The 54,367-nt window shown below is 68.1% G+C and carries 64 protein-coding genes, 2 tRNA genes and 2 pseudogenes (1 of these 68 cut by a window edge); 42 read left to right on the forward strand and 26 right to left on the reverse strand.

Features of this window, described 5'->3' with window-relative positions; translation table 11 throughout:
• Positions 1–440, reverse strand: a 440-nt coding sequence (locus B140_RS0110345) for an Ig-like domain-containing protein (RefSeq protein WP_040426502.1), incomplete at its 3' end; no start/stop codon positions are given.
• Positions 441–726: 286 nt separating this feature from the next.
• On the opposite strand from B140_RS0110345, the gene B140_RS0110350 reads away from it, so the two are divergent.
• Positions 727–799: transfer RNA gene (locus B140_RS0110350), tRNA-Lys, on the forward strand.
• Here the strand turns inward: B140_RS0110350 and B140_RS13445 are convergent.
• Positions 765–1,088, reverse strand: coding sequence for a helix-turn-helix domain-containing protein (locus B140_RS13445; RefSeq protein ID WP_342341594.1), 324 nt, complete (start codon positions 1,086–1,088; stop codon positions 765–767). The two genes, B140_RS0110350 and B140_RS13445, sit on opposite strands and share 35 nt — an antisense overlap.
• 94 nt (positions 1,089–1,182) lie before the next feature.
• Between B140_RS13445 and B140_RS13900 the strand changes: the two genes are divergently transcribed.
• Both B140_RS13900 and B140_RS0110355 read left to right on the forward strand, forming a co-directional pair.
• Positions 1,183–1,365, forward strand: a complete 183-nt coding sequence (locus B140_RS13900; protein ID WP_156801754.1) for a helix-turn-helix transcriptional regulator — start codon at positions 1,183–1,185, stop codon at positions 1,363–1,365.
• Complete coding sequence (locus tag B140_RS0110355) at positions 1,362–1,781, forward strand: hypothetical protein (protein WP_018119286.1); 420 nt, start codon at positions 1,362–1,364, stop codon at positions 1,779–1,781. The genes B140_RS13900 and B140_RS0110355 overlap by 4 nt, the downstream gene beginning before the upstream one ends.
• Here B140_RS0110355 and B140_RS14585 read toward each other — a convergent pair.
• On the reverse strand, positions 1,778–1,906 hold the full coding sequence (locus B140_RS14585) for a hypothetical protein (protein WP_280512662.1): 129 nt from the start codon (positions 1,904–1,906) through the stop codon (positions 1,778–1,780). The genes B140_RS0110355 and B140_RS14585 overlap by 4 nt on opposite strands.
• A 159-nt stretch (positions 1,907–2,065) precedes the next feature.
• Here B140_RS14585 and B140_RS0110365 point away from each other — a divergent pair, with 159 nt between their 5' ends.
• The 17 genes from B140_RS0110365 to B140_RS14470 all read left to right on the forward strand — a co-directional run bounded on the left by B140_RS0110365 (position 2,066) and on the right by B140_RS14470 (position 16,777).
• The gene (locus tag B140_RS0110365) at positions 2,066–2,275 is read left to right on the forward strand and encodes a hypothetical protein (protein ID WP_018119288.1); all 210 of its coding nucleotides are present in this window, start codon (positions 2,066–2,068) and stop codon (positions 2,273–2,275) included.
• 890 nt (positions 2,276–3,165) lie between these two features.
• Entirely contained in the window at positions 3,166–3,639 is a 474-nt protein-coding gene (locus B140_RS14655; protein ID WP_083912313.1) for a WhiB family transcriptional regulator, read from the forward strand.
• Between the two features lie 61 nt (positions 3,640–3,700).
• Complete coding sequence (locus tag B140_RS14460) at positions 3,701–3,901, forward strand: HNH endonuclease (protein WP_280512663.1); 201 nt, start codon at positions 3,701–3,703, stop codon at positions 3,899–3,901.
• A gap of 189 nt (positions 3,902–4,090) precedes the next feature.
• A complete protein-coding gene (locus B140_RS0110380) occupies positions 4,091–4,417 on the forward strand; it encodes a hypothetical protein (protein ID WP_018119290.1) in 327 nt (108 codons plus the stop codon).
• A gap of 31 nt (positions 4,418–4,448) precedes the next feature.
• Complete coding sequence (locus tag B140_RS0110385) at positions 4,449–5,792, forward strand: terminase large subunit domain-containing protein (protein WP_040426495.1); 1,344 nt, start codon at positions 4,449–4,451, stop codon at positions 5,790–5,792.
• An 8-nt stretch (positions 5,793–5,800) separates the two neighbouring features.
• A complete protein-coding gene (locus tag B140_RS13905; protein WP_156801755.1) occupies positions 5,801–6,022 on the forward strand; it encodes a hypothetical protein in 222 nt (73 codons plus the stop codon).
• 8 nt (positions 6,023–6,030) lie between these two features.
• A complete protein-coding gene (locus B140_RS12545) occupies positions 6,031–7,119 on the forward strand; it encodes a phage portal protein (RefSeq protein WP_018119292.1) in 1,089 nt (362 codons plus the stop codon).
• Positions 7,103–7,927: a peptidoglycan recognition protein family protein gene (locus B140_RS13035; RefSeq protein ID WP_018119293.1), complete on the forward strand. Its 825-nt coding sequence runs from the start codon at positions 7,103–7,105 to the stop codon at positions 7,925–7,927. The genes B140_RS12545 and B140_RS13035 overlap by 17 nt, the downstream gene beginning before the upstream one ends.
• 111 nt (positions 7,928–8,038) lie before the next feature.
• Positions 8,039–8,314 (forward strand): hypothetical protein, encoded by a 276-nt coding sequence (locus B140_RS0110405; protein WP_156801756.1) that lies wholly within the window; start codon positions 8,039–8,041, stop codon positions 8,312–8,314.
• The gene (locus B140_RS13040; RefSeq protein ID WP_018119296.1) at positions 8,311–9,882 is read left to right on the forward strand and encodes an HK97 family phage prohead protease; all 1,572 of its coding nucleotides are present in this window, start codon (positions 8,311–8,313) and stop codon (positions 9,880–9,882) included. Before B140_RS0110405 ends, B140_RS13040 begins: the two co-directional genes overlap by 4 nt.
• Positions 9,882–10,196, forward strand: a complete 315-nt coding sequence (locus B140_RS0110415) for a hypothetical protein (RefSeq protein ID WP_018119297.1) — start codon at positions 9,882–9,884, stop codon at positions 10,194–10,196. Before B140_RS13040 ends, B140_RS0110415 begins: the two co-directional genes overlap by 1 nt.
• A gap of 101 nt (positions 10,197–10,297) precedes the next feature.
• Positions 10,298–10,555, forward strand: a complete 258-nt coding sequence (locus tag B140_RS0110420; protein ID WP_156801757.1) for a hypothetical protein — start codon at positions 10,298–10,300, stop codon at positions 10,553–10,555.
• A 9-nt stretch (positions 10,556–10,564) separates the two neighbouring features.
• Positions 10,565–11,008 (forward strand): hypothetical protein, encoded by a 444-nt coding sequence (locus B140_RS0110425; RefSeq protein ID WP_018119299.1) that lies wholly within the window; start codon positions 10,565–10,567, stop codon positions 11,006–11,008.
• A 404-nt stretch (positions 11,009–11,412) separates the two neighbouring features.
• On the forward strand, positions 11,413–11,703 hold the full coding sequence (locus B140_RS0110435) for a hypothetical protein (protein WP_156801758.1): 291 nt from the start codon (positions 11,413–11,415) through the stop codon (positions 11,701–11,703).
• A gap of 120 nt (positions 11,704–11,823) precedes the next feature.
• Positions 11,824–13,965, forward strand: a complete 2,142-nt coding sequence (locus B140_RS13045; protein WP_156801759.1) for a phage tail family protein — start codon at positions 11,824–11,826, stop codon at positions 13,963–13,965.
• Positions 13,956–15,521, forward strand: coding sequence for a hypothetical protein (locus B140_RS0110445; protein WP_018119303.1), 1,566 nt, complete (start codon positions 13,956–13,958; stop codon positions 15,519–15,521). Before B140_RS13045 ends, B140_RS0110445 begins: the two co-directional genes overlap by 10 nt.
• A gap of 827 nt (positions 15,522–16,348) precedes the next feature.
• Positions 16,349–16,777 carry a hypothetical protein gene (locus tag B140_RS14470; RefSeq protein ID WP_244874427.1) on the forward strand — a complete coding sequence of 143 codons (429 nt, stop codon included), beginning with the start codon at positions 16,349–16,351 and terminating at the stop codon, positions 16,775–16,777.
• On the opposite strand, the gene B140_RS0110460 is transcribed toward B140_RS14470, so the two are convergent.
• Positions 16,774–17,421: a tyrosine-type recombinase/integrase gene (locus B140_RS0110460; RefSeq protein ID WP_018119305.1), complete on the reverse strand. Its 648-nt coding sequence runs from the start codon at positions 17,419–17,421 to the stop codon at positions 16,774–16,776. The two genes, B140_RS14470 and B140_RS0110460, sit on opposite strands and share 4 nt — an antisense overlap.
• A gap of 308 nt (positions 17,422–17,729) precedes the next feature.
• A pseudogene (locus tag B140_RS12575) lies at positions 17,730–18,976 on the reverse strand (glutaminase).
• 109 nt (positions 18,977–19,085) lie between these two features.
• Here B140_RS12575 and B140_RS0110470 point away from each other — a divergent pair.
• Positions 19,086–19,667 carry an isochorismatase family protein gene (locus tag B140_RS0110470; RefSeq protein ID WP_018119306.1) on the forward strand — a complete coding sequence of 194 codons (582 nt, stop codon included), beginning with the start codon at positions 19,086–19,088 and terminating at the stop codon, positions 19,665–19,667.
• Positions 19,668–19,700: 33 nt separating this feature from the next.
• Here B140_RS0110470 and B140_RS12580 read toward each other — a convergent pair whose 3' ends face one another.
• From B140_RS12580 to B140_RS0110495, 5 genes are all read right to left on the reverse strand, one after another.
• Entirely contained in the window at positions 19,701–20,558 is an 858-nt protein-coding gene (locus B140_RS12580; protein WP_018119307.1) for a serine hydrolase, read from the reverse strand.
• Complete coding sequence (locus tag B140_RS13050; RefSeq protein WP_018119308.1) at positions 20,555–21,376, reverse strand: hypothetical protein; 822 nt, start codon at positions 21,374–21,376, stop codon at positions 20,555–20,557. The genes B140_RS12580 and B140_RS13050 overlap by 4 nt, the downstream gene beginning before the upstream one ends.
• 113 nt (positions 21,377–21,489) lie before the next feature.
• The gene (locus tag B140_RS0110485) at positions 21,490–21,768 is read right to left on the reverse strand and encodes a DUF3618 domain-containing protein (RefSeq protein ID WP_018119309.1); all 279 of its coding nucleotides are present in this window, start codon (positions 21,766–21,768) and stop codon (positions 21,490–21,492) included.
• 176 nt (positions 21,769–21,944) lie between these two features.
• Positions 21,945–22,760: a cytochrome c biogenesis CcdA family protein gene (locus tag B140_RS0110490; protein ID WP_018119310.1), complete on the reverse strand. Its 816-nt coding sequence runs from the start codon at positions 22,758–22,760 to the stop codon at positions 21,945–21,947.
• A gap of 3 nt (positions 22,761–22,763) precedes the next feature.
• Positions 22,764–23,528 carry a DsbA family protein gene (locus tag B140_RS0110495; RefSeq protein WP_018119311.1) on the reverse strand — a complete coding sequence of 255 codons (765 nt, stop codon included), beginning with the start codon at positions 23,526–23,528 and terminating at the stop codon, positions 22,764–22,766.
• A 43-nt stretch (positions 23,529–23,571) separates the two neighbouring features.
• On the opposite strand from B140_RS0110495, the gene bcp reads away from it, so the two are divergent.
• On the forward strand, positions 23,572–24,030 hold the full coding sequence (gene bcp, locus B140_RS0110500) for a thioredoxin-dependent thiol peroxidase (RefSeq protein WP_018119312.1): 459 nt from the start codon (positions 23,572–23,574) through the stop codon (positions 24,028–24,030).
• A 3-nt stretch (positions 24,031–24,033) separates the two neighbouring features.
• Here the strand turns inward: bcp and B140_RS0110505 are convergent, their stop codons facing one another.
• From B140_RS0110505 to B140_RS12590, 4 genes are read right to left on the reverse strand one after another with little or no spacing between them, the layout of a single operon-like run.
• Complete coding sequence (locus B140_RS0110505; protein WP_018119313.1) at positions 24,034–25,185, reverse strand: ABC transporter ATP-binding protein; 1,152 nt, start codon at positions 25,183–25,185, stop codon at positions 24,034–24,036.
• Between the two features lie 12 nt (positions 25,186–25,197).
• Positions 25,198–26,541 carry an ABC transporter substrate-binding protein gene (locus B140_RS0110510; RefSeq protein ID WP_244874425.1) on the reverse strand — a complete coding sequence of 448 codons (1,344 nt, stop codon included), beginning with the start codon at positions 26,539–26,541 and terminating at the stop codon, positions 25,198–25,200.
• A 3-nt stretch (positions 26,542–26,544) separates the two neighbouring features.
• Positions 26,545–27,459, reverse strand: coding sequence for a carbohydrate ABC transporter permease (locus B140_RS0110515; protein ID WP_083912315.1), 915 nt, complete (start codon positions 27,457–27,459; stop codon positions 26,545–26,547).
• Positions 27,459–28,310 (reverse strand): carbohydrate ABC transporter permease, encoded by an 852-nt coding sequence (locus tag B140_RS12590; protein ID WP_018119316.1) that lies wholly within the window; start codon positions 28,308–28,310, stop codon positions 27,459–27,461. The genes B140_RS0110515 and B140_RS12590 overlap by 1 nt, the downstream gene beginning before the upstream one ends.
• A 544-nt stretch (positions 28,311–28,854) precedes the next feature.
• On the opposite strand from B140_RS12590, the gene B140_RS13055 reads away from it, so the two are divergent.
• The 5 genes from B140_RS13055 to B140_RS12600 all read left to right on the forward strand — a co-directional run bounded on the left by B140_RS13055 (position 28,855) and on the right by B140_RS12600 (position 31,764).
• Positions 28,855–29,379 (forward strand): CAP domain-containing protein, encoded by a 525-nt coding sequence (locus tag B140_RS13055; protein WP_018119317.1) that lies wholly within the window; start codon positions 28,855–28,857, stop codon positions 29,377–29,379.
• A gap of 242 nt (positions 29,380–29,621) precedes the next feature.
• Positions 29,622–30,170, forward strand: coding sequence for an OsmC family protein (locus tag B140_RS0110530; RefSeq protein WP_018119318.1), 549 nt, complete (start codon positions 29,622–29,624; stop codon positions 30,168–30,170).
• Entirely contained in the window at positions 30,167–31,210 is a 1,044-nt protein-coding gene (locus tag B140_RS0110535) for an acyl-CoA dehydrogenase family protein (RefSeq protein WP_018119319.1), read from the forward strand. Before B140_RS0110530 ends, B140_RS0110535 begins: the two co-directional genes overlap by 4 nt.
• A 110-nt stretch (positions 31,211–31,320) precedes the next feature.
• Positions 31,321–31,518 carry a PLD nuclease N-terminal domain-containing protein gene (locus B140_RS0110540; RefSeq protein ID WP_018119320.1) on the forward strand — a complete coding sequence of 66 codons (198 nt, stop codon included), beginning with the start codon at positions 31,321–31,323 and terminating at the stop codon, positions 31,516–31,518.
• A gap of 9 nt (positions 31,519–31,527) precedes the next feature.
• Positions 31,528–31,764, forward strand: coding sequence for a PLD nuclease N-terminal domain-containing protein (locus B140_RS12600; RefSeq protein ID WP_018119321.1), 237 nt, complete (start codon positions 31,528–31,530; stop codon positions 31,762–31,764).
• A 7-nt stretch (positions 31,765–31,771) separates the two neighbouring features.
• Here the strand turns inward: B140_RS12600 and B140_RS0110550 are convergent.
• Positions 31,772–31,853, reverse strand: a tRNA-Leu gene (locus B140_RS0110550).
• An 86-nt stretch (positions 31,854–31,939) separates the two neighbouring features.
• Here B140_RS0110550 and B140_RS12605 point away from each other — a divergent pair.
• Both B140_RS12605 and B140_RS12610 read left to right on the forward strand, forming a co-directional pair.
• Positions 31,940–32,374 carry a hypothetical protein gene (locus B140_RS12605; RefSeq protein WP_051069300.1) on the forward strand — a complete coding sequence of 145 codons (435 nt, stop codon included), beginning with the start codon at positions 31,940–31,942 and terminating at the stop codon, positions 32,372–32,374.
• Positions 32,375–32,389: 15 nt separating this feature from the next.
• Positions 32,390–32,752 (forward strand): annotated as a pseudogene (locus B140_RS12610) (DUF3817 domain-containing protein); the annotation flags it as partial.
• Between the two features lie 78 nt (positions 32,753–32,830).
• On the opposite strand, the gene B140_RS0110565 reads toward B140_RS12610, so the two are convergent.
• Genes B140_RS0110565 through B140_RS0110575 form a run of 3 tightly spaced genes read right to left on the reverse strand, consistent with a single transcriptional unit; the run spans position 32,831 to position 35,016 of the window.
• The gene (locus tag B140_RS0110565; protein WP_026166240.1) at positions 32,831–33,457 is read right to left on the reverse strand and encodes a non-canonical purine NTP pyrophosphatase; all 627 of its coding nucleotides are present in this window, start codon (positions 33,455–33,457) and stop codon (positions 32,831–32,833) included.
• A 14-nt stretch (positions 33,458–33,471) separates the two neighbouring features.
• Positions 33,472–34,206, reverse strand: a complete 735-nt coding sequence (gene rph / locus B140_RS0110570) for a ribonuclease PH (protein ID WP_026166241.1) — start codon at positions 34,204–34,206, stop codon at positions 33,472–33,474.
• Positions 34,207–34,245: 39 nt separating this feature from the next.
• On the reverse strand, positions 34,246–35,016 hold the full coding sequence (locus tag B140_RS0110575) for an MBL fold metallo-hydrolase (protein WP_026166242.1): 771 nt from the start codon (positions 35,014–35,016) through the stop codon (positions 34,246–34,248).
• 123 nt (positions 35,017–35,139) lie between these two features.
• Between B140_RS0110575 and B140_RS12615 the strand changes: the two genes are divergently transcribed.
• From B140_RS12615 to B140_RS0110615, 8 genes are all read left to right on the forward strand, one after another.
• Positions 35,140–35,397 carry a helix-turn-helix transcriptional regulator gene (locus B140_RS12615; protein ID WP_040426498.1) on the forward strand — a complete coding sequence of 86 codons (258 nt, stop codon included), beginning with the start codon at positions 35,140–35,142 and terminating at the stop codon, positions 35,395–35,397.
• Between the two features lie 11 nt (positions 35,398–35,408).
• A complete protein-coding gene (locus B140_RS0110585) occupies positions 35,409–35,912 on the forward strand; it encodes a hypothetical protein (RefSeq protein ID WP_018119328.1) in 504 nt (167 codons plus the stop codon).
• Positions 35,913–35,940: 28 nt separating this feature from the next.
• Positions 35,941–36,495, forward strand: a complete 555-nt coding sequence (locus tag B140_RS0110590) for a hypothetical protein (RefSeq protein ID WP_018119329.1) — start codon at positions 35,941–35,943, stop codon at positions 36,493–36,495.
• Positions 36,496–36,499: 4 nt separating this feature from the next.
• The gene (locus tag B140_RS13060) at positions 36,500–37,036 is read left to right on the forward strand and encodes a hypothetical protein (RefSeq protein ID WP_018119330.1); all 537 of its coding nucleotides are present in this window, start codon (positions 36,500–36,502) and stop codon (positions 37,034–37,036) included.
• A 5-nt stretch (positions 37,037–37,041) separates the two neighbouring features.
• Positions 37,042–37,923, forward strand: coding sequence for an ABC transporter ATP-binding protein (locus B140_RS0110600; RefSeq protein WP_018119331.1), 882 nt, complete (start codon positions 37,042–37,044; stop codon positions 37,921–37,923).
• Complete coding sequence (locus B140_RS0110605) at positions 37,920–39,086, forward strand: ABC transporter permease (RefSeq protein ID WP_018119332.1); 1,167 nt, start codon at positions 37,920–37,922, stop codon at positions 39,084–39,086. Before B140_RS0110600 ends, B140_RS0110605 begins: the two co-directional genes overlap by 4 nt.
• A gap of 204 nt (positions 39,087–39,290) precedes the next feature.
• A complete protein-coding gene (locus B140_RS0110610) occupies positions 39,291–39,641 on the forward strand; it encodes a DUF485 domain-containing protein (RefSeq protein ID WP_018119333.1) in 351 nt (116 codons plus the stop codon).
• 27 nt (positions 39,642–39,668) lie between these two features.
• On the forward strand, positions 39,669–41,276 hold the full coding sequence (locus tag B140_RS0110615) for a solute symporter family protein (RefSeq protein ID WP_018119334.1): 1,608 nt from the start codon (positions 39,669–39,671) through the stop codon (positions 41,274–41,276).
• 134 nt (positions 41,277–41,410) lie between these two features.
• On the opposite strand, the gene B140_RS0110620 is transcribed toward B140_RS0110615, so the two are convergent.
• Positions 41,411–41,686 carry a hypothetical protein gene (locus B140_RS0110620; RefSeq protein ID WP_169332540.1) on the reverse strand — a complete coding sequence of 92 codons (276 nt, stop codon included), beginning with the start codon at positions 41,684–41,686 and terminating at the stop codon, positions 41,411–41,413.
• A gap of 149 nt (positions 41,687–41,835) precedes the next feature.
• On the opposite strand from B140_RS0110620, the gene B140_RS12625 reads away from it, so the two are divergent.
• Positions 41,836–42,996, forward strand: a complete 1,161-nt coding sequence (locus B140_RS12625; RefSeq protein ID WP_018119336.1) for an MFS transporter — start codon at positions 41,836–41,838, stop codon at positions 42,994–42,996.
• On the opposite strand, the gene murI is transcribed toward B140_RS12625, so the two are convergent.
• Complete coding sequence (gene murI / locus B140_RS0110630) at positions 42,970–43,803, reverse strand: glutamate racemase (RefSeq protein ID WP_018119337.1); 834 nt, start codon at positions 43,801–43,803, stop codon at positions 42,970–42,972. The genes B140_RS12625 and murI overlap by 27 nt on opposite strands.
• A 149-nt stretch (positions 43,804–43,952) precedes the next feature.
• On the opposite strand from murI, the gene B140_RS0110635 reads away from it, so the two are divergent.
• Positions 43,953–44,906, forward strand: coding sequence for an aldo/keto reductase (locus tag B140_RS0110635; RefSeq protein WP_018119338.1), 954 nt, complete (start codon positions 43,953–43,955; stop codon positions 44,904–44,906).
• A gap of 25 nt (positions 44,907–44,931) precedes the next feature.
• Here the strand turns inward: B140_RS0110635 and B140_RS0110640 are convergent, their stop codons facing one another.
• Genes B140_RS0110640 through clpS form a run of 4 tightly spaced genes read right to left on the reverse strand, consistent with a single transcriptional unit; the run spans position 44,932 to position 47,393 of the window.
• Complete coding sequence (locus tag B140_RS0110640) at positions 44,932–45,549, reverse strand: rhomboid family intramembrane serine protease (RefSeq protein ID WP_018119339.1); 618 nt, start codon at positions 45,547–45,549, stop codon at positions 44,932–44,934.
• Positions 45,546–46,487 carry a P1 family peptidase gene (locus B140_RS0110645; RefSeq protein WP_040426499.1) on the reverse strand — a complete coding sequence of 314 codons (942 nt, stop codon included), beginning with the start codon at positions 46,485–46,487 and terminating at the stop codon, positions 45,546–45,548. The genes B140_RS0110640 and B140_RS0110645 overlap by 4 nt, the downstream gene beginning before the upstream one ends.
• Complete coding sequence (locus tag B140_RS0110650) at positions 46,484–47,041, reverse strand: DUF2017 domain-containing protein (RefSeq protein ID WP_026166243.1); 558 nt, start codon at positions 47,039–47,041, stop codon at positions 46,484–46,486. Before B140_RS0110650 ends, B140_RS0110645 begins: the two co-directional genes overlap by 4 nt.
• Before the next feature lie 34 nt (positions 47,042–47,075).
• Positions 47,076–47,393 (reverse strand): ATP-dependent Clp protease adapter ClpS, encoded by a 318-nt coding sequence (clpS, locus tag B140_RS0110655; RefSeq protein WP_026166244.1) that lies wholly within the window; start codon positions 47,391–47,393, stop codon positions 47,076–47,078.
• Between the two features lie 105 nt (positions 47,394–47,498).
• On the opposite strand from clpS, the gene B140_RS0110660 reads away from it, so the two are divergent.
• The 3 genes from B140_RS0110660 (at position 47,499) to B140_RS0110670 (ending at position 52,314) form a co-directional block, all read left to right on the forward strand.
• The gene (locus B140_RS0110660; RefSeq protein WP_018119343.1) at positions 47,499–48,851 is read left to right on the forward strand and encodes a nicotinate phosphoribosyltransferase; all 1,353 of its coding nucleotides are present in this window, start codon (positions 47,499–47,501) and stop codon (positions 48,849–48,851) included.
• Between the two features lie 154 nt (positions 48,852–49,005).
• Positions 49,006–50,340, forward strand: a complete 1,335-nt coding sequence (locus tag B140_RS12630) for a PepSY-associated TM helix domain-containing protein (protein WP_018119344.1) — start codon at positions 49,006–49,008, stop codon at positions 50,338–50,340.
• 6 nt (positions 50,341–50,346) lie between these two features.
• Positions 50,347–52,314, forward strand: coding sequence for an ATP-dependent DNA helicase (locus B140_RS0110670; protein ID WP_026166246.1), 1,968 nt, complete (start codon positions 50,347–50,349; stop codon positions 52,312–52,314).
• Between the two features lie 26 nt (positions 52,315–52,340).
• On the opposite strand, the gene serB is transcribed toward B140_RS0110670, so the two are convergent.
• Positions 52,341–53,627 carry a phosphoserine phosphatase SerB gene (serB, locus tag B140_RS0110675; protein ID WP_018119346.1) on the reverse strand — a complete coding sequence of 429 codons (1,287 nt, stop codon included), beginning with the start codon at positions 53,625–53,627 and terminating at the stop codon, positions 52,341–52,343.
• An 85-nt stretch (positions 53,628–53,712) separates the two neighbouring features.
• Positions 53,713–54,367, reverse strand: partial view of an aa3-type cytochrome oxidase subunit I gene (gene ctaD, locus B140_RS0110680; RefSeq protein ID WP_026166247.1) — the end only. 1,043 nt of this gene lie beyond the right edge of the window; 655 of the gene's 1,698 nt are visible here — the last part of the coding sequence; its start codon lies beyond the right edge, outside the window — the gene reads right to left on this strand; the stop codon is at positions 53,713–53,715.

Below are 54,367 nucleotides of genomic sequence, written 5' to 3' on the forward strand. Positions count from 1 at the left end.
ACCTCGCCCACGCCATAAGGCGAGAGCGTGACCGAGGCCGTGGACGCCGGGGCGATCGTAGAAAACGTGGAGGTGGACTTCTCGCCGTTGTGATCCACGGCCTCGACCGTGTAGGTCCGCGCGTAGCCGAGCACCTCCGTGGTGGTCCACTTCATGCCATCGGCGGACAGGGTGGCCTCGACCTCGCGGCCCTCTTCGTTGGTCATGGTCACGCTCTCGAGGCCCTCGTCCTTGGACTCCACCGTCACCGGTGTGGTGGGATCGACCTCCTCGGACTCGTCGGCCACGGAGATGTACGGGGCTTCTAGCGCCTCGTCCTCGGTGTCCTGAGTACTTTCCTGGGAGGCGCCCGGATTAATCGTGCACGCCGCAAGCCCGCCCCCAAGGGAGACCACCATCAGCGCCGCGACTACAGCCCGACGCCCCGAACGCACCCGCACGAACAACCACCTCCACACACCACAACAACTGCTCCCAGCCACGCTAGTTTCCCATCGCGGCCCGGCCCCACCCAAAAGGCGCCTTTGGCCAAACCTTTACCAAAGTGAGACACAACGGGCCCGCCGGATCGGCGGCTCGACCTCCCGTCTCCTTAGCTCATCGCCGGTGCGCCGTTTTCCGTTTCACCCCACCCCAAAATCCCCCATGACCTGCCGATTTTGCGCCCGCGCACGCAGGAAGTAAAGTAAACGGACGTCGCCAGGGAGCACCTGGTCAGCACGGCAAGCGCCATTAGCTCAATTGGTAGAGCAACTGACTCTTAATCAGTGGGTTCGGGGTTCGAGTCCCTGATGGCGCACCGCTTCACCCCCACCGGGATTACCCCCGGTGGGGGTTTCGCCGTTTTCAAGCCACCTTTGGTCTACGCCAGTGGCGAGCGCAATCAATTTCAAGCTAGACCGCCGGGGGGTGGTCTTGCCCTGCTCAATCTGAGCCAATCCACTCCGGGCCATTCCAGTCTCATCCGCCAACCCCTGCTGCGTAAGACCCGCATACTCACGCGCCTTACGCACGCGATCCGCGAGATCAAACTGAGGGATAACTCCAGCAAGATGAAGTGATGTAGTCATGCGACCAATAATAGCCATGACCTGCACGAGTATTCAAATGACCACACATAAGATAGTCATTTGTCCACTTATGGCTTGACGACCACGGGGGCGACGGTCTATAACTAATCATATGACCACTACTGAACTGATCGGCTCGGCGGAGGCCGGACGCCTCCTCGGCCTCAGCCGAAACGGGGTAAACCGGCGCGTCGAAAACGGCACCCTCACCCCCGCCGGGCGGATCGGTCGCCGTGGCATACACGTCTTTGATCGCGCTGAGATTGAGCGCCTAGCCGAGAGTGAGGCCAAATGACCGACCGCCAGAAGTGGGGAACCACCGAAAACTTCCACCTGCCCTACCCCGCCCCCGGCGCCCCCATCCACGAGGGCGCAGCCACCATCCAAGCCCTTGCCGAGGCCATAGACCACAGCCTCACCGACCTACTAGCCCGGATTGAGCGCTTGGAAAAGAAGGTCAAAGATCTAGAGAAGCGGGCCAAAGACACGGAGACAAAGGAACTCACTAACCGAATTAAAGCCGTATTCCAGAAAGAGGAAGACAATACGACCGGCAATCCGGTAGCGATCACCCTGAAAGTCACCAAGGACGGTGATCTTTCCATCACCGCCCCTGGCTACGAGGAAGAGCAAGCACTAGACATTCTCACCGATTCCCTGTTCAAGCACCGGCGAGAACTCAGCGTCAAGCGCCGCCTCCAAGGGGATTAATCCTCTTCCGAGAGAGCCTTGGAGACCCCTTCAGCGTCTCCCCAGCCCACATTCTTATCAACCTCATCCCAGGCAGGCTTTTCTGGAGTCTCCGCAGGATTAGGCCACTGTTTCTCATCATTCATTCCTCTCACCTCCTTCCCTCTCTCCATCTGAAAGTGGATCTCGTCACATGCTTACTGGAACCATCATTGTGCCGATCATCGTCTCCATTGCGGTGTTCTCGCTGATCGCGGGGCTGCATGACGTGCCGCAGCACCGCACCCGCGCTGAGGAGGCTCACCGTGGATAGCCAGCCTGCCGTCACCGAGATCGATGGCGTGCGCCTCGAAACGCTCATCGACCACCACCCCAGTAGGCGCTTCGTGCTTCGCATGGAGATCGACACGGAGTGCAACATAGCCGTGGCTCTGCCTGCGGCTGTGTCCATGCTCCGCGATGCCGCTACCGCTATGGAGACGCAGACCAATGAGTACCTGGCATTCCTCCGGTAGGCCGCCGCGCCCCAATGCTGGGCGCCTGCGGTGCGCGGTATGCGAGCGGGTCTTTGCCGCTGGTCGTGTCCCAGCCGCCGAAAAGGGAGGCCCGTACGACGGCGGCCTGGTGTGCCGGGACTGCCGAGAAGTGCTCTACCGACCCCGTGAGCCTGATACCCCCGCCTTGTTCTAGCCACTCCATTTCCCGCGTGCGGGCGTGATCTGGTGGCCACCACAACCCAATAACCAATCGATTTCTAACCCCTGTGCGATCGATATGGCAGCCCCTAATGGGTTCTAACCCGTGGTGGTCACCTGATGACGCTCGGACCATCCGATGTACGTCACACAACACAATCCCCTTTTGGGCGGTTTTACTCGTGAGTCCCCGCCCCCGACCGTAAAGGACACCTTTCCTTCCAGACCACGCCGGTATCGAGCTTTCGATGCACTTCAAGCGGCCCGGATTGACCGGACTGGGCCCGCCCCGCCACCGCCTGGCCCGTGGTAGCAGGGCGCATACGTGAAAGCCGTGTGGGAAGCAGCCCACACGGCTATTAGCCGTGGGCTGACGACGGAAAGCGGAAAACTGGGAAACCGGCACTGGGGGGTCAGCAGGCAGGTAATCCCCCCTTTAGGGGGGTTCCTATTGGCTACACCTATCACTCATCACACCTGGAGGTAACCATCATGAACCAGCCTTTCTCCTCTCTAGATACTGCTCGTCATCGAACAGTAGTAGGACGCACGTTCGACCCTGCACCAGGTAAGGATGAGTCCACTGTCCATCACGTCCTGGAGGCTGTCCTTGTCGTGGTGTTCTCGTTGGTGGCCGTGGCGGTGATCCTGGGCCTCGGGGCGGCTGCTGTAGCGCTGCTCGTCGCGTTTATCGGGTCGGTGCTCTAAAGATGGTGGTGCCAGCGGATTATGTGGTGCCAGAGTGGCACGAGCGGGCCCTGTGCGCGCGGACAAAGCACCCTAAGCAATGGGACGAGCCGGGGCCAGGTAATGAGCCGCGCTGGGTGAAGCTGGTGCGGGCGGTGGAGCTGTGCCAGGACTGCCCGGTAGCGGCGCTGTGTGCAGCCGAGGGGCTGGCGCATAAGGACGTCGGAGTGATCCGGGGTGGGGTGATCCTGCCAGGCTCAGGCATGACGGGTAGTACGCGCCGATCAGTGCGTACAGCGCTACAGGCTGTGGCTGAGGGGGATAGCCCCGCGCAGGCGGCTCTGGACGTCTACGGGCGGTTGAAGGGCTATGAGAAGGCGAGGGAGGCCCTGGTGGCCCTGATAGGTAGGAGGGGGCCTAGTAGGGTCCCTGGGGGGTCACGGGGTCCCGGTGGGGGTAGGGGGCCGGGTAGGGCCGTGGGGGTGGCCGGTGGGTAGTAGGTGGGCTGGTCGTCGTGCCACAAGGCTGACTGCTGCCACGCTCGCGGCGCATGGCACTGTGTGCCATCTGTGCGGGTTGCCTGGCGCAACGACTGCCGATCACATTGTGCCGCGTGCTGCTGGTGGTGATGACTCGCTAGAGAATCTTCGACCTGCTCACAGCAAATGTAATTCAGCTCGTGGTGACAAGTCATTGAGTGAATGGTTTGCTGTTCATCCTTTGCGTTCATCTCGTTGTGAACCATCACGTAAATGGTGATCGACGCGAGGAAAAGCGATGAGTTCGGTGAGAATGATCGATGTGAGGAGTCACGGCCGGGCCGGGTCGGTGTTTTTTAAAGGCCCAGGTCGCGGGAGCCCCCGCGCCAGCCCTGCTTTTTCTCCCCGGCGCAGCCCTAGGGGGTATCCCCTACCCCTCCCCCCCCCTTAATTTTGGAAGGAATGACCAATGAATGAAGCGCTGTTTGAGATACGCCGCCCGACGGGCCGCCATGCCGAGATGCTGGAAAAGGCGATCACCGCCGCCCAGGAGCAGGGCCGCGTGGAGGCCATCGACGAGGGGCTGCTCTCCCTGGCGCGGGCGAACGCCGTGGCACTCGATGACGCCGAGGCCGACCGGAAGTACTACGCAATCTCCCAGCTCACCGCGCCGTACCGCGAGGTGCTGCAAGCCCTACGGATGACCCCCCTTGATCGTGAGAATGAGGCTAATGATGAACTCAACCGCGCCCTTGCTGAGCTGTCCGCGCCCACGGTTCGCAACTCCGCGTCCTAGCGGGGCGACGTATGGGCCTGCGATCTGCAAGATGATGGAGTACCTGGGTACTCCGGCGATGCCGTGGCAAGAGTGGGCCGCTGATGTGATCGGGGAGGTCACCCCGGAGGGATTACCTCGCTGGCCGATGGTTGTAATCAGCGTGCCGCGCCAGTCCGGCAAGACCACGCTGTTGCTGGCAGCCTGCATCCACCGGATGATGACTGGGCGGCGCAAAAAGGTGTGGTCTACCGCCCAGACGGGGCAAAAGGCCCGGAAAAAGTGGCTAGAGCAGGTGGAGATCATGGAATCGGAGGTGTTTCCGCTGCGCTCTCTGTTCAAGGCGAAGAAAGCCGCCGGATCGGAGCAGCTCACGTTCACTCGCCTGAATTCGACGTTCTCTCCGCACCCGCCCAATGAGGAGTCGCTGCATGGCGAGCAGTCCGACTTGAACTTCATCGACGAGGCGTGGGTGTTTGACGACGCCGAGGCCCAGGCGCTCATGCAGGCCATCGTTCCGACCCAGACGACGCGCCGTGGTGCGCAGACCATCGTGGTATCGACGATGGGCACCGCGCGGAGTACCTGGTTCCACGGGCTCGTGGATAAGGCCAAGCAGCCTAGCTCTGGTATCGCACTGTTGGAGTGGGGTATTGATCCTGGTGATGATCCCACCGACCTCGGCTTGGTGGCCTCGCACCATCCCGCGTTTGGGCACACGATGGACATGGCCGCGTTGGAACGCGCTGCCAAGCAGCTCGTTCCAATGGAGTTTGCGCGTGCCTATGGGAATCTGCGCACGGGAGCGAGGGATCGTTTCATTCCGCTCACGGCGTGGCAGTCTGCGGAGTCCACGGTCCCGATCCCCGACACCTGCCTGGTGGTGTTCGGCGCGGCGGTGGACTACCAGCGCACGGAGACCGCGATAGCCGCCTGCGCTGTGGTCGATGGAGTACCCACCATCGAAATGATCGACGTGCGCCCCGGCACCGGCTGGGCTACTGATCGGCTCATTGAGCTGCGCGAACGCCACGACACCCCGCCGCCGGTGGTAGATCCGATCGGCCCCTCTGGGCCGCTGTTCGACCAGCTCAAGCAGCGGGGCCACGAGCCGCCTGCGTTTAATGTGCGCGCGCTGACGTCCTCGTGTGCGGACCTGCTGGATCGGATCACCCGCACCGATAGCGACGGGCTGGCAGCCCCGGAGGTGCGTATACGCCCGCACCAGGCGCTTGATCTGGCTGCTGAGCTGGCCGAGCAGCGGCGTGTGGGTGACGCCTGGGCCTGGGAGCGCCGCCGCGCGGCGGGCTCCATCGCTGCATTGGAGGCCGCCACCCTCGCGCTCTACGGCGCGCTGCACCGCCCCGCTCCCCCGATCAAGCCCTTCATCTACTAGGAGAAACCGTGTCCTACCTGCGTATTGACCGCTCGGTGCTGTCCGTGGTGGCGATCTGCGATGAGTGCGGATGGCGCGCTACCCGCCATACCCCGGCAGCGGCGTGGACGGCGTGCGCACTGCACGCCAAGGCCGCCCATAATGACGCTGCGGCGGTGGGCACCGCGCGCACAGCGGCGCGGATGGCAAAGCAACGCTTATTCGAGAAGCGTGACGGCCTCTCCGCCTAATAGGCGGTATGGGATTCCTCGACCAGATACGTACCGCCCTCGGGATCGACGGGCGCCTGCACAGCAGCAGCGCCCTGGCCTCGCCGTGGGTGGAGCGGCCGACCCACCTAGAGCCCATCATCGTCAACGACTTCCTGCGGGATGAGCTCCGTCTCAAGGCCATCACGCGGGAGCAGGCCATACGAGTACCCGCGCTGTCTCGCGCCCGTGGCTTGATCGTCTCCACGATCGCCCGGCTACCGCTCGTCGCCGTCGATGAGGACGGGGAGGAAACCGGCGCAACGCCCGGCTTCATCACGGACACCACCGGCCCGTTGAGCCCGTTCCACCGAATGTTGTGGACGATCGACGACCTGTTTTTCTACGGGTGGTCGCTGTGGGCTGTCCAGCGCTCCGGCAAAACCGGCCCAGTCGTGGCCGCCGACCGGATCGCGTTTGATCGGTGGCACATCGACTCCGAGGGCACCGTGATGGTCGATGGGAGTCCCGCACCTGCCGATAGCGTCGTGCTAATCCCCGGCGTGACCGAGGGAATCCTGACCTACGGCGCGGACACGCTGGATCAGGCTATGCGCCTGGCGGCGGCTGCTACCCGCGCAGCGGAGAATCCCGTGCCGCAGGTGGAGCTGCACCAGACCAATGACGCGCCGATGACCCGTGAGGAGATTGACGCCATCACCGCCAGGTGGATGCAAGCGCGGCGCGGTGAAAACGGGGGCGTGGCTTTCACCTCTCAGGGTGTGCAGGTGATCGACCACGGCGATGGCATCGACGGGCACCTGCTCATTGATGGGCGCAACGCTGCAGCCGTGGACATCGCCCGCCACGCGGGTATCCCCGCGCCGATGATCGACGCCACGCTGGCGGGATCGTCCCTGTCCTACCAAAACACCGCCAGCCGCATGTCCGAGCTGGTGACCTTTGGGCTCTCGCCGCTCATGGCTGCCGTGGCCGCGCGGCTATCCCAGGACGATGTGACCCCGCCGGGGGTGACCCTGGCGTTCGACACCACCGACACCATCCAGCAGCTGGCTGACCTCTACCGCAAGACCGCTGACCTGTCGCATAAGGAGAACCCCGATGAGCAACGCCTTTAAGACCGATGGCACGCTACTGACCACCAACGATTCCGGTACCACCAGTACGCCGCGCCGTGTGCTGGTCGTCCACACCTTTGAGGACTCCGGCACGCTGAGCGCCGAGGGGATGGCACGCTATCAGTCCACCCCGGCGGCGGGCGGGTCGTACCACATCGTCATCGACAAGGATGGGGTGACCTACCGCGAGAACGACGACGAGTACATGCCGTGGTCGGCCATGCCCACCGGCAACCGGATCGGCTACCACTTCAGTTTGAGTGGCAAGGCCGCCTGGTCGCGGGAGCAGTGGCTCGCACGGCCTCGGCAGTTGGCCGCCCTGGCAAAGATTCTCGCTGCCTACTCCACAGCCTACGGTATCCCGCTCGTCCTGCGCACCGCTGACCAGGTGCGCGCCGGTAAGTGGGGTGTCTGCGGCCACAACGAGATCAGCCGCGCCTTTGGCGAGTCCGATCACACCGACCCGGGCCGGGAGTTCCCCTACGACTACGTGCTGGCGCTGGCCGCACGCCACCAAAAGCAGCCTGCCCCGGCTGCTGATACCTCGAAAGGAACCGCTATGACTCAGTTGACTGGCGAAAGCCGCGACGCCCTACACGACGCGAAGATGAACGCGATCTGGGCCCAGGAAGCCGCCGCCGACAACCAGGTACAGCTCCGAGGCCCCGATAAGCGCGGCTGGTCGCAGCTCGGCGGGCGCACCCTCGTAGACGCCGTGGCCGCGATCGGCGTCCACCTCGGCCTGCCGGGATTCACCGACGTCAAGACCGGCAAATCGACGCCTGTGACGCCTGCTGGAAACAATTAGATGACCACGCTGGTCGCTATCGCAGCCCTGGCGCTCTCCCAGATGATCGGCACCGCGTGCGGGGTGATCCTCGCCCTGGCACTCATCACTCGACCCCCGAAGGAGTAGATCGTGGCACCCGATAACCGCCCCACCCAAGTGCGCCGCCCTTGGCGCTCCACGGTGCGCAGCGTCTTTATCGGGGCTGTCTCGCTGCTCCCGCTGCTCCCCCAGATCGCTGACGCCGCCAACATCGACGAGATACCCGCCGTGGCCGCCGTCCTGGCCGTCACCGCCGCTGTGAGCCGCGTGCTCACGCTCCCGGCGGTGGAGGACTGGCTCCAGACGCACCTGCCGTGGCTGGCCGCAGACCCCTACCAGGGGCACCACAGAAAGGAACGCTCATGATGCAGATGGTGGCCTCGATGGCCCCCGAGACTGCGCCGGAGTCCCGCACCATCACCGGCATGGTGCTGCCGTGGGGCAAGCCCGGCTACACCTCCACCGGCGAGGTCACAGTGACCGCAGGGGCCGTACAACTCCCCGCTGATCTGAAGCGGGTGAAGCTGCTGCGTGACCACTCCACGGAGCCGGGGTTTACCCCGGTCGGCTATGCCACCGCCGCCGAGGACACCCCCGAGGGCCTGAAGATGACGTTCAAGGTCGGTGCCACCGCCGACGGGGATACCGCGCTGACAGATGTGGCCGAGGGCATCCGCGATGCCTTGTCCGTGGAGCTGGTGGACACCGAGGTCACCGGCGGTGTGCTCACCGCTGGTGTGCTCACCGCCGTGGCGCTGGTGCCCATCCCAGCTTTTGCTGACGCCCGAGTGGAGCGCTTTACCGCCTCCAGAAAGGAACCCAAGACCATGACCAACGAGACCACCACCCCCGAAGTGGAGGATCGCCACCGCAAGGACGATCCCGCCCCGGAGACACCGGAAACCCCGGATGATCCCCGTGATGATGACGATGAGGAGAAGGAGGAAGATGTGACCACCCGCAATGACGTGTCCTATGTGACCGCCGCCCGTGTGCCCACCGGACTCACCGTAACCGGCCCCGGACGAGCACAGCTCACGTTCTCGCAGGCCGTGGAGACGATCGCCGCCGCACGTACCGGCGTGGCCTCGGCGGAGATGACCGCCGCGCTGGCCGACATCACCCGCTCCGCCAACCCGGCGATCAGCGCCCCGATGTGGCTGGGCGAGATGTGGGAGGGCGTGGAGTACAAGCGCGAGATCATCCCCACCATGACCAATAAGTCTCTGACCAAGCTCAAGGGCGTGGGCTTCCGGTGGACGAAGAAGCCCGAGGTCGGCGACTACGCCGGTGATAAGGCCGAGATTCCCACCGGCACCGTGGCCACCGAGCCGGTGGAGGTCACCGCCTCGCGCCTGGCTGCCGGGCACGACATCGACCGCGCGTACTTCGACTTCCACGAAACCGAGTTCCTCCAGGCGTTCTTCCGGGCACGCGCTAATGACTATGCGATCAAGACCGATGAGAAGGCCGCGAAGTTCCTGGTTGCCTCGGCTAAGACCGGCACGACCATTGAAGCTGAGCCTGATCTGCTCCACGCTGCGGCTCGCGCGCGGCTGGTCATTAAGCGGCAGACCCGCGTAGAGCCCAATGCCTACCTGGTCCACCCCAACAGCCTGTTTGGGCTGTTCCAGATCACGCAGCTGGATAACCCGGCTTATCTCGATCTCCTCGGGGTGCGCCCGGATCGGTTCATCGCCTCCGACCTGGTGCCCGAGGGCGAGATCATCGCGTATGCCAAGCAAGCCGTGACGTGGTTCGAGCTGTCTGGGTCCCCGATCCGGGTGGACGCCGAGCGTCTGGATCACGGCGGTAAGGACTCCGGCATATTCGGCTACTGGGCCACCCTGCTCAACCAGCAGGACGGCATCGTGCGGGTGCCGTTCGGTACTAGCACCCCGGATCGTCGTGGCTCCAGCGATGAGGAGTCCTAGTGTCACCATTGGTCACCCCGGAAGCGGTGGCGGACTACCTCGGTGAGTCCACTGCCGCGCTACCGGAGCTTGCCGAGATCACCGAGGCGGTCACCGCTCTCATCGTCGGTTACAAGGGCGTACCCTCCGACAAGTGGGGTGCGGATGTGGCCTTTGGGGCCAGGATGCTCTGTGCGCGGATCTACCGCCGTCGCAATAGTCCTGCGGGTGTGGAGGCTCTGGGCGAGCTGGGCCCGGTGTACGTCTCGCGCAACGATCCTGACCTAGCCCAACTGCTCAAGCTCGGGCGCTACGCGCCGCTCCAGGTGGGGTGATTATGGTCAGCGACACCCTAGACCGCGTTGTCACAGCACTCCGCGAGGCGGGGATTACGGCCACGGTCGATCCCCCGCGCTTGAACCCACCGGCGGTGTGGGTGACTGCGCGCCGTCTGGGCCGCAGCGTGCTGGGAGCCTGCGGCGGGTATGCCGTCGTGGTCGATCTGTACCTGATTGCCCGCGACACCGGTATCCCCCGCGCACTGGAAGCCCTGGACAAGCTGCTGACCTGGACCATCGACGTGATGGATACCCACCAGTGGGAGATGGATTCCTCCGCGCTGGATGAGACTGTCACCCTTCCCCAGGGCGGCGGGCCGCTCCCGGCCTACCGCCTGACCTACCTGATTGATTAGGAGAAAAGCATGGCTGTTGGAACACCTAAAGGCTTCAAGCTCGGCAAGGGCGAACTGAAGTTTGGTGAGACTGGCACCGAGGTGGACTTTGCGTGCCAAGCGACCGAGGTCAAGGTGACCTGGGACAACGATTCTGAAGATGATCTGCACACCCTGTGTGGTGGTGTGCTCGCTGGCGGGGAAACCTTCTCCGCGAAGCTGGAGGGAACCTTCATCCAGGACCTGACGGCCAAGGGAGTCATTGACTTCACCTGGGCCAACAAGGGCCAGACCGTCAAGGTCGCTTTCAAGCCCAGGGGTAACTCGAATGCTGCGATCAAGGGCGAGGTGAAGATCATGCCGATTGATATCGGCGGCGAGGTCAATAAGACCAACACCTCCGATTTCGAGTTCCCGTTTGTCGGTGAGCCTACCTGGACTAACGGCGGCTCGACGAGCAGCGCCAACGGCTAGATGGTCTACCAGGGGCTCAAGCTGGAGGGCGGCCGGAATCTCCGGCGCACCCTCAAGCAAGCCAGCAAAGACCTGACCGATCTCAAGGACGCCCACCGGGCTGCTGCTGAGATCGTCGCAGGACGTGCCAAAGGCTGGGCCCCGGTCCGCTCCGGCAAGCTCGCGGCAACAGTCCGCGCTGGGGCTACAAAAACCGCTGGCATCGTGCGGGCTGGTAACCGGCGGCGCTCTGCCTCCGGTGTGCCGTATGCACCCCCGATTCACTGGGGGTGGAAAGCCCGCAATATCAAACCAAACCCTTTCTTGTCGTACTCAGCCCAGGCCACAGAATCCACGTGGCTGCGGCTGTATGAGGACAAGGTGAATAAAGCACTAGATCAAATCGAAGGAGTATAGCTATGGCTTTGAAAAGCTCTGTCACTCTCGACGGCCACGACGCGCCGGTGGAGGTCACCATCACCAACCCGGATCGTGTGCGCTGGGATATGACCCGCTCCAAGCACAACTGGCCGACGTTCAACGATGCCCCGTTCCTTGGAACGACGTTTCTGGCCTGGGCGGCGCTGCGCCGCGAGGGTATCTACACCGGGACTTTTGAGGACTTCCGCGACCGCGACGCGGTGGATGTGCAGTCCTACGAGGACACTACTGACGAGGCTGACGCGGTGGGTGATCTAGGAAACCCTACCCCGTAGGCAGTCGTACTCGCCTACTGGTGGAGCTGGCTCATGTATGGCGTATCGCTCCACACATTCTGTTCGACTACGACGATGCCACTCTGGCGACCATGATCCGAGTCTTGGAGGACTTGCGCGATGAGCAAAACCGCCATTCTTAGCGTTCGTATTATCTCAGACGCAAAGAAAGCCGTAGCCGGCTTTAATGAGGCTGGTCGCGGTCTGGATAAGCTCGAATCTGGCATGAAGAAGGCCGCCGCGGTGGGCACAGCGGCCACCGCAGCGGTCGTGGGAATGGGCAAGCAAGCCCTTGACTCGGCAAGCAAGCTCCAGCAGTCCACCGGCGCGGTGGAGAGCGTGTTCAAGGCGCAAAGCGGAGCGATTAAGAAACTCGCCGCAGATGCGGCGAACGCTGTGGGCCTGTCTAAGAACCAATATCAGGAGTTTGCCTCCGTGATGGGCTCCCAACTGAAGAACCTGGGCGTGGCCCAGTCTGATCTGGTGCCCACCACGGACAAGCTCATTACGATGGGCGCTGATCTGGCCTCGATGTACGGCGGCACCACCGCCGACGCCGTGGAGGCCCTGAGCGCGGCGTTCCGTGGTGAGACTGATCCCATTGAGAAGTACGGCATCTCTATCAAGAAGTCGGACATCAACGCCCGCCTGGCGGCGCAGGGCTTGGACAAACTGGAGGGCGAAGCGCTGAAGCAGGCCGAGACTCAGGCCCTGCTGGCGATGCTCACCGAGCAGTCAGCGGACGCGCAAGGCAACTTTGCCCGTGAGACCGATACGGCAGCCGGTAGCGCCCAGATCGCCGCCGCGCACTGGGAAAACGCGAAGGCCGCCCTCGGGGAGCAACTACTGCCCTATGCGACACAAGCGGCTGAGGCGATGGCGAAGCTGGCGCAGAAGATCGGGGAGAATCCCGAGGCTTTCCGCAAGCTGGCTATCGCTATCGGTGTGACCACGGGAGCGCTCTATACGGGCCTGGCGGCGATTAAGGCGTGGCGCGTCGCCTCGGCTATCGCTACGGCAGTGAGTACCGCGTGGGGAGCGATGACCGGGCGGATTGTGTTCGGCAACACCGTGGCGGCGGGGTCCTCGGCCACGGCGGCGTCTACCTCGATGGCAGCGTGGCTAGGTGCAGCGGCCCGCACCGTGGCCGGATGGGTGGCTGCCGGGGCGCGGATCGTCTGGACGTGGGCGGCCACGGCTACGCAGGCGGTGATCCACGCGGGTGCGGCGGCGGGTGCGTGGATCGCCTCCGGCGTGCGCGCCGCCGGGGCGTGGGTGGCCATGCAGATACGCGCCGGTATCTCGTTCACGATGACGGCGGCCAGCGCGGCGATGTCGGCCACGATGACGGCGGCGAGCTGGTTGGCTGCCGGTGCGCGGGCTGCTGGTGCGTGGCTGGCGATGCAGGTGCGTGCTGGTATTGCTTTTGCGATGACCGCCGCGAGTGCGGTGGGCGCGGCGGCGGCCACGGCGGCGGCGTGGGTGGCGAGCAGCGCGCGGGCCATCGGGGCCTTTGTGGCTCAGCAGGCCGCGATGATGGCGGTACGCGGCGCTACGCTCGCGATGGCGGCGGCGCAGTGGGTGCTCAACGCGGCGATGAGTGCTAACCCGATTGGTATTGTGATCGTCGCGGTGACCGCGCTCGTGGCTGCGCTGGTGCTGGCGTATCAGAAGTCGGAGACGTTCCGTAACGCAGTCAATGCGGCGGGCCGCGTGGGTAAGGCTGCCTTTGACCTGGTGGTAGGTGGTATTCGCTCGGCGGTGAGCTGGGTGGGCAACATCATATCGAAGGTCGGCGGCGTGGGTGGCGCGTTCCGGGCGGCGATGGCGGTTGCCAGCGCGGCGGTACGTATCCTGACGGCTCCATTGCGGGGCCTGATAAGCCTCATTGGCTCGGTGGTCAGCGCGATTGGGCGTATCCGGTTCCCCTCGCCGCCGTCGTGGCTCTCCAAGATGTTCGCTGCTGCGCCGTCGATGACTACAGCGCCCGGTACCCCGTTTAGGTTCATGTCTCCGCCTCCGCTGGCCTTTGGCTATCAGCCGGAACTCACAGCGGCCTCGGGGTCGCTATCCTCTCTGCGCGGTGCTATCGGCTCGTCCTCCGGGGGTGCGGTAAAGGTAGACAACTCGGTGCATATCACCGTCGATGGCTCCGGCGTGGTAGATCCCCGCGCGATCGTGGAGGCCCTGATGAAGGCGCTGAAGCAGTATGGGCGCGATCTGGGCGTGGCCTCGGGAGGAGGCGGTTTCTCATGGGCGTAGCAATCACCCCTACCCTGACAATCGGGGGCTACGAGATCGCGTGTACCCCGGACAAAGCCGATACGGAACCGGTGGCGGTGCGCGGCATCAAGATCGACTGGGGCCGCGCGGAGTACCACGACGCCTCCGCGACCCCGGCCACCATGACCCTGCACCTGGTGGACGCTACTGATGAGTGGGCTACCTACATCCGCCGCAACCGAGCTGTGGGCCGCGAGGTACACCTCCAAGTGGAAAGCCGCACTGTCCGCAGCCTCGACGGCGGCAACATGTCCGGTACGACGCGCCGCCTCGTGGTATTCCGGGGGCGAGTCTCGCGGGCCACAGCGAAGATCACCCGCGCGACGGCTGGCCACGGCACGCGGCGCTGGATCATCACCTTGGTCTGCGCGGACTCCACCGCAGCGATGGGTGGAGTGCATCCTGGGCCCTCGGAGTGGCCGACGGAGGCGATGATGGATCGCGCGCTGCGTATCCGTGGCCTCTCGGAGGTCGGCACGACCAAGATCAAGAACTTTTACTTCCGCTCGGAGTATCACATGCTCGGCGTGTCGCCCCTCGACGTCAAGGGAAAAAGCGCGCTCCAGTTGCTCACCGAGTTCTACGGGTCGATGGCAGCGGAGACCTGGGCCTTTGACCCGGACGGCAATGTAGTAAGGCAAGTGCCGCGCCTTTCGCAGGAGATGGACGTGCGCTTGCAGTCCAGCGATGAGCAGTACGGCGGCGTCAAGCCGGCGATCGACGGTGTGCGCTTCGAAGGCGTGACGTATCCCGGTATCGGTCTCGGCGGGTGCCAGATCGCCGGCGATCCCGTGATTGAGGCCGACCCGGCCACCGCGATTAACCGGGTGGAGGTGAACTGGAAGAACAGGGTGCGCGAATGGGACGACACCATGACCGTCCACGAGAACGTGTATCCGGGCGACGCCAGGCGCGTGTACGCCTGGGATACCTGGCTCGGGGATCAGGAGAACGTGGAGCCCTCCCAGGACGCGCTGTGGGAACGCGTGCGCGAGGAAGGACGCAGGCCCCGGCACCCTGAGTTCACCACGCCGCCGACGCATACCTTCCCGAGCTGGGACGTCGCACGGTGGCTGCTGATGACGTGGGAGAACCCGAGGCCCGCGTTTATCAGCGGGGACGCGGCGCACCAATGGCTCATGGGATCGAATCAAGAATACGGCCCCGTGGTAGCCCCTATTGGCGGCACGCTGCATTTCGACCCACAAAAAGGTTGGTCTACAAATCTCCGCACGCATTTCATACATAATCGCCGCGAATGGAGAGAGCATGTCACCTGGAACTTAATGCGACAGGAGCGGCAAAGCACAAAAGACATAACGGTACCGTGGATGTGGGGCGCATATAAAACCCCCGATGGAGTGGAAATACGCGACCCGGAGAAAATCCGGCTGCATGGCAGTATGCCAAATCGGGACTTGGAGTGGGGCGAGCCAGGGCCCGAAACCGGGTATCGCTTCCACACCTCCGTGACCTGGGATGACATGCGCCATATCAACGCGACCGGCGCGCAAATTAAGGATGTGTACAGATGACCGGATATACCAAGAACCACCGTATTCCCTACCCGACCTCGGGTGATCCGATCCACCGTGGGGCCGCTCAGATGCAGGCGATGGCTGAGCGTATCGACGTCCTTGATCTGGGCGGGGCTGGCCAGACTGGCCCTGCCGGTCCGCAGGGTGCTAAGGGCGCGACCGGCTCCCGGGGCGCGACCGGCCCGGCAGGCCAGCGCGGTGCGACCGGGCCCGCAGGCCCCCAAGGCCCACAGGGCGACCCTGCCTCGACATTCACGCTCGATAAAGAGGTGATTGACGTCACGGATACCGCTACTATCGCGTACGTCGGCACTGTCAAAGAGAGAATTGTTCTTACTCGAATTGGGCCAATGGTGCAGTTGTCCATTGGGAAAATATCAATTCCCAGGGATCAGCAGTTTGTCGCTACAATGCTAAGAAATGTGGTACCGGCAAATCTTCGCCCTAGACAAAGCGCTTCCGGTGTACTTAAAGGAGTGGCCAACTCGCGGTATTGTCATGCGATAGTGGATACTAATGGGGGACTCCGGTTAAGTGACGCTAATCGGAATACCGAGTACGAGGGCGCGCTGACGTGGGTTGTGGACGTCCCTGTGGCGGCTCCGACCGGCCCGGCAGGTCCGCGCGGCGCGACTGGCGCAACCGGCCCCGCAGGCCCCAAGGGCGATACGGGAGCGACCGGCCCGCGCGGTGACACCGGCTCGCAAGGCCCGCGCGGCTCGACGGGGGCCACGGGGCCTCGCGGACCAGAAGGCCGCCAAGGGCCGCCCGGCCCGCGCGGCCCGGCCATAGAGTTACCCGAGTGGAGCCAGACCGGGATCAACTTGATAGCGGACGGCAACCGCAACTTGAACCTCGGCCGAGGTGGTCGATTCCGCTTCCAGTGGCGCGTTCTATGGGGCATTTTTGAGCTGCACTACCGAGTGCTGTGGGGCCGCGACGCGATCACCCCTGGCGGGCCGCTGCGTATGCGCTTGCCAGTCACGCCTGCCGAGGGATTCGAGGGCATGGGGTCCGGCTCCTACTACCTCAATCAGGGCGAACTGTGGTCTATGGACTGCAAGCCGCACGTCAAGCCCGGCACGAATGAGGTGCGGTTCCTGGTACCCGTCAACGGCGATAAGAGCACGCTGAAGTACATGCGGGTCCACGACGGATCCTCACGCTTTGGAACCGGCATACCCGCGAATCCCGACTTCCGCATAGACCAGGAATGGTCCAGCCTCCAAGGAAGCATTAGCTTTCCGGTCTAGGAGGCGATACGCCACGCCGCCGTGGCTGCCGCGTAGGAACTCTGCCCGCTCACAGCAGCGTAGACCTGGGTCGTGGAGACCGTGGCGTGCCCAAGGAGCATCTGCACCGCACGCAGGTCGTGCGAGTCGCTGTAGGCCACCGTAGCGTAGCGATGCCTGAGCTTGTGTGGCGTGTACCCCGTCGGCAGGTACCGGGAGATGCGCTTGCCCAGATACCCCGGAGAGATGTGCCCGTCCTGCCCGCCGGGGAATACCCACCCGCCGCGCGCTGCGATCTTGCGCGCCAGGTGCGGCGGGCAGGGTACCAGTCGCTCGTGCCCGCCTTTCCCCACTACCCGCAGGCACCACCCCTGCCCCACCGGCTCGACGTCACAGGCGCGCACCTGAGCACACTCTGTACGCCGCAGCCCGCAGGTTGCCATGATCTCGATGGCGAGCTGGATGTGCGGCGGCGCTGACCTAATGGCCTCCATGATGTAGACGTCCGGCACCGGCTTAGGCACCGCACGCGGGAGCTGTACCGGCGGCAGTTCCTCCGTGACGTCCTCGGACACGTAGCCCTCGGTGTACATCCAGCGCCAGAACAGGCGCAGCGACTCGCGCGCCGAACGCCGCCCCTGCGGTCCCCAGGATTGCTCGGCCAACCACTTGACTACATCCCGCCGCCTGATCTGACGTACCGGTTTACCCACTGCTTCTATGCAGCGTCGCGCATGGGACAAGCGAAGCGAAATGGTCCCCTTCGCTCGCCCCGCCGCTTCTAGTTCCGCGCGCCACCCCCGGAGGATTTCTTGGTTCTCAACCATGAGCCCAATGTTACCCATGTTACTGATGTGACTAATGATTTCTTGCAGCTCACGCAGCGATTAGCTCCAAGCAGTGGGTTCGGGGTTCGAGTCCCTGATGGCGCACCGCTTCACCCCCACCGGGATTACCCCCGGTGGGGGTTTTCTTATCCCTCCACGCGCGGCGCGCGGGTGCCGTCGGAGAGCACGAGGTCGCGCAGGCGCCTCTCCGGGTCGCGGAGCGCGATCTCGTACCCGGCGCGCCGCATACGCAGCAGCGAGGCCGCCAGGAGCCTGCGGCCCGTGCGGTCCACGCGCACCACCCGCGTCACGTCGATCACGAGCCTGCTGGCGCTGAAGTCCCGCGCGCAGATCTCGTGAAGGATGGACTCCGCCGCGGAGAAGTTGATCATCCCCTGGAGCACGATCACGGTATCCTCCCCCTGCTCCTTGATGGAGCGCACGGCGTGCACCCCCACCGGGACGGGGTTCATCAGGTGCAGGCCCATCTGCTCGGAGAGCCTCTCGAAGATCATGGTGCCGCGCACGCTGTTGCCCTCCGCGTCCAGACGCGGGGAGAACGTGGCCAGGCCGAGCTGCCCCGGCAGCGTTCCGATGAGCCCGCCGGAGACCCCGGACTTCGCCGGTATGCCCACGCGCGCGCCATCCAGCGGCCCGCGCCGTCGTACATGCCCGCCGAGCTCATCACGGCCATCGTCAGGCGGCACACGTCCGGGTCGAGCACGCGCTCCCCCGTCACCGGCTGCACGCCGCCGTTGCCGAGGGTGGCCACCATCGCGGCGAGGTCCCTGGCGGTGGTCTCGATGGCGCACTGCCGGGTGTAGCTGAGCACCGCGTCGTGGGCGGCGTCCCGGATCACCCCGTAGCTGCGCAGCATGTGCGCGATGGAGAGGTTGCGGTCGGCGTGATCCAGCTCGGAGTAGCACAGGGACTCGTTAAAGCCCAGCTCCCGACCCGCCAGGCGGCTCATCAGGCCCCTGATGACCTCCACGCGATCCTCCACGGAGGATTCCTCGCCGTTGATGAGCTGATTGACCGCGATGGCCCCGGCGTTAATCATGGGGTTCATCGGGCGATTGGATTCCTCGTCGAGGGACAGCTCGTTGAATGCCTCGCCGGAGGGCTCCATGCCCACGGTGGACATCACGGCGTCGATCCCGCGATCCTGCAGCGCGAGGGCGTAGACGAAGGGCTTTGAGATGGATTGCAGGGTGAAGGGGACGTCGCAGTCGCCCGCGGCGTAGACGCGCCCGGAGACCATGCACATGGCCACGCCCAGGGGGTTGGGGTCCGCGCTGGCCAGCTCGGGGATGTAGTCCGCCACCTGGCCGGACTCCTCCTCGCGCACCGTCTCCAGCAGCGCCGTGAGGTACTGGGGTATGGGGGAAGTGATTTCTCGCACGGGCCCAGGCTACCCATCCCCCGGCTCCCCGCTTCGGGTCCCCTCGCTCCCCGCAGGGCCGAAAAGATTTTGGCGCTTGAATATGCCATAATACTTATCTGTGAAGGCCTTGGTAATCGTAGATGTCCAGAACGACTTTTGTGCTCTCGGCCCGCTTGCCACCGCCGACGGCGACATCGCCGCCGACAGCATCCGCTCCCTCCTCGAATGCGAGGAGACGATGAGCGACTACGCGCACGTGGTGGCCACCCAGGACTGGCACATCGACCCGGGCGATCACTTCTCCGACGCCCCCGACTTCATCGACACCTGGCCCCCGCACTGCCGGGCAGGAACCCCGGGCGCCGCGATCCACCCGGCGGTTCCCCTGGACCCCATCGAGGCCTTCTTCCTCAAGGGAAACTACAGCGTGGCCTACTCCGGCTTCGAGGGGTTCGCCGAGGGCACCTCCCTCGCCGAGTGGCTGCGCCAGCGCTCCGTGACCGCCATCGACGTGGTGGGCATCGCCACCGACTACTGCGTGCGCGCCACCGTCCTGGACGGCCTCAAGGAGAACTTCGACGTGCGGGTGCTCTCCTACTACTGCTCCCCCGTGGACCCCAACCGAGGGCAGGCCGCCCTCGACGAGGTCGAGCTGGCCGGGGCCACCGTGGTGAACACCCCGCTTGGGGGCTGCTCCTAAGACCCCGGCGAGGCCGCCGACCCCGCGCGGGCGCTACGCGCAGCCGAGCCGGGGCGGCAGCGCCCGCGCCGCCTCCGTGAGCAGCCGCTGTGCGGACTCGTAGGAGCCGTCGGAGGGCCGGGCCGCCAGGGCCACCGCCACGATCCCGCAGGGGGTCTCCTTCACCCCGACCTGCCTGGCGGTGTAGCGGCCCTCCTCGTCGGGCCCCCACCCGCCCTTAAAGCGCATTCCCTCGACGGCGCCCAGCCCATAGGACTGCTCCGGGGCCACCTCCCCCATCGCGTCGAGCACCGGGCCCGCGCCCGCCAGCCCCGGCAGCGCCCGCGCGAAGGCAGCCTGGTCCTCCAGGCTCCACGCGGTCTGGCCGAAGCTCGACAGGCCCGGCCGCAGCACCCGCGTCTCCACCCGCGTGCGCTCGTCGCCGCCGTCCGCGAGCACCCGCTGCACCGCGCGCCCCGCCTCCTCCGGGGAACCCAGGGCCGCCCAGAGGCGCGCGGCGGCCTCGTTGTCGGAGACGCGTATCGCCGCCCGGACGTCGGCGGCCACCTGGGCATCCTCGGGGAAGGCCCGCAGCGCGGCGATGGCGAGGGGGATCTTGGAGGTGGACCACGCGGGCCCCTCCTCCAGCTCGCCCGCCGAGGCCACGCCCGACTCCCCCGCCAGGACCACGGCGGTGCCGGGCGGGGCGGAGAGCACCGGCAGGGCGGCGGCGCCCGAGGCACCCTCCGAGGACTCCTCCGAGTCAGTGGGCGCGGCGGGGTGCGAGGAGGCGGTCTGCGGCGCGGGAGCGGTCGATCCGGCCTCGCCTGCTGGGTCTACCTCCCCGATGGTGCAGGCGGCCAGAACGAGGCCGCACAGCGAGGCGACGCAGGCGCAAAGGTTCCTCGTCATGCGATGTACACATTCGCGTTGTTGCCGCCGGTGCAGTGGATGTACTCGCCGGTATCCCGGCAGGTCATCTCGTAGCTGCGCTGCGTGGCGGGGCTATAGGCGCGCACGGTCTGATCCGTCTGCCCGGTCTCCTGGTAGGCCTTCCACCACTCCTGGCGCACCACCTGGGCAAAGTCGTCGCTCGTGGCCCCGGAGGACCACACCTGGCTAAAGCTGCCCGCCGAGCGCCCCGAGCGGGCCGCCGAGTTCACCGGGCTGGCCGCCTCCGGCAGGTCCGGGTCCGTGGGGCGCGCCGCGCTGGTGGGCTCGCTCGTGGGGGCCGGGGTGCTCGTAGAAGGCTGCGCGCTCGCGGGGCTCGTGCTGCTCGGGGAGGGGCTGCTCGTGCTCGTGGGGCGATCGCTGGTGGGCGGCGCGCTGCTGGGGGTGGTGGGGCGCGGGGGCACCGAGCGCGCGGTGGTGCGCACGGTGCTCGTGACGGTGGTGGTGGAGCTGGTCGAGGTCTCGGCCACCGCGGGCGCCTCGCCCTCCTCCTCGCCCCGGGAGGAAAAGAGGAAGATCCACGCCACCGCCCCCACCACCACGAGGATGATGAGCATGGCGGCAATAGCCACCACCATGCTGGCGTTGCTGCTCTCGTAGCGGGGGCGGCGCGGGGCATCGGCCTCGGGATCGTAGGCCCCCACGGACACGGGGTCGGCCTTCGGCTCGCGCCCGGGGGACACGCGCGGGGCGGGCTCCTCCGCCCACCCCGGCCCGCCCTGCACGGGGATCTCCCGGGTGATCGGTTCGCGGTCCTCGCCGCCGGGTTGGCTGTTCATGCGCCTATGCTGCCACACCTAACTCCTGGGCTAAAAAGCCGCACCCGGCGCCACCCCCGCCTCTTTTTTAGGGGCTTGTCCTCGATCGCCTCGCCGCGCGGCCCGGCTCCCCGCTAGTCGCGCCCGGCCAGCAGGCGCTGCAGCTCCTTGATGTCCTTGTTCTTCTTGCGGTTGCGCACCACCGTGACCAGGATGGCCGTGGCGAACACCGCGCCCACGGCGGCCAGGATCTTCTGGGTCTGCGGGTCCTGCAGCTTGGCGGTGGCCTCGCGCTTGGCGTCGTCCACGAGGTTCTGCGGCTTGCTGCGATCCGCCAACTGATCCAGGGTGCTGGCCAACTGGCGGCGGGTGCGCTCAATGTCCCGCTGAATGTCCTCTATATTGCGTGCCACGTTTTATCTCCCAACAAAAGGTGCGTCGTCGTCATCGCGGCCCCAGGGCCGCGTCGCCTGCCTCGGGGCGCCGAGGTCCCTCTCCCCTCCCCGGGGCGCGCCGTGCGGCGCGCGGCACCGGAATGCCGGAGGAACGCCCTCGGCGCCCTTACTCCGCATTATTCTAGCCTGCCGGATCAATCCGCCGCAGCGGACGCGCGCCACGCCCGGGCGGCGAGGAGCCCCGCCCCGCTGAGCAGCAGCACCACGAGCAGCACGGCCCAGTCGGAGACCCCCTCGGTGTGCCGGATCACCCAGTTCTCCATCTCCGCCTGGCGGCTGACCCCCACGAGGCCGCTCAGGCTGGTGGTGCCGCCGGTGAGCCACATGAGCACCCCCACCGCGATGGTCAGAACGCCGCCGATGACGTTGTTCCAGGAATTACTCCAGCGGCCCACGCGTACCCCGCGCGGGCGCACCAAGGTCTGCACGGCGGGCAGGCGGGACCACAGCAGGCTGAGCACCAGCAGCGGAACCACCATGCCCAAGGCAAAGACCAGCATGGTGATCCCGCCCAGCACCGCGTTGCCGCTCACCGCCGCCATCGTGAGCACCATGCCCAGCAGCGGACCGGCGCACACCCCCGCCAGGCCGTAGATCGTCCCCAGCACGTACACGGCGGCCAGGGAGCTGCCCCCGGCGGCACCGGTCTGGCCCGGCAGCGGGATCTCGATGCCCAGCAGCATGACGAGCCCCAGGGCGATCACCACGAGGGAGCCGCCCATCACAAAGGTCTCCCGGTGCTCGCTCACCAGCGCCCCCACGGAGCCCGCCAGCACGCCCATCGGCAGCAGGGTGGTAATCAGACCCACGTAGAACACCCCGGTGCTGGTGACCAGGGACGCCGGGCGGGAAAAGGCGTAGGAGAAAAAGGCCGGTAACAGCATGGCGGAGCACGGGCTGAGCAGAGTCAGCGCCCCGCCGAGGAAGGCTCCCAGCAGGCTCAGTTCCACGGTCTAGCTGGCCTCCTCGATCGCCTGATCCAGGAACTCCCGAAAGTTCTCCAGCGACTGTGCCCCGGCGATCACGTTGCCGCCCACCGCGAAGAACGGCACGCCCTGCACGCCCCACTGGCGCGCCTCCTCCGTCTCCGCCTGGGCCTCGTCCACGAGCTGAGGGTCGGTCATGTCCGCCTTGAACTGCTCCATGTCCGGCACGCCCACCTCCTTAGCGATCTCGATCAGCTCCTCGTCCGGCAGGTCCGGGTGGCCGCTCTCCGGGGCGCGCGCGTACACCGCGCGCAGGTAGTCCACGTACTTGTCCTGCCTGCCCGCGGCGCGGGCCGCCGCGGAGGCGGTGGCGGAGCGCTCACCGAAGTACACCACGTCGCGGAACTCAATGCGCACCTTGCCGGTGTCCACGTACTCCTCCTTCAGCGTGGGCAGGATCTCCCGGGAGAACAGCGCGCAGAAGGGGCAGCGCAGGTCGGTCCACTCCACCAGCACCACCGGGGCGTCCACGTCGCCCAGGGCGCGGGGATCGTTTGCCTCACGGCGCTCGATCAGGGACTTGATATGCGCGTCCGGATCGCTGGCCGCGTCGGCGCTCTGCGTCCCCGAGGCGCCTGCGGCCGCGTTGTCCCCGGCGGAGTCCTTGTTCACGAGCTGCGCGATGAGCACCACGACCAGGAAGATCGCGATCACCGCCAGCGCGATGTAAAAGGGCGCGGTTCGGTACCACGGGCGGTGTGGGTTGACGTAGGTATCGAATCGAGTCTTCACACCACGCAGGATACAAGACGCCCGGGACCGCTATGGTGGTGCCATGACGCTCAACATAGGAGACACCGCCCCCGAGTTCTCGCTCATCGACGACCACGGCGCCACCGTATCCCTCAAGGACTACGCCGGGAAGCGGGTGATCGTGTACTTTTACCCGCGCGCCAACACCCCCGGCTGCACCAAGGAGGCCTGCGACTTCCGCGATAGCCTGGAGCAGCTCAACGGCATGGACATCGCGGTGCTGGGCATCTCCCCCGATACCCCCGAGAAGCTCGCCGCCTTCCGCGAGGACCACCACCTGACCTTCCCGCTGCTCTCCGACCCGGACAAGACCGTGATGAAGGCCTACGGCGCCTTCGGGGAGAAGAAGAACTACAGGCGCGTGGTGGAGGGCGTGATCCGCTCCACCTTCCTGATCGAGCCGGACGGCACCGTGGGCGTGGCCAAGTACAACGTCAAGGCCACCGGGCACGTGGCGCGGTTCCTCCGGGACCTGGGGTAGGCCCTACTCCACCCGCCGCCCCCGGCCGTCAAAGACGTGCACGGTGGGATCGGCGCCCAGCACCAGGGAGCACTCGCCGCCCACCGGCAGCTCCGCCCGGCCCTCCGCCCGCACGGCCACCGGCTCGTCTACCCCCTCCGCCTTCAGGAAGGCGTAGGACTCGTAGCCGAGGTGCTCCACGTGCTGCACCCGCGCGGCCAGCCCCTCCCCCGGCGCGCCCAGCGCCAGGTCCTCGGGGCGGATGCCCACGGCAAGCCCCCGCGCCGCCCGGCCTCCCTCCGCGCCCGGAGCCCCAGCAACCTCCGCCGCCCCCACGGCCCCAGCAGCGCCGGCCCCCGCATTCACCGCCGCCGCGCGCTGCCCGGCGGCCAGCGGCAGGCGCAGGCCGCCGATAAAGGCGCCGTCGCCGGTGACCTCGGCCCGGAAGAAGTTCATGGCCGGGGAGCCGATGAAGCCCGCCACGAAAGCGTTGGCAGGGCGCTCGTAGATCTCCCTCGGGGAGGCCACCTGCTGGAGCAGCCCGTCCTTGAGCACCGCCACCCGGTCCCCCATCGTCATGGCCTCCACCTGGTCGTGCGTCACGTACACCGTGGTGGTGCCCAGCCGCTTCTGCAGCGCGGAGATCTGCCCCCGGGTGGATACGCGCAGCTTGGCGTCCAGGTTGGAGAGCGGCTCGTCCATGCAGAACACCGCGGGCTCACGCACGATGGCGCGCCCCATGGCCACGCGCTGGCGCTGCCCGCCGGAGAGGTTGGCGGGCTTGCGGTCCAGCAGCGATTCCAGTTGGAGGATTCCGGCGGCCTCCCGCACCTTGGCGGCGATGGTGGCCTTGTCCACGCCCTGGTTGCGCAGCGCGAAGCCCATGTTCTGGGCCACCGTCATGTTGGGGTACAGGGCGTAGTTTTGAAAGACCATCGCCACGTTGCGCTCGGCGGGCGAGACCCCGGTGACGTCGCGGCCATCGATGGTGATGTGGCCGCGATCCGTGGGTTCCAGCCCGGCGAGCATCCGCAGGCTCGTGGACTTTCCGCACCCGGAGGGGCCCACGAGGACGAGGAACTCCCCGTCCGCGATGTCGAGGTCCAGGCCGTCCACGGCCGGGGTGGCGGACTTGCCGTAGTAGCGGCTGACGCCCTCGTAGGTTACTCGTGCCATGGGGTTTGCCTCCTAGATGAGTGGTTTGACCTGGTTTTCGTAGATGCGGCTCATGATGTTGTTCAGGTTGCCCATCACTACCTCCACGTCCCTGCGCCCGGTGGCCACCATCTCCAGGGAGCCTCCGATGCGCGGGTCGGCCCCGGGCAGCGCCACGCGCGCGTTGTCCTGGGGGCGGGTGTGGGCCAGCTGGTCCACGGCGGTGCGGAAGTTGGGGTTGCGGGCCATGAACTCCTGCTGCTCGGGGTCCTCCACCCCCGTGGTGCGCACCGGCATGTAACCCACGTTGCGGGACCAGTAGGCGGTGTTCTCCTTGTTGGTGATGAAGTCGATGAACTGCGCGGCCGCGATCTTGCGCTTTTCCGGCAGGTTGCGCGGGATCGCCAGGCCCGCGCCCCCGGTGGGGCAGCCGCCCTCGCCCCGGGGGTTGGGCAGGGGCGCGGTGCCGTACTCGAAGCGCGCCTGCTTGTCGACGCCGCTGAGGTCGCCCGTGGAGAGCACGCCGCTGGCGCAGCGCCCGGAGGAGAAGTCCACGGCCAGGTCCGTGGCGATGGCGGACCACCCCGCCTCGGGGTCGGTGGCCTCCTGGAACCAGCGCACCGCGGCGAGGGTTTCCGGGGAGGTCAGGCGCAGGTCCCAGCCGTGGGAGTAGGCGCCGCCCATCGTCCACAGGGGCCCGGCGAAGGTCCAGGAGAGGTTGTTCGCGGCGTTGTACCAGCCCAGGGGGCGCTGCCTGGGGTTTCGCTCCCGCAGCGCCTGGCCCCACTGGGCCATCTCCTCCCAGCTCTCGGGCCCGCGATGCGGCAGCCCGGCCCGCTCCCAGGATTCCTTGTTGTAGTAGAAGAGCGGCGTGGAGCGAGCGTAGGGGAAGGCAAAGTAGCGGTCCCCGATGCGGTAGTCCTCGTACAGGGAGGTCACGTAGGTGGAGGGGTCTATCCCCGCCTTATCCACGATCTCGGAGACCGGGGTGATCTGGTCGTTGAGGGCAAAATTGTACCACCAGACATCGGATAGCACCACCACGTCGGGCACATCCGTGCCGGTCAGCGCGGCGTTGAGCTTGTTGGCCACCTCGGCGTAGTCTTTTCCGGCGTCCACCAGGTTGATGCGCACATCCGGGCGGTGCGCCTCCCAGCGGCGGATCAGCTCCAGCTCGTGCTCCTTGGAGGAGCCGGGGTGGTTGGACCACCAGGTCAGGGAGGTCACGGGGAGGCCGTCGTCGGCGGTGTTGTCCCTGCCCGCCGTGGCCCCGGTGCCCGCGCACCCGGCGAGGGCCCCGGTCCCGGCCAGGGCGAGCCCGACTAGGGAGAGAAAGGAGCGGCGGTTCATGCCGGTTCGTGGCGTTGCGTGCGTCATGGTCTATCCCTTCACCGCGCCCGTGGTCAGGCCCTTGATCATGTACTTTTGCAGGGCCAGGAAGATCAGCAGCACGGGGATGATCGTGAGCACCGTGGCCGCCATCACCGGGCCCCAGTTGGAGACGCCGTCGTTGTTTTGCAGCATGGTCAGGCCCACCTGCAGCGGGGCCACCTCGGCGGTATCGGCCATGAGGAAGGGCCACAGGTACTGGTTCCACTCGTTGACCAGGGTGATCACGGAGAAGGCCACCAGCGTGGGCATGGAGATGGGCAGCAGCACGCGGGTGAGCAGCCGGATGGGGCCCGCCCCGTCCATGCGCGCGGCCTCCACCAGCTCGTGGGGCAGGGAGAGGAAGTGATTGCGCATGAGGAAGGTGCCAAAGGCCACCCCGGCGAGCGGGACGATGATGCCCTGGAAGGTGTTGCGCCAGCCCAGGGCGTTGACCAGCGCGTAGTTAGAGATCACCGTGATCTCGCTGGGCACCATGAGCGCGGAGATCACCACGAGGAACACGAGGTTGCGGCCCGGGAAGCGCAGGATGGCCAGGGCGTAGGCGGAGAGCACGCCGAGCACGATCTTGAGCAGGCACAGGAAGAACGTGATGATCACGGAGTTGCGCAGGTACCGCCAGAAGGGCACGCGCGTGGTGGCCTCCCGGTAGTTCTCCGGGTACCAGGTGGGTGGCAGCCAGGAGACGGGGTCCGTGTAAATATCCGCGCGGTGCTTCAGGGAGGTCATGAGTATCCAGAAGAGCGGGACGCCGATGATGAGCAGCACCAGGGCGATGCCCAGGTATCCGGCGGCGAGCCGCCAGCGGGAGGGCCCCTCGGGGCTTCTCGACGCCCCCGCTGACCGTGTCGTCTCGGCCGTCCCTGCGGCGCGTGCGGCGCGCGGCGCCGCGTGCGAGGTTGCCATTATTTATTCCTCCCCTTGTCCATGTACCGCACCTGCACGAGGGTGATCCCCAGCAGGATGAGGAACAGCACGGTGGCCACGGTGGCACCGTAGCCCGCACGGAAGTTCACAAAGGTTTCCTGATACACCTGGTACACCAGGGTGGTGGTCCCCTCGATCTGGGGCCCGCCCCGCGTCATCACGTTGATGAGGTCGAACACCTGCACCGAGTTGAGCGTGACGGTGATGGAGAGGAAGAAGGTGGTGGGGCGAAGCTGCGGCAGAGTGACCCTGGTCAGGCGCGTCCACCAGCCCGCGCCGTCGATGGCCGCCGCCTCGTCGAGGTCCTTGCTCAGCCCCTGGAGCGCCGCCAGGTAGATCACAAAGGTGTAGCCCAGGTTTTTCCACACGAAGGTGGTGGTGACCATGAACATCGCCCAGCCCGGCACCTGGTAGAAGTCCGGGCTGTCTATTCCCCACCACCCCAGCACGGCCTGGATCAGGCCAAAGGAGGGGTCGAAGATGAATTGGAAGGCCACTCCGATGGCCGCCCCGGAGATGGCAAAGGGGGCAAAGACCACGGATCGGGCGATGTTTCTGCCCCTAAGTTTTTGATCCAGGAGCATGGCCAGCCCCAGGCCCAGCACCATCGAGCCGACCACCGCGCAGAACGTGAAGGTCACGGTGTTGAGCAGGATGGTTTTTGTATCGTCCCGGCTCAGCCACTCGGCGTAGTTGTCCAGGCCGATGAACTGCGCGGTGGGGCTGGAGATGTTCCAGGCGTACAGGGAAAGCCGGATGTTATCCACCAGCGGGCGGTAGGTGAATATCCCGAGCAGGACGAGGTTCGGGGCCAGCAGGGCCAGCGCCACGAGCGCCTCCCGCCGCCGGGACGCGCCCCCCGACCTATACCTATGCCGGGGCTTTGATCCCGCCGTGGCCCGCGCCGACGCCCCGGGGCCGGGCGCGGTCTCAACTCTCGAAGGTGTCACGAGGAACCATGGTTACTCCTCCGGGTGAACGCACGGCGTCCTCGAGGTGAACATCAGCGGTACCTTTGGCAAACCTCGGTGAATCCCGCCCTCCCCCGGCCCGGTGCGGGGGTGATGTCAGAGCAGGATCCCCCTCCCCGAGGTCGTATCACGACAGTCATCATACGCCCATACCTTAACCGCCATTGCGCCAGCATAGGGGCGGCCGTATCACGTCCGACGAGCAGACAAAAACCCTCACCCCGGGCGTTTTCCGCGCAATCCGAAAATCCCCCCACTCCGCCGTGGGGTGAGGTAATACCTTTCTTTTTTATCACCCAATAAGAAAAATGTAGACACGCCCAATGACGTGCCCTAACATCGCTATGCAACAAACAAAATAATCCGCCAAACAAAAAGGCGGACACGCAAATAAGGAGAAAACATGGAGACTTCCACCGCCGCCCAGACCGCCCTTGGTGCCACCGCGCTCGCCGCAGGCGTGGCCGCCGCTGCGGCGCCCGCGGCCAGCGCGGACATCGCAGACATCTCGGAGGAGCTGACCGCCAGCGCGGACGTGGAGATCGTGTCCGAATCCCACGAGTTCACCGAGTCCGCCGGGGCCTCCGAGGCCGCCGAGGAGAACGACGCCCAGGAGATCGTGGATAAGACCAATGACATCCGCGCCGCCCACGGGCTCGGCGAGCTTACCCCCAGCGAGGAGCTTACCGAGGGGTCCGAGCAGTGGGCGCAGGTGATGAGCTCCACCAACACCGTGGAGCACGCCGAGGGGGACTTTGGCGAGAACCTGCACTGGGCCAGCCAGAAGGTTCCCACGGATGAGGTGGTGCAGGACTGGATGGACTCCCCGGATCACCGCACCAACATCCTCGACCCGGAGGCCACCGAGATCGGCGCCGGGGTGGTGCACGACTCCAACGGTATGCACTCCGTGCAGCGCTTTATCTAGCCACATCCCACCCTCCCCCAGGGGCCGCCGCCGCGCACAGCGTGGTGGCGGCCCTTTTTGCGCCTCCACCCCGCCCCACCCACACACGGTAAAAAACCAAGCGGTCTACTTAGATTCGGCAGCGCAGCGGGGTGGGCGGAGGAGGATGAAAAATAATCGCAGACAGCCTTGTCCACTCCATCCGCCGTGTGTAGTCTTGGTGCTCAACAAACATCGTCACGAGACCTTCGTAAGGAGCACCCATGTCCGATCTGACCCCGCGCCACAAGGACGGCGAGGCCCTGGAGCCGATCGACGCCCAGAAGCTCTCCGAGCTGGCGCAGAAGAACATCGACAACCCCGAGGGCGGCCGCAAGAAGATCCGCACCCACACCGAGGCGGACGGACTCTTCCGCAACTACACCCAGGTGCGCGACCTCTCCCCGGTGCTCGTGGCCGAGCCGCCGCAGCTCCTGGGCGATAACTCCGCCCCGAACCCCACCGAGGTGGCCCAGGCGGCGCTGGCCGCCTGCATCTCCGTGGGCATCCAGGCCATCGCCACCCACCGGGGCGTGACGCTGACCAAGATCGCCATCGACATCGAGTCCGACATCGACATCTCCCCCACCTGGGGCACCGGCGACCTCGGGGAGCACAAGCGCCCCGGCGTGTCCGACGTGCACGTCAAGATCGACCTCGAGGGCGACGCCGACCGCGCCACCCTCGACCAGATCCAGAAGGACGCCATCGTCTGGTCCCCCGTGGTGAACACCTACACCCGGCCCGCCAACCTCACCTCGGAGCTGATATGAGCGCCCTGACCGCCGCCGACCTGCCCCAGGACCTGCGCGAGACCGTAGCGGGCAACGCCAAGGACGTGGATAAGGGCACCCTGGACGCCCGCTACGTGCTGCCCCTGCTGGGCGAGCGCGGGCTGATCGGCACCGGCGTGCGCGACTCCGCCCGCACCATCCGGGCGCTGTCCACCGAGGACCTCTCCGCCGGCTTCACGCTGTGGGCCACGCGCTGCACGCTGCTGTACCTGGAGACGGCGGGCACCGAGTACGCGCTCTCCCTGACCGATAAGCTCCGCTCCGGCGAGCGCCCCGGCGTCTCCGGCATGGCGGGCTCCTTCAAGGACTTCTCCGGCGCCGGGGAGATCGCGCTGCGCGCCGAGAAGGAGGAGGGCGGCTACCGCGTCAACGGCAAGCTGAACTGGGCCTCCAACCTCTACCCGGACGCCGTGGCCGTCACCGGCGCCAAGACCGCCGAGGGGCACCGCCTGCTCTTTGCCTTCGAGGCGGGCCACGAGGGCGTGACCTTTGGCACCCCCTTCGGGCTGCTGGGCCTCAACGCCACGGCCTCGGCCTGGGTGGAGTTCCAGGACGTGTTCATCCCCGCCGAGCAGGTGCTCACCGAGGACTTCGTCAGCTTCATGCCGCGGATTCGCCCGCCCTTCGTGCTCTTCCAGATCGCGGAGTGCCTGGGCGTGGCGGAGGCCTCCGCGCAGGCCGCCGCCGAGCGCCTCACCGGCCTCAACGCCACCTTCGCAGAGGATCACGCGGCCGTGCGCGCCAGGATCAAGGACGCCATCGCCCGCCACGAGGATCTCCTGGCCCGCATCGACGCCGGGGAGAAGGCCACCCCCGCCGAGCTGCTTCAGTTGCGTCTCGACGCCGCCCAGGCCGCCGTGGAGGCCGCCAACATCGAGGTGCGCGTGGCCGGGGGCGCGGGCTACGCCAAGAGCTCCCCCACCTCCCGCCGCTACCGCGAGGCCTCCTTCATCCCCGTGCAATCTCCCTCCGAGGCACAACTGCGCTGGGAGCTGGAGCGGGCGCGCAAGAGCGCCTGAGGCAAACACCCTCAGCAAAGAGCGGCCGATAGCCTCGGCCGCTCTTTGCTTTGCCCGCACCCCACCCGGGTCCCCGAGGCGCGGCGTCGCGCGCTGTTACCCTGGGCACCATGACCGCGTCGCTTATCATGCTGCTGATAGTCATCGCCCTGCCGCTTGCGGCCCTCGCGTTCCTTGTCTCCGACGCCAGGCCGGGGTCGGAGACGGCGCTCTGGGCGTTGGTGATCGTGGCCGTGCCCTTCCTGGGGCCCGTTATTTATCTGCTGTGGCGCGCCAAAGGCAAGAGCGAAAGAAAAGAACGAGTCTAGGAGAACGCCATGCCCAACATAGGAATCACCGAATTACTTCTTCTCCTCCCCCTCCTGGCCGCCGTCGTCCTTCCCATCGTGGCCCTCGTGGTCCTCTTCCGGGATAAGCGGCCCGGATCGGAGACCGCGATCTGGGCGCTGGTCATCCTCGTGGCCACCTACCTGGGCCCCATCGTCTACCTGGTGTGGCGCACCAGGGAACGCCCCCGCCCCGGCGACCCCGGCACCGCCGCGCCGACCGCCTGAATAAGAGTGCGCCCGGGGGGACTTGAACCCCCACGTCCTAGGACACTGGAACCTAAATCCAGCGCGTCTGCCAATTCCGCCACGGGCGCGCGCAAGCGGTAACTATACCACGGGCCCGCACGCCCGCCCGGCACCGCTTGGCCGCCGCCCCGGCCCGGCGGGTACCCTGGATCGCATGAGTGCGCAGCAGCCCCGGCGCGCGCGGAAAAGGGTGCGCGCGTCCCACGTCGTCTTTCTGACCCTGGCCGTCCTCGCCACCCTGGCGCTGGCCTGGTGGCAGTGGACTCGCTTCCGCTCCGGTTCCGGCACCTTCCAGAACCTCGGCTACGCCCTGCAGTGGCCCGTGTTCGGGGCCTTCTTCGTGTACGCCTACCGCAAGTTCATGGAGTACGAGAACGAGAAGATCGACGCCGAGAACTCCGCCGACGATGCCGACTTCCTGTATCAGCGCGACGTCGAGCGCTTCGGCGCCGCCCCCGCCGATCCCCTCGGGGAGGGCGCACCCCAGCGCCCCACTATCGACGTCGCGGAGTTCAACGAGCGCAACAGGCCCCGGCGCGGCGGCAACGCGCTCGACGGCGTGCCGGATCGCCCCCGCAGTTCCCAGTAGAAAGAAGGTCCCCCGATGACGTCCCCGTCCCCCCAGCCCAAGGTCCACCCCGAGCGCCAGCGGCGCGTGAGCGTGGCGCTGGCGCTGTTCTCCATCGCCGCCTGGGTCACCGGCGTGTTCCTCCTGGCGCTGTGCGTGGTAATGAGTCTTAAATACCTCACCCCCGTGGACGTGCCCGCCGGGGCCAAGTACGTGGCCATCTTCCACGGCTGGGTGTATATCCTCTTCGTGCTCTCCGCCTTCAACCTGGGGCTCAAGGCCCGGTGGGAGCCCAAGACCTGGATCGTCACGGCCCTGGGCGGCGTGGTGCCCTTCCTGTCCTTCTTCGTGGAGCACCAGCGCCGGGAGGACACCGTGGGCCGCTTCGCGCTGGATCGCGCGGCGCTGCGCCGGATCACGGTGCGCCTGAGCCTCATCGTCGCGGGCGTGGTGGCGGCCCTGGCCGCCGTGGTGTTCCTACTGCTCGCCCTCTTCGGCTGATCCCGCCAGCCGGGCGATGCGCCCCGTCAGCCCCGCCAGCGCCCGCGCGCGGTGGGAGCTGGCGTCCTTTTCTTCCGGGCTGAGCTGTGCGGAGGAGCGGCCGTCCCCGTCGAGGGGGGCGAAGAGGGGGTCGTAGCCAAAGCCGTTCTCCCCCACCGGCTCGCGCAGCAGGCGGCCCTCCCAGCGCCCCTCGGAGACGATCTCCTCGCCGCCGGGGAGGACCAGCGCGCACACGGAGACGAAGGCCGCCGCGCGCCGCTCGTCCGGAACGTCGCCCATCTGGGCCAGCAGCAGGCGGTTGTTGGCCTCGTCGTCCCCGTGCCCGCCGGACCACCGCGCGGAGAGCACGCCGGGCATGCCGCCCAGCTCCTCCACCGCCAGGCCGGAATCGTCCGCCACGGTGGGCAGGCCGGTGTGGGCCACCCCGGCGCGCGCCTTGATGAGGGCGTTATCGGCAAAGGTGCGTCCGTCCTCCACCGGCTCGGGGTAGGCGTCCACCTCGGAGAGGGAGACCAGCTCCACTCCCTCCACGCCCGCGCCGTCGAGGATGCGGCGCAGCTCGCGCAGCTTCTTGGGGTTGTTGGAGGCTACGAGCAGCTTCACCGCGCTCACGCCGCTCACGCCTCCAGGGCGGCGCGCTGCGCCTCGATGAGCTGGGCGCAGCCCGCGGCGGCGGCGTCGAGCAGCTCCCCGAGCTGGGCGCGGTCGAAGGTGCCGTCCTCGCCGGTGCCCTGGATCTCCACGAAGCGCCCGGAGGCGGTCATCACCACGTTCATGTCCACCTCGGCGCGGGAGTCCTCCTCGTAGGGCAGGTCCAGGCTCACGCGCCCGTCGATGATACCCACGGACACGGCGGCCACGGCCTCGCGCAGCGGGGAGCCGGTGACGGCGCCGCGCTCGCGGAGGGCGGCCACGGCGTCGGCCAGCGCCACGTAGGCGCCGGTGATGGCGGCGGTGCGGGTGCCGCCGTCGGCCTGGAGGACGTCGCAGTCGATCTGGATGGTGTTCTCGCCCAGCTCGCGCAGGTCCACGGCGGCGCGCAGGGAGCGCCCGATGAGCCGGGAGATCTCGTGAGTGCGGCCCTTGACCTTGCCCTTCATGGACTCGCGCGGCATGCGCTCGGAGGGGGCGGCGGGCAGCATGGCGTACTCGGCGGTCAGCCAGCCCTCGCCGGAGTCGCGCTTGAAGCGGGGCACGCCCTCCTCGGCGGTGGCGGTACACAGCACCTTGGTGTTGCCGAACTCCACGAGCACGCTGCCCGCGGGGTTGGTGGTAAAGCGGCGGGTGATGCGCACCGGGCGCATCTCGTCAAGGGCGCGGCCGTCGGCACGGGTGAAATCCTGAGAACTCATGCCTGCGAGGGTACCCGGCCCGCCGACGCCTCGTACCGCCTACACCTCGTACACGGTGCCCGGGGTGCCAAACTCCACGGGGCCGTCGAACTCCTTGGCGGCGGCGGCCACGGATTCCTCCGGGTCCAGCCACGGGGGAACGTGCACGATCACCAGGCGCTTCGCCCCGGCCAGGCGCGCCGCGCGCCCGGCCTCCCCGCCGCTGAGGTGCATGGCGGGGGCCTTGTTGTCGGTGCTGGTGCCCCAGTTGGCCTCGCAGAGGAAGAGGTCTACCTCGCGCGCGGCGTCGATGAGGCTGCCCGTCCATGCGGTGTCCCCGGAGAAAGCGAGCGAGGCTCCCCTTCCGCGCTCCTCCACCCGCAGGGCGTAGGCCTCCACCGGGTGCACCACCTTGAAAGGGGTGACGCTGAGCCGGTCGAGGACCTCCGTCTGGCGGTCCTGCCAGGGGCTAAACGCGAAGGTATCGGAGAAGTCATCCACGCCGTCGGGTTGGTCGTCGGAGAAGAGCCGACCCAGGTGCGTGGGCGCGTAGCCGGGGGCCATGAGGTGATGGCGGCGGGTGGCCGCCTGGGTGGGGTGGTAGCGCCGCCACACCAACAGGGAGGGGAAGTCCAGGCAGTGATCCGCGTGCAGATGGGAGAAGATCGCGTGGGCCTGGGAGGGATCGCCCACGGTTTGCAGGTTGGCCAGGGTGCCCGGGCCGAGGTCCATGATGACCCCCGGCATCCCTGGGGCCTCGATGAAGTATCCGGAAGCCGGGTTGCCGGGCGCCCCGAGGCTTCCTGAACTGCCGAGGATGGTCAACTTCATGGGGTTTACAGTGCCACGAATCGCATGTTTTTACTAACCCCTGCGCGCCCCCTCCACCTATCGATTACCTGCGGAGAGAGGAAAACCTTGACAAGTTGTTGTGTTTATACAACACTTTGAGTCATGTCCCCAAAGAAAAAGCCGAAGGACCCGATCTTTAACCGGATCCGGGTCCTACGCGCGGAACGGGACATGTCGCGCAACCAGCTCGCGGAACTCATCGACGTCAACCCCCAGACCATCGGCGCCCTCGAGCGCGGGGACCACTCCCCCAGCCTCGACCTCGCCTTTCGGATCTGCGACGTCTTTAACCTCCCCGTGGAGGCCGTGTTCAGCCGCAGCGAGTTTGCCCCCATGTCCACCGCGATCTACCAGAAATGAGGTTCCCTGCCATGCCCCATTCCGCCCCTCCCCACCCCGAGGCGCCCCCGGCCAGCGTGACCACCCGACGCCGCTACCTCCTCGCCGCGCAGGCCAGCCTGGGCCTCGCCGTGGCCGCCATCCCGCTGCTCTTCGTCTCCCTCGCCCCCTCCATGCTCCTCTGGACCATCGGCATGGGCGGGTACATAGGCTGCACGGCCGTGCTCACGCGCGCCACCGGCGGGCAGTCTCAGGCCCGCCTCGATGACCTCGATGAATACCAGCTCGTACGCGTCCTACGCGCCAGGAGCCACGCCATGAGCCTCCTCCTGTGTGGCCTGTTGAGCGTGATGACGGTGCTGCTCGTCATGCCGGCGCTCATCACCGCCCTGGAACCCTCCCCGGAGGAGGCCGCCACCTGGGTCCGCGCGGTGGGCATGTCGTCCGGAACCATCGCCCTGGCCTCCACCCTCGCCATCCTGCGGGACATCGCCACCGGCATGAACCGCGATGAGACCCTGACCCCCGCCGCCTAGCCCGCCTGCACCAACAAAGGAGCCCCGCATGAAGCCCCTTGACTCCCTCCTCCACGACGCCCTCGACGTCACGCTGGGCGAGGACGAATCCCAGGCCCGGCGCTGGCGCGATAAGCGCGCCCGCGCCCCGCGCCGCCTGGTCTCCTGGCGCAGCCCGGCCCGCCAGCGGCTGCTCATCGCCGCCTACTTCTCCGCGCTGGCGCTGGGCGTGGTCACGGCGGTGGGCTGCTTCTTCTGGAAGCCGCTGGTCTTTCTGTGGATCCCCGTTACCCTCGCGACGAGCGTCTGCTGGTTCATGATGCGCGCCACCATCGACGGCAAGGACATCGCCCCGGCGGCGGCGCTCGACGAGTACGAGAACCAGGTGCTCCACCGCTGGCGCTCCCTAGCCTACGGCCTCGCCGTATTCTTCCTTCTTCTCCTGGCGTTCGCCCTCATCACCCTAGCCGTCGGGCAACCCGCGGACCTCTCCCGGTGGATCTACTCGCTCGGTTTGTTCACCATCCTCGGCTATCTGGCCGCGGTCTCCCTGCCCGTCGTGGGCTACAGCATCACCTTCCACTCCTCCGACTCAAAGGACTAATCCCATGCTCACCACCCTCTACGCCCGCCACGAGGAGGCCCGCGCCCGCCGCTGGCGCAGGAACCAATTGCGCTCCGGGGACATGCTGCGCTCCTGGCGCCACCGCGCCCCCACCCTGCGGCTCATCGCCGCGCTCTATGGGTGCCAGGCCGTGGCGCTGATCTCCGGGGTGATCGCCCTGTGGTGGACCCCCGCCTTCCTTAGTTGCCTCGCCTTTCTCTTGCTCACCTGCGTCCCCTGGACGCTGCTGCGCCTGACCATCGACACCAAGGACGACGCCCCGGAGTCCGTACTCGACGAGTACGAGCAGCAGGTGATCGCCTCGTGGAACCGCCTCGCCCTGCGCCTGCTGGGGTACTGGGCCTCCTTATGCGCCGCCCTCCTCGCGTTCTCGGGCGCCCTGGATTTCCCCGCTCACCTCGGGGTCTCCCACACCGGATGGAACGTGGTGTTCGGAGAGATCGTGCTCATCAGCTCGCTATCCCTGACTTCCCTGCCCGCCGTGGGCTACGCCCTGACCTTCAACACGGATAAGGAGTAACCGCCATGCCCGCACTCCGCATCGAGGGACTGCACAAGTCCTACGGGGAGCACCGCGTGCTCACCGACATGACCCTGCGCGTCAACGAGGGCGAGATCTACGGATTCGTCGGCTCCAACGGCGCCGGAAAGTCCACCACCATGCGCATCGCCCTGGGCGTGCTCGCCGCCGACTCCGGCCGGGTGCTCCTGGGTGATGCCCCGCTCGACGACGACCTGCGCCGCACCATCGGCTACATGCCGGAGGAGCGCGGCCTCTACGCCAAGGAGCGCGTGGCGGATCAGCTCGTGTTCCTGGGCCGCCTGCACGGCATGACCAAGGCCGCCGCCGCGCGCAGCACGGAGAGCCTGCTCGAACGGCTCGGCCTGGCCGAGCGCGGCGGGGATCGGCTCTCCGAGCTGTCCCTGGGCAACCAGCAGCGCGTACAGCTCGCCGCCTCCCTGGTGCACGACCCCTCCGTGCTCATCCTGGACGAGCCCTTCTCCGGGCTCGACCCGGTGGCGGTGTCCGTGATGAGCGACCTGCTCGCGGATAGGGCCGCCGCCGGGGTGCCGGTGCTCTTCTCCTCCCATCAGCTCGACCTCGTGCAGCGCCTGTGCGATCGCGTGGGCATCATCGCCCAAGGCCGCATGCGGGCCGAGGGCACCGTGGCGGAGCTGCGCCGGCGCGGGGCCCATCGCTACGAGGTGCGCACCACCGCGCGCGGGTGGTATCCGGGCGGCACCGCCGTGGTCGAGGAATCCCCGGAGGCGGTAGTCCTCGAGCTGCACCCGGAGACGGACGAGCAAGACGTGCTGCGCGCCGCCCTGGCCGCCGGTCCCGTGCATTCCTTCGGCCCCCACGTTCCCGATCTCACCGACCTATTCCAGGAGGTTGTGCAGGCATGAGTTACTCACGCGCCACCATCATCCGCACCGTGGCGGCCCAGGAGGTCCGCACCGCCGCGCGCAACAAGGCCATTATCTTCTCCCTCGTCATCATCATGGTGGGCCTGGTGGGAGCCTGCGGGCTGTTCTCCTGGCTCAGCAACCGCGAGGCCACCACGCCCCACCTGGCGCTCGTGGGCATGACGGCCCCGGAGTTCCGGGAACTCTCCGGCACGCCGGGCGTGGAGGTCAGCGCCGCGCCCGGCCGCGAGGAGGCCCTGGGCATGGTCGAGGGGGAGGCGGATGCCGCCCTGATCTACTCCCAGGGCGCCTGGGAGCTGCTTGCCGATGGCACCCCGGACGCCACCATCGCCGCGGCCGCCGAGGCCGCCGCCCAGGCCGAGGCGCACCGCCAGGCGCTGAGCGCCCTCGACGTCTCCCCGGAGGCCTACGCGCAGGCGCTCCCCGCCGCCGAGGTCGCCCACACCAACATCGGAACGGACAAGGACTTCTCCGCCATCGTCTCCACCGTGATCGGGCTGGCCGTGGTGTGCTACTTCATCATGCTCTTCGCCGGAAACATCGGCGGTCGCGTCACCGAGGAGAAGTCCTCCCGCGTCATCGAGATCATCCTCGCCTCCGCCCGCCCGCTGGATTTCCTGGCGGGCAAGCTGGTGGGCAACCTCGCGGTCGGGCTGCTCAGCACCCTGTTGGTCAGCGCCGTGGGGGTGGCGTCGCTCCTGCTCACCGGCCTGGCGGACGATCTCCACTTCCGCTTCTCCCTGGTGCCGTTGTTCGCGGTCACCTACCTGCTCGGCATGCTCTTCTTCGGTTCCCTGTGGGCGGCGGCGGGGTCGCTGGTCAGCCGCACCGAGGACCTGGCCGCCACCCAGTCGCCCCTCCTCGGCCTGGTCTTTGCCACGTTCTACGCCCCCTTCATCGGGATGGACGCCACGGACTCCACCCTCATGCATGTGCTCTCCTGGGTTCCTCCCTTCTCCCTCTCCCTGGCACCCACCCAGTACGCCGCCGAGGAGATGGGGCTGCTGCAGCTCACCGCCAGCTACGCCATCCTGGCGCTGTCCGTGGTGGCGGTGCTGTGGCTGGCCGCCCGGATATACCGCCGCTCGATCCTGCGCAATGGCCAAAAGGGCACCTGGCTGGCGGCCATCCGCGGGAGGTAGCCGCCCCGCGGCCCCCACCCCTACCCCCGCGCCGCCTCGCGTATCGCCTGCATAGGGCGCCTCCCCCGGCCATGTTGTTGGCCGGGGGGAAATTATTGCCCGAAAGAATTTTGCTTCCGTCCACGCATGTGTACACTATCCAACAATCTTGCCCATATAGTGAGTTGACTCACTACTTTATGTCGCACGGATAGGTCAGGAAGTATGACTACTACCACCCCCGGGGCCGCGCCCCACACCCCCACGAGCGAGGAGTTCCGGCAGGCGCACGGCAGCGCCGAGTTCGCCGAGCTGCGCTCCACCATCCGCTCCTTCGCCTTCCCCGTCACCGCCCTGGGGCTTGCGTGGTTTGGCCTCTACATCGCGCTCGCCATGTACGCGCCCGGGCTCTACGGCACCCCGGTGGCGGGCAACATCAACCTCGGCATCGTGCTCGGCCTGCTGCAGTTCCTCAGCACCTTCGCCATCACCTGGGCCTACGTGCGTTACGCGGACCGCAACATCGAGCCCCGCTCCAGCGCGCTGCGCGAGCGCCTCGAGAACCCCCACGCCTGATCGCATAGCACCCAAGGAGGTATCACCATGACCCACATCCTCGCCCAGTCCGATACCGGCAATCCCCTGCTCAACATCGGCGTGTTCGTGGCCTTCATCGTCGTGACCATGACGATCGTCATGCGCGTGGGCCGCACCACCACTAAGGCCTCGGACTTTTACACCGGCGGGGCCAGCTTCTCGGGCAGGCAAAACGGCCTCGCCATCGCCGGGGACTACCTCTCCGCCGCGTCCTTCCTCGGCATCGTGGGCGCCATCGCGCTCACGGGCTACGACGGCTTCCTCTACTCCATCGGCTTCTTCGTGGCCTGGCTCGTGGCGCTGCTGCTGGTGGCGGAGCCGCTGCGCAACACCGGCAAGTTCACCATGGCGGACGTGCTTTCCTTCCGCCTCAAGCAGCGCCCGGTACGCATCGCGGCGGCCCTGGCCACGCTCTTCGTCTCCCTCTTCTATCTCATCGCCCAGATGGCGGGCGCCGGGGCGCTGGTCTCCGTGCTCCTGGACATCCACGAGAAATCCGCCCAGGCCCTCGTGATCGCCGTGGTGGGCGTCATCATGACGGCCTACGTGCTCATCGGCGGCATGAAGGGCACCACCTACGTGCAGATGATCAAGGCCGTGCTGCTGTGCAGCGGCGTGCTCATCATGACCGTCATCATCCTGGTGATCGTCCGGGGCAACTTCTCCGAGCTGCTGCGCATGGCCGTGGACCAGCACGGCGGCAACGCCGCGATCCTGGAGCCGGGCATGAAGTACGGCGCCACGAGCACCTCCAAGCTGGACTTCATCTCCCTGGGCCTGGCCCTGGTCCTGGGCGTGGCGGGGCTGCCCCACGTCCTCATGCGCTTCTACACGGTGCCCACCGCGCGCGAGGCCCGCAAGTCCGTCACCTGGGCCATCGTGCTCATCGGCGGCTTCTACCTGCTCACCCTGCTCCTCGGGTACGGCGCCGCCGCGCTCGTGGGCCCCGAGGCCATCAAGGACGCCCCCGGCGGGGCCAACGCCGCCGCTCCCCTGCTGGCCCTGGCGCTGGCCGGGCCGATCTTCATGGCGCTCATCTCCGCCGTGGCCTTCGCCACCGTGCTGGCCGTGGTGGCGGGCCTGGCCATCACGGCCTCCGCCTCCATCGCGCACGACATTTACGACGCCGTGCTGCGCGACGGCAAGGCCACCCCGGAGGAGCAGGTGCGCGTCTCCAGGATCACCGTGATCGTCATCGGCGTCGTCTCCACCGTCCTGGGCATCGCCGCGATGGATCAGAACGTGGCCTTCCTGGTCTCCCTGGCGTTCTGCATCGCCGCCTCCGCCAACGTCCCCACCATCCTGTTCTCCCTCTACTGGAGGCGCTTCAACACCACGGGGGCGGTGGCCTCGATGGTCACCGGCCTGGCCTCCTCGCTGATCCTCATCGCCTTCTCCCCCGCGGTATCCGGCTCGCCCACCTCCGTCATCCCCGGCGCGGACTTCGCCTGGTTCCCGCTCTCCAACCCCGGGCTGATCTCCATTCCCCTGGGCTTCCTCGCCGCCGTGGTGGGCACGTACCTCGGGCACCCGGACCACCTGGATCACCTCCAGGCGGAGATGGAGGTGCGCTCGCTCACCGGGGTGGGCGTGGAGGCGCCCATCGAACACTAGCGGCGCCCATCGACCGAAAGCACCGGCACCAAGGCCGGGGTTCTCCGACGCTCTACGCGCTCAGGGAGCCCCGGCCTTACCGCGCCGCTATCTACTCACGCCGGGAATGGCATCCACGACGCAGGAAAACATGTTCAGCTCCAGGTTGCCGCCGTTTTTCGTGCATCATGTCGCGGGCGATCTTCCCCGGGGGTGTCCTGCGGATACCACTCAAAAGGGGGATCTACCCGCATCGTCTGTATCCGTATCCGGCCGTTGGAAAGAGTGTGCCGCACGGCCTCCTCGACCTGATCGACGGTGGGAGGACAGCAACCCTCCTCGAAGATCTCCATGACCTCATAGAAATTCAACCACTCCCCGGTCTCCTTGATTCTTTCGTCCAGCCTTTCCGGGAGGGACTTTTCCTCCATGCTCACCACGCTCGCATCATTCGCGTCACTCGCCGCCCCGCCGGAGGCACTGTCCGGCCAAAACACGACGCCCCCAGTATGCCCCCATGCACCGCGAGCCACCCCCGGGTAGGGTTTTCTATACAGTGAACGAAAATCCGAGGAGCCCCATGCACAACCGCACCTGGATACTGCTGCTCATCGTCATGGCCCCGCAGCTGGGGCTGTCCCTGGTCAACCCCGCCAACTCCACCATCGCCGCCGACCTCGGCGCGCCGCTGGGCCAGGTGGAGGCCACCCTCACCGCCTACATGGCGGGCTACGCCCTGAGCATGTTCGCCTCCGGCACCCTGGCGGATCGCTTCGACGCCCGCCGCCTGCAGTCCCTCGGCCTCGCGCTCTTCGCCCTCGGCGGGCTGCTCGCGGCCGTGGCCCCCAGCGTCGCGGCGCTGGGGGCGGGGCGCTTCCTCCAGGCCCTCGGCGGCACCTCCGCCACGGTGCTGTGCCGGATCATCGTGCAGCGCCACTACCCCGCGAGCGCCCGCGTGGGCGTGCTGGCCTCCATGTCCATGGTCATCTCGCTCACCCCGGCGCTGTCTCCCCTGGCCGGGGGCGTGCTCGCGCAGTTCGCCCCCTGGCGCGCGCTCTTCCTGCTCACCTCGGCCTTCGCCCTGGCGCTGATCCCCGCCATCGAGCTCGCGCTGAGGCCCGCCCCGCCGGAGAGCCCCGCGCTGCCCTCGCCGGGCGAGGTGGGCCGCGCCCTCGCGCAGGCCCTCCACGACCGGGGCTTTCGTTGGTACGCCTGCTGCATCTGCCTGGTGTGGATGACGTACTTTGGCTTCATCCAGTCCTCCAGCACCCTGCTGCAGCATCACCTGGGGCAGTCCGCCCTCGCCTACGGCGCGCTCATGGCCGTGCCCGCGCTGGGGTACCTGGCGGGCAGCGTGATGGTCAAGCGCGCCGCCTCGGTGGGCGCGGCGGTGGCCCGGGCCGTCCGCCTCGGGGCGGCGGGGCTGGCGGCCACGGTGGGCGCCGCCTACCTGATGCTGCCTCCCCCGGCGCTGGTGCTGTGCCTCGCGCTCGCCTTCGTGGGCGTGGGCGCCGTCATCCCCTACGCCCAGGCCGGGCTGCTGGGGCTGGACGTGGAGTACGCCGGGCTCACGGCGGGGTTCTTCTTTTTCCTCCAGATGGCCTCCGGGGCGCTGTACTCGGCCCTGCTCGGCGCGCTGCACCCCGGCACTGCCACGGCCCTCCTGTGGGCGGTGGTCCTCCCCCAGGGGGTGCTCACCGCCGCCTTCGCGCTCTCACGCCTGCGTGGTTCCGGAGTCTAGGTCGCCCGCGCCCGGCCCCAGGAAGCGGCTGGCGAGCCGGGCGAACAGCTCCGGGTCCCCGGTGGTCTCGAAGCGGCGCACCGGGATCCCCGGCTCGGCCGACCCCGCACCAGTGGCCAGGAGGTCGCGCTGAGAGAGCGCCTTGAGCACGTCCTTGGTGGCCTCCTCAGCGGAGGAGACCAGGGCCACGTTGTCCCCGATGGCAAGCTGGATCACGGCGGAGAGCAGCGGGTAGTGGGTGCAGCCCAGCACCAGGGTGTCCACCTCCTGCTCCCGCAGCGGGGCCAGGTACTCGCGGGCCACCTCGAGGATCTCCGGTCCGGAGGTCACTCCCTTTTCCACGAAGGGGACGAACTCCGGGCAGGCCTGGGCGGTGACGCGCACGCCGGGGTTGATGGAAAAGAGATCCTGGTAGGCGCCGGAGTTGATGGTGCCCTGGGTGCCGATCACCCCGATCCGCCCGTTGCGGGTGGTGGCCATGGCGCGGCGCACGGCGGGGTGGATCACCTCGATCACGGGGACGTCGTAGCGCTCCCGGGCGTCGTGGAGAAAGGAGGCGGACGCCGTGTTGCAGGCGATCACCAGCATCTTGCAGCCGCGCTCCACCAGATCGTCCGCGATGCGCGTGGCGTGGCTGCGCACCTGCGCGATGGGCAGGGGCCCGTAGGGGCCGTGGGCGGTGTCTCCGATGTAGATGATGGACTCGTGGGGCAATTGGTCCATCATGGTGCGCGCCACGGTCAGGCCGCCGAGGCCGGAGTCGAACACGCCAATGGGGGCGTTGCGTACTGAGGTATCCGTATCCACGCCGGTTAATCCTACGCCCCGGGCCGCGCGACATGGCCTCGCCGGCAGCGGCCCCGCCGGCAGTCGTCGGCCTCAGCTCGCGGCGTCGGCCCGCGGAAGCGCCTACCATCGCTCAGAGAGACTTTTTCGTCGCTTGGAAAGGCGCACCCATGAGCCACACCGTTGCCCTCCCCGGCACCGATCTCCGCGTATTCCCCCTCAACCTGGGCGGCAATACCTTCGGCTGGACGGCGGACGAGGCCGCCAGCCACGCGATCCTGGACGCCTACGCCCACGGCGGAGGGAACTTCATCGACACCGCGGACGTCTACTCGGCCTGGGTCCCGGGCAACCGGGGCGGGGAGTCCGAGGCGATCCTGGGCTCCTGGTTGGGCGCGCTGCCCGCCCACCGGCGCGAGGAGATGGTCATCGCCACCAAGGTGGGATGCCTGGAGCCTCACTCCGGGCTGCGCTCGGCGGACATCCTCGCCGCCGCCTGTGCCAGCCTGGACCGCCTGCGCACCGAGACCATCGACCTGCTCTACCTGCACTTCGACGACGAGGACGTGCCCGTCGAGGAACAGGTGGCGGCCTGCTGCGACCTGGTCAAGCGCGGCCACGCGCGCTACATCGGCCTGTCCAACTACTCCCCGCAGCGCATGCGCTCCTTCCTTAGCGCCGCGCGCGGCACCGAGGCGGCCCCGGTGGCGATCCAGCCGCACTACAACCTGCTGCACCGCCGCCACTACGAGCAGGCGCTGCGCCCGCTGGCCCGCGAGTACCACGCCTCGGTGTTCCCCTACTATTCCCTGGCCTCCGGGGTGCTCACGGGCAAGTTCCGCCGCCCCGAGGACGCCGCCGGGACCGCCCGCGAGTCCGCCACCGCCGGGCTGCTCACCGAGGAGGTGCGCGGCGTGCTGGACACCCTGGAGCGCCTGGCCGCGCTGCACGACGCCGCCCCGGCCACCATCGCGCTGGCCTGGCTGCGCGCCAAGGGGGTGGCCGCGCCCCTGGCCTCGGCGTCCCGCCCCGAGCAGCTCCCCGACCTCATGGCGGTGGCCGAGACGGCGCTCTCCCCCTCCGAGGTGACGCAGCTCGACGCCGCCTCCCAGCCCTTCGCCTGAGCAGGCCCCCGCACCGGGGCCGCTCCTAGGGCTGGACCGGGCGGGGCGCTACCTCCCGGTCCCTGGCCTCCGCGCGCGGCTGCGGGTCGTCCGAGGTAATCACCATCGCCGCCAGGATTCCGCCCAGGGCCCCGAAGAGGTGCCCCTGCCAGGACACCCCGGCCGTTCCCGGCAGCACCCCCCAGATCAGGTACGAGTACGCCGAGCCGAGCACCACCCCCAGCAGGATCTGGCGCAGGCTGCGGTTGAACAGGCCCCGCACCACCAGATAGGAGAGCCAGCCGTAGACCAGGCCGGAGGCCCCGATGTGGGTGGTGCCCACCCCGCCGGTGAGCCACATGCCCAGGCCCGCGCAGACCACCACGATGCCGGTGACCTCCCACCAGGTGCGCGGGCCCGTGACCCCGATGAGGAAGCTAAAGATCGCGCCCGGCACCGTGTTGGACATCAGGTGGGTGGAGTCCCCGTGCACCAGCGGGGCGGTGAAGATGTGCCACAGGCTGGACACGTCGCGCGGGTGCACGCCGAGGGCAAAGAGGGTGTGGTCAAAGAGCAGGACGTTGATCGCGTGCACCGCCCAGATCGCCACCACGTAGGCGGCGCCAAAGCCCAATCCGGAGGCCAGCCGGGAGCCCGCCCTCATGCGCGGATCTCCGAGTAGGCGGTGACCCCGAGGTCCCCGCCGGGGGCGGCGCTGCGCACGGCGTCCACGATCGCGGCCTGCACCGCGTGCGCGGCGCCCGCGCACAGGTGCGCCAGCACGCGCGTCTCCACGCCCAGCGGCTGCCAGGCGGTGGAGAGCGCGAAGAGGGTGTCGCCGTCCATCGGCAGGTGCGCCGGGCGCACGGCCCGGGCGATGCCGTCGTGCCCGGAGATCGCCAGGCGCTTGGCCTGGGCCGCCGTCACCGGGGCGTCCGTGGCGATGACCCCGATGGTGGTGTTCAGCGCGCCCGCCGGGGCCCTGAGCTTGGAGAAGGCATCGGCGTCCACCCGCGCGGAGGGATCGCCCCACAGGGTTCCGTCCTCGGGGTTGACGGCCTCGCCCACGGGGTTGGCCACCACCAGGGCGGACACGCGGTAGTCCCCCACCCCGATGGCGGCCTGCCCCACGCCCCCGCGCAGGCGCCCGGCCATCGCGCCGCAGCCCGCGCCCACGCTACCGCTGCGCCGCTGCGAGGCCACCCGGTAGGAGTCCTTGAGCGCCTCCACTCCCTGCGCGGCCCCCGGCAGGGTCTGCTTGCCCACGAGCAGGTCGAAGATCACCGCGCCCGGCACGATGGGTATACGGATGTCCTTGGTCGCGAGGAAACCCACCTTGCGCTGGGCCAGGCCGCGCATCACGCCGTCCGCGGCCGCCAGACCAAAGGCCGAGCCTCCCGCCAGCGTGATCGCGTGCACCCGCTCCACGGTGTTGTGCGGATCGAGCAGGTCCGTCTCCCGGGTGCCGGGCCCGCCGCCGCGCACGTCCACGGCGGCCAGGGCGCCGTCGGCGTCCAGCACGCGGATCACGGTCACCCCCGTGCTCTCCATGCCGTGATGGCCCACGGCCAGGCCGGGAACATCGGTCAACTCACCGCTCATCGCTCTCCCATCATCGCGTCCAACAAGGAATCCTGGTGGTAGGCCAGCCATTCCACCAGGCGCTCGGTGTCCGGCACCGCGTCCGGCGCCCCGTCCTGGGCAGGGTCCTGGGCGCCCGCGGCCACGTACAGGCGCAGGTCGTTGACCGCCGCCAGCCAGCGGTGCGCCTGGGGCTCCTCCAGGGTGACGTTCACCGAGCCGTCCGGGCCCAGGGCCTGCACCACCTCCTGGAGGTTGTCCAGCTTGGCGCGCACGATGTCGTTCTCGTGGAGCGAGCGCAGCAGGGAGGCGTCCCCCTCGAACTCCTCGTCGCCCGCGCGCTGGAAGTCCGGCAGCAGCCGGGCCAGCGCGGGGTCCTCGGGGGCCTCCTTGTGGCCCGCGGCCATGCCGGTCAGCTCGGCCAGCTCGTCCTTGGGCGCGGAGCGCACCCTCTCGATCAGCGCCTCGGAGACCGCCGAGGCCAGGTTGCCCAGCACCTCGCGCTCCATCGGGTCGAGCACCGTGGAATACTTCGGCGCCCGCATGAGGCTCTTCTTCCTGCGCCATTGCTGCATGGGGTGGTACCTACTCCTCGCGTGGCCGGGGCGGTTAGCCGGCCTGCTGCATCGTCGCCCACAGGCCCGCCACCTGGAGCTTCTTCACGTCCGCCTCGACCTTGTCGCGCTCGCCGGCGGAGACCGCCGCCTTGCCCTCGGTGTGCACCTGCATCATCAGCTCGGTGGCGCGCTTGCGGTCGTAGCCCAGCACGGTCTGGAACACGTAGGCCACGTAGCTCATCAGGTTGACGGGATCGTCCCACACCACGCACACCCAGGGCAGGTTCTCCGAGGCGGCCACGTCGACCTGGATCTCCTCATCCAATTCGGGCACGGCCATCGGGGAACTCATGGCAACGGGACAATTCATGCCACACAGCCTAGTCAACGCCTCATCGCGGCGCGAGGCCGCGCCCCGGCCCCTTTCATTCCTCAAAAACTATGGGGCGCGGGGGCGGGCGGGACTAAGATAGTGATGGTGATAACGACGAACACCCCCGGTACCGCCCTTCCCCGCCAGCGGTCCACCTCCCTGCTCACCGATAAATACGAGCTGACCATGCTCCAGGCCGCCCTGCTGGACGGCACCGCGCACCGCCAGTGCGCCTTCGAGGTCTTTGCCCGGCGCCTGCCCAACGAGCGCCGCTACGGGGTGGTGGCCGGCACCGCCCGCGTGCTCGAGGCCGTCTCGGACTTCATCTTTACCGAGGAGCAGCTCGCCCACCTGGACTTCCTCAACGAGGAGACCCTGGATTACCTGCGCACCTTCCGCTTCTCCGGGCACATCGACGGCTACCGGGAGGGCGAGCTGTACTTCCCGTATTCCCCCATCCTCACCCTGCGCGGCACCTTCGGGGAGTGCGTGATCCTGGAGACGGTCATCCTCTCCATCATGAACGCGGACTCCGCCGTGGCCTCCGCCGCCGCCCGCATGGTCACGGCGGCCGACGGCCGCCCGATCCTGGAGATGGGCTCGCGGCGCACCCACGAGTACGCGGCGGTCTCCGCCTCCCGCGCCGCCTACCTGGGCGGCTTCAGCGCCACCTCCAACCTTGAGGCCTCGCAGCGCTACGGCATCCCCGCCTCGGGCACCTCGGCGCACTCCTGGACGCTGCTGCACATCGACGCCGACGGCCAGCCCAACGAGGCCGCCGCCTTCCGTGCCCAGGTGGAGGCCCTGGGCACGGACACCACGCTGCTGGTGGATACCTACGACATCACGCAGGGCGTGCGCACCGCGATCGAGGTGGCGGGCACCGATCTCGGGGCCGTGCGCATCGACTCCGGCGACCTCGGCGTGATGACCCACCGCGTGCGCAAGCAGCTCGACGAGCTGGGGGCCTACAACACCAAGATCGTGGTCTCCTCCGACCTCGACGAGTTCACCATCGCGGGCCTGCGCGGCGACCCGGTGGATTCCTTCGGCGTGGGCACCTCCGTGGTCACCGGCTCCGGCGCCCCCACCCCCGGCATGGTGTACAAGCTCGTGGACGTGGAGGGGCACCCGGTGGCCAAGCGCTCCCGGGGCAAGGCCATGACCGGGGGCGCCAAGCGCGCGCTGCGCACCCACCGCTCCACCGGCACCGCCATCGAGGAGGTCGTGCTGCCCTTCCACGCCGAGGACCCGGACCTGGGCAACGTCCGTTCCCGCCCCCTGACCATCCCGCTCATGCGCGACGGCGCGGTGGTACCCGGCCTGCCCACCCTGGAGGAGTCCCGCTCCTTCCTGGCCGAGCAGCTCATCACCCTGCCGTGGGAGGGCCTGGCGCTGTCCCGCGACGAGCCCGTGGTGCCCACCCGCTTCGTGGGCTTTCCCTCCCCGGCCTAGCCTCCCGGCGGCGATCCGCGCCGCCACGCCCCACCCGCCGCGACCCGCTCGCTGTGATCTGACGCGGCGTCGGGAACTTTCGCCGGGGGTAGATCGGGGCGGGCCCGGCGCGCGCCGCAGGAACCCGCAGGGGGCGCGCGCCGACCTCTAGGGCATGAGCACTCCCACGGATTCCCCCGAACACCCCTCTCCCCCGGCCGCGCCGCGAGCGCGCGGCGGCACGCTGCGCCCCACGCTGTACCGCATGCATAGCTGGGCGGGCGTGCTCGTGGCCCCCTTCCTCGTGGTCGCGGCGCTGACGGGCCTGCTGTACGCGCTCTCTCCCTCCCTGGAGCAGATCGTCTACCGGGACGCGCTGACCACCTCCGCCACCGGGGAGCGCATCCCGGTCTCCCGCGCCATCGCCGCCGCCCGGGAGGTTCACCCGGACCTCGACCTGGCGGGGGTGCAGGTGGACGAGCGCGCGGACGCCACCATCCGCGTGCTCTTTGCCGATCCCTCCCTGCCCAACTCCGCCTACAAGCAGGCGGTGTTCGTGGATCCCGTGACCGCCGAGGTGGTGGGGGACATGCCCCAGTACGCCTCCTTCGGCTCCCTGCCGCTGCGCACCCTGATCGACCAGGGCCACTCCAACCTCTGGATGGGGGAGCCCGGGCGCTTCTACTCGGAGATGGCCGCCTCCTGGCTCGGGGCTATGGCCCTGACCGGCCTGTTCCTGCTGGTGCAGCGCTGGCGGCGCTCCGTCTCCCAGAAGAACCGCCCCCGGCGCTGGCACTCCCTGGTGGGCCTCGCGTGCGTGCCCGGCTTCCTGTTCCTCACCCTGACGGGGCTCACCTGGTCCGCCACGGCGGGCGGCACCATCGGGGACCTGCGCACGCACCTGGACTGGCGCCCGCCCACTCCGGAGGTCGCCGTTGCTTCCGTGGCCTCCGGCAACCCCGCCGGGGACGCGGGCGCGGACGCCGCCCTGGCCGGGGCTCGGGAGTCCGGGCTCACGGGCGTGCTGGACATGGTGGTCCCCGAGGAGGGGAACGTGTGGTCAGTCACGGAATCCGCCGCGCAGCCGTGGGTGTTCCGCTACGACGCCGTCTCGGTAGACGGGGCCACGGGCGCCGTGGTGGACTCGGTGCCCTTCTCCTCCTGGCCGCTGCCCGCGCAGCTCACCGAGTGGCTCATCCGCTCCCACGTGGGCAGCCTGTTCGGCCTGCTCAACCAGGTAGCTCTGGCGGCCCTGGCCCTGGGGCTGCTCGCCGCCGTGGTGCTCGGCTACGCGATGTGGTGGCGGCGTGGCAAGGGCTCGTCCTTCGGGAGGCTGCCCGCGCCGCGCAGTTGGGAGACCGTGCCGCGCCCCGCGCTGGTCTGCTTCCTGCTCGTCATGGCGGTCTACGGGGTGCTCGCGCCCTACTTCGGCCTCAGCGTGCTGGCCTTCCTGGCCGCCGACGCCCTCTACCGCGCATTCCGGAGGCGTCGCACCCGCCCGCTACACTGAGTGACCATGCCCGATGCCCCGCTGAGTCCCGCCACCGATGACCTGCTCGACGCCGCCGTTGCCGCCCTCGGCGGGGCCCGGCGCGAGGGGCAGGTGCGCATGGCCCGGGCGGTGTCCTCCGCGATGGAGCGGGAGCGCCACCTGGCGGTGCAGGCGGGGACAGGCACCGGCAAGTCCCTGGCCTACCTGGTGCCCGCGCTGCGCCACGCCCAGGCCACCGGGGGCACCGTGATCGTCTCCACCGCCACCATCGCCCTGCAGCGCCAGCTCGTCAACCGGGACCTTCCGCGCCTGGCGGACGCCCTGGAGCCCCTGCTGGAGCACCGCCCCACCTTTGCCATCCAGAAGGGCCGCTCCAACTACCTGTGCCTCAACAAGATCGCCCGCGAGGAGCCCGAGGAGCAGGAGGCCCTGCTGGGCGAGGAGGACCTGGGCTGGCTGGGCCGCCACATCCGCCGGGTCACGGACTGGGCGCAGGAGACCGAGACCGGCGACCGCGACGACCTCGACCCCGGCGTGCCGGACCAGGCCTGGCGCCACGTCTCCGTCTCCGCCACCGAGTGCGTGGGGGCCACCCGCTGCCCGCACGGCGAGGAGTGCTTCGCGGAGCTGGCCCGCCAGGCCACCCGCAACGTGGACGTGGTGGTCACCAACCACGCCCTGCTGGCCATCGACGCCCTCTCGGACGCCCCCGTGCTCCCCGAGCACGAGGTGGTGATCGTGGACGAGGCGCACGAGCTGGACGGGCGTATCACCGCCGTGGCCACCGACCACATCACCCCCGCCGCGCTGCACCTGGCCGCCAAGCGGGCGGGCAAGCTCGGGGCGGACGGGCAGGAGGCCAAGCTCATCGAGGCCGCAAACGCCTGGGACGACCACGTGCCCGCGCTGCCGGCGGGGCGGTGGACCGGCGTGGACGATCACACCCGCAGCCTGCTGGTGGGGTTGCGCGACGAGATCTGGGCCACCCGCTCCCGCATCGCCAAGGCCCCCGAGGGGGAATCCACCAACGCCCCGGAGACCTTTGCCGAGCGGCACAACCTCTCCGCCCACCTCCTGGAGCTGCACGACGCCCTCGTGCGCATGCTGGAGGTCTTTGAGACCTCCGACCCCGGGCAGCAGACCGACGTCGTCTGGCTCACCGTGGACGAGCGGCGGGGCGCCTCCCTCACGGTGGCACCCCTCTCCGTGGCGGGGCTGCTGCACACCCGGCTCTTCGCGGAGAACACCGTGGTACTCACCTCCGCTACCCTCTCCGTGGGCGGCAACTTCGAGGCCCTCGCCGCGTCCTGGGGCCTGCCCAAGGGAACCTGGGACGGCGTGGACGTGGGCACCCCCTTCGACCCCCGGCGCTCCGGGATCATGTACGTGCCCACCGCCCTGCCCGACCCCGGGCGCGACGGCCCCTCGCCCGAGTCCCTCGACGAGATGGCGGACCTCATCACCGCCGCCGGGGGCCGCACCCTGGGGCTGTTCTCCTCGCGGCGGGCCGCCCAGACGGCGGCGGAAAAGCTGCGGCCCCGCCTGCCCTTCGACATCCTCGTCCAGGGCGAGGACAGCACGGGCGCCCTGGTGGAGTCCTTCGCCCGCAACGAGAACACCTGCCTCTTTGGCACCCTCACCCTCTGGCAGGGGGTGGACGTGCCCGGGCGCTCGTGCAGCCTGGTGCTCATCGACCGCATCCCCTTCCCCCGGCCCGACGACCCCCTGCTCCAGGCCCGCAAGGAGGCCGCCGACGCCGAGGGCCGCAACGGCTTCATGGAGATCGCCGCCACCCACGCGGCCCTGCTGCTGGCGCAGGGCGCGGGCCGCCTGCTGCGCTCCGTGGAGGACCGGGGCGTGGTGGCGGTGCTCGACCGGCGCATCGTCACCAAGCGCTACGGGGGGTTCCTGCGCGCCTCCATGCCGCCGTTTTGGCCCACGAGCGACGGGCAGAAGGTGCGCGGCGCGCTGCGCCGCCTGGTGGCCTCCTGACGCGGTGACCGCTGTCCCGCCCCGCCCTAGCCGCGCCCTTCCGGGCCCTCGCCCAGCGGCACGCGGCGGTAGGTTCCTGCCTCCCGCTCGGCGGCCTCGACCTCGTCCCGGGGAATGCCCAGGATGTGTAGCACCTCGTCGAGGAAGGGGTGCGTCACCGCCGTATCGGCCACCTCGCGCAGCGCGGGCTTGGCGTTAAAGGCGATGCCCAGGCCCGCGGCGGAGATCATGTCGATGTCGTTCGCGCCGTCGCCCACCGCCACGGTCTGATCCATGGCGATGTGATTCTCCTCCGCGAAGTCGCGGAGGAAGCGCGCCTTGGCCGCGCGATCCACGATCTGCCCGATCACCCGCCCGGTGAGCTTGCCGTCCGCGATCTCCAGGGTGTTGGCCCGCACGTAGTCCACGCCCAGGCTCTCCGCCAGGTCCTCGAGCACCTGCGTGAAGCCGCCGGAGACCACCGCCACCGTGTACCCCATGCGCTTGAGGGTGCGCACCGTGGTGCGCGCCCCCGGGCTGAGCACGATGTCCCGGGCAACCTCGTCGAGAACCGACTCGTCCAGGCCGCGCAGGGCGGCCACGCGCTCGCGCAGCGACTCCTCGAAGTCGATCTCCCCGCGCATGGCACGCTCCGTCACGCGCGCCACCTCCGCCTCCCGGCCCGCGTGGGCCGCGAGCATCTCGATGACCTCCCCGGTGATGAGGGTGGAGTCGCAGTCGAAGCAGACCAGGCGCTTGGAGCGGCGGGCCAGACCGGCGCGCTCCATCGCCACGTCCACCCCCAGCTCCGCCGTGCGCTCCGCCAGCGCCGTGCGCAGGGCGGCCACCGCCTCCGGGGAGGAGTCCCCCACCGTGATGGAGAACTCCAGGCCGGTGACCGGGTAGTCGGAGATGCCCCGGATGCGGTCGATGTTCGCCCCGTGGTCCGCCATCACGCGGCCCACGGCGGAGACGTCCCCGGCGGAGACGCGGTGCCCCAGCACCACCACGGCGTGCGTGGAGCGGGGGCGCCCGGCGATCTCCTCGGCGCTCCTTTCCACGCTCACGCTCTGACACAGCGGGGCCAGCGCCCGGTTCAGCTCGTCCTCCAGCCCCTCCCCCGCCGCGCCCGGGAGCTCAGCGCTCGGTAGATCCACGAAGGCCGCGAGGGAGAGGCGGCCCCGGAAGTCTGACTGCTCCACGTCGAGGAGCCGGATACTCCGGGCGGCCAGGACCTGAAAGAAGGCTGCCGATACTCCGGGGCGGTTGGGGCCGGTCACGGTAATCACCGCCGGAGCGGTGTCCAACCGGGTACTGGTGGGTTTCTTCTCCATCGCTTCATTCTTGCATACCAAAAGCTCCCTCCGGGGTTAAACGGAGGGAGCTTTTGGTATTTAGTCAGCAGGCGCTAGGCGGGAATTAGTGTCCGCCGCCCGTGTGGGCCTCGCTGCGCATGCGCTCCACCATGTGCGGGTAGTGCAGCTCGAACGCGGGGCGCTCGGAGCGGATACGCGGCAGGGAGACGAAGTTGTGGCGCGGGGGCGGGCAGGAGGTAGCCCACTCCAGGGAGTTGCCGTAGCCCCAGGGATCGTCCACCGTGACGACCTCGCCGTAGCGCCAGGACTTGAACACGTTCCAGATGAAGGGAAGCACGGAGCAGCCCAGCAGGAAGGAGAAGATCGTGGAGACCTGGTTCAGCGTGGTGAAGCCGTCGGTGTCCAGGTAGTCCGCGTAGCGGCGGGGCATGCCCATGTTGCCCAGCCAGTGCTGCACCATGAAGGTGCCGTGGAAGCCCACGAAGGTGATCCAGAAGTGGATCTTGCCCAGGCGCTCGTCCAGCATGCGGCCCGTCATCTTCGGGAACCAGAAGTAGATGCCCGCGAAGGAGGCAAACACCAGGGTGCCGAAGAGGGTGTAGTGGAAGTGCGCGATGAGGAAGTAGGACTCGGAGAGCTGGAAGTCCAGCGGCGGGGAGGCCAGCATGATGCCGGTGAGGCCGCCGAAGAGGAAGGTGGAGATGAAGCCCACGGCCCACACCATCGGGGTCTCCCAGGTGATGTGGCCCTTCCACATG

It is taken from the genome of Corynebacterium mastitidis DSM 44356 (assembly GCF_000375365.1).
GTDB lineage: Bacteria > Actinomycetota > Actinomycetes > Mycobacteriales > Mycobacteriaceae > Corynebacterium > Corynebacterium mastitidis.

Coding starts and splice junctions, on each gene's coding strand:
- B140_RS12580 (WP_018119307.1), bottom strand. CDS start 20,558: ATGACGAGGAACCTTTGCGCCTGCGTCGCCTCGCTGTGCGGCCTCGTT.
- B140_RS0110610 (WP_018119333.1), top strand. CDS start 39,291: ATGACTACTACCACCCCCGGGGCCGCGCCCCACACCCCCACGAGCGAG.
- B140_RS0110600 (WP_018119331.1), top strand. CDS start 37,042: ATGCCCGCACTCCGCATCGAGGGACTGCACAAGTCCTACGGGGAGCAC.
- serB (WP_018119346.1), bottom strand. CDS start 53,627: ATGGAGAAGAAACCCACCAGTACCCGGTTGGACACCGCTCCGGCGGTG.
- rph (WP_026166241.1), bottom strand. CDS start 34,206: ATGAGTTCTCAGGATTTCACCCGTGCCGACGGCCGCGCCCTTGACGAG.
- B140_RS0110590 (WP_018119329.1), top strand. CDS start 35,941: ATGAAGCCCCTTGACTCCCTCCTCCACGACGCCCTCGACGTCACGCTG.
- B140_RS0110535 (WP_018119319.1), top strand. CDS start 30,167: ATGAGCGCCCTGACCGCCGCCGACCTGCCCCAGGACCTGCGCGAGACC.
- B140_RS0110530 (WP_018119318.1), top strand. CDS start 29,622: ATGTCCGATCTGACCCCGCGCCACAAGGACGGCGAGGCCCTGGAGCCG.
- B140_RS14585 (WP_280512662.1), bottom strand. CDS start 1,906: ATGAATGATGAGAAACAGTGGCCTAATCCTGCGGAGACTCCAGAAAAG.
- B140_RS12630 (WP_018119344.1), top strand. CDS start 49,006: ATGAGCACTCCCACGGATTCCCCCGAACACCCCTCTCCCCCGGCCGCG.
- B140_RS13900 (WP_156801754.1), top strand. CDS start 1,183: ATGACCACTACTGAACTGATCGGCTCGGCGGAGGCCGGACGCCTCCTC.
- bcp (WP_018119312.1), top strand. CDS start 23,572: ATGACGCTCAACATAGGAGACACCGCCCCCGAGTTCTCGCTCATCGAC.
- B140_RS0110670 (WP_026166246.1), top strand. CDS start 50,347: ATGCCCGATGCCCCGCTGAGTCCCGCCACCGATGACCTGCTCGACGCC.
- clpS (WP_026166244.1), bottom strand. CDS start 47,393: ATGAATTGTCCCGTTGCCATGAGTTCCCCGATGGCCGTGCCCGAATTG.
- B140_RS13035 (WP_018119293.1), top strand. CDS start 7,103: ATGAGCAACGCCTTTAAGACCGATGGCACGCTACTGACCACCAACGAT.
- B140_RS13045 (WP_156801759.1), top strand. CDS start 11,824: ATGAGCAAAACCGCCATTCTTAGCGTTCGTATTATCTCAGACGCAAAG.
- B140_RS0110515 (WP_083912315.1), bottom strand. CDS start 27,459: ATGGCAACCTCGCACGCGGCGCCGCGCGCCGCACGCGCCGCAGGGACG.
- B140_RS0110660 (WP_018119343.1), top strand. CDS start 47,499: ATGGTGATAACGACGAACACCCCCGGTACCGCCCTTCCCCGCCAGCGG.
- B140_RS0110445 (WP_018119303.1), top strand. CDS start 13,956: ATGGGCGTAGCAATCACCCCTACCCTGACAATCGGGGGCTACGAGATC.
- B140_RS0110650 (WP_026166243.1), bottom strand. CDS start 47,041: ATGCAGCAATGGCGCAGGAAGAAGAGCCTCATGCGGGCGCCGAAGTAT.
- B140_RS0110615 (WP_018119334.1), top strand. CDS start 39,669: ATGACCCACATCCTCGCCCAGTCCGATACCGGCAATCCCCTGCTCAAC.
- B140_RS0110505 (WP_018119313.1), bottom strand. CDS start 25,185: ATGGCACGAGTAACCTACGAGGGCGTCAGCCGCTACTACGGCAAGTCC.
- B140_RS0110575 (WP_026166242.1), bottom strand. CDS start 35,016: ATGAAGTTGACCATCCTCGGCAGTTCAGGAAGCCTCGGGGCGCCCGGC.
- B140_RS0110640 (WP_018119339.1), bottom strand. CDS start 45,549: ATGAGGGCGGGCTCCCGGCTGGCCTCCGGATTGGGCTTTGGCGCCGCC.
- B140_RS0110605 (WP_018119332.1), top strand. CDS start 37,920: ATGAGTTACTCACGCGCCACCATCATCCGCACCGTGGCGGCCCAGGAG.
- B140_RS12545 (WP_018119292.1), top strand. CDS start 6,031: ATGGGATTCCTCGACCAGATACGTACCGCCCTCGGGATCGACGGGCGC.
- B140_RS12600 (WP_018119321.1), top strand. CDS start 31,528: ATGCCCAACATAGGAATCACCGAATTACTTCTTCTCCTCCCCCTCCTG.
- B140_RS0110635 (WP_018119338.1), top strand. CDS start 43,953: ATGAGCCACACCGTTGCCCTCCCCGGCACCGATCTCCGCGTATTCCCC.
- B140_RS12615 (WP_040426498.1), top strand. CDS start 35,140: ATGTCCCCAAAGAAAAAGCCGAAGGACCCGATCTTTAACCGGATCCGG.
- B140_RS13445 (WP_342341594.1), bottom strand. CDS start 1,088: ATGGCTATTATTGGTCGCATGACTACATCACTTCATCTTGCTGGAGTT.
- B140_RS0110645 (WP_040426499.1), bottom strand. CDS start 46,487: ATGAGCGGTGAGTTGACCGATGTTCCCGGCCTGGCCGTGGGCCATCAC.
- B140_RS0110425 (WP_018119299.1), top strand. CDS start 10,565: ATGGCTGTTGGAACACCTAAAGGCTTCAAGCTCGGCAAGGGCGAACTG.
- B140_RS12605 (WP_051069300.1), top strand. CDS start 31,940: ATGAGTGCGCAGCAGCCCCGGCGCGCGCGGAAAAGGGTGCGCGCGTCC.
- B140_RS12625 (WP_018119336.1), top strand. CDS start 41,836: ATGCACAACCGCACCTGGATACTGCTGCTCATCGTCATGGCCCCGCAG.
- B140_RS13055 (WP_018119317.1), top strand. CDS start 28,855: ATGGAGACTTCCACCGCCGCCCAGACCGCCCTTGGTGCCACCGCGCTC.
- B140_RS13060 (WP_018119330.1), top strand. CDS start 36,500: ATGCTCACCACCCTCTACGCCCGCCACGAGGAGGCCCGCGCCCGCCGC.
- B140_RS0110385 (WP_040426495.1), top strand. CDS start 4,449: ATGATGGAGTACCTGGGTACTCCGGCGATGCCGTGGCAAGAGTGGGCC.
- B140_RS14655 (WP_083912313.1), top strand. CDS start 3,166: ATGGTGGTGCCAGCGGATTATGTGGTGCCAGAGTGGCACGAGCGGGCC.
- B140_RS0110355 (WP_018119286.1), top strand. CDS start 1,362: ATGACCGACCGCCAGAAGTGGGGAACCACCGAAAACTTCCACCTGCCC.
- B140_RS0110540 (WP_018119320.1), top strand. CDS start 31,321: ATGACCGCGTCGCTTATCATGCTGCTGATAGTCATCGCCCTGCCGCTT.
- B140_RS0110620 (WP_169332540.1), bottom strand. CDS start 41,686: ATGGAGGAAAAGTCCCTCCCGGAAAGGCTGGACGAAAGAATCAAGGAG.
- B140_RS0110380 (WP_018119290.1), top strand. CDS start 4,091: ATGAATGAAGCGCTGTTTGAGATACGCCGCCCGACGGGCCGCCATGCC.
- B140_RS13050 (WP_018119308.1), bottom strand. CDS start 21,376: ATGAACAGCCAACCCGGCGGCGAGGACCGCGAACCGATCACCCGGGAG.
- B140_RS13040 (WP_018119296.1), top strand. CDS start 8,311: ATGATGCAGATGGTGGCCTCGATGGCCCCCGAGACTGCGCCGGAGTCC.
- B140_RS0110585 (WP_018119328.1), top strand. CDS start 35,409: ATGCCCCATTCCGCCCCTCCCCACCCCGAGGCGCCCCCGGCCAGCGTG.
- B140_RS0110510 (WP_244874425.1), bottom strand. CDS start 26,541: ATGACGCACGCAACGCCACGAACCGGCATGAACCGCCGCTCCTTTCTC.